The sequence below is a fragment of the Myxococcales bacterium genome (genome assembly GCA_022563535.1).
Classification (GTDB): Bacteria; Myxococcota_A; UBA9160; order UBA9160; family UBA4427; genus DUBZ01.
The window spans coordinates 1-57,671 of record JADFNE010000008.1 but is presented as its reverse complement, the minus strand read 5'-3'; the positions used below and the strand labels follow the sequence as shown (position 1 = coordinate 57,671).

The following is a 57,671-nucleotide window of genomic DNA, read 5'->3' as shown; positions in this document are numbered from 1 at the left end:
AAGACGATGTTGTACACGGAGCCTTCGGCCGGAGCGTTCAGGGCGATTGGGGGCGCGGGCAGGTCATCGAGGGCAAAGCCCAGATCTGCGGGCAGTCGCTTGCGAATCGCTCCGCCGTGAACCTGCACGAGTGCGGGACACGAGCCTTCGAGACAGGTGAAGTCCTTGTTGCAGGAAGACTGGTTGATCCGCCGCTTGGCGCCGAACTCAGTTTCGACGGGCTCGACCGAAAGGCAATTGGACTGCACGCTGCAGTCGCTGCACCCCTCGCACACGCGCTCGTTGATGAATACGCGTCGCTTTGGATCGTCGAGCAGTCCGCGCTTTCGTTTGCGACGTTTTTCTGCCGCGCAGCCCTGGTCGTAGATCAAGACCGAAACGCCCGGTTGCTCGCGCAGCCGTTTTTGCACGGCGTCGAGTTGCTCGCGCGGTTCGACGAGGATCCCGGGCTCGAGCCCCACTTCGCCCTCGAACCGCTCAGGATTCTCCGACACGACGACAATCTCCGACACGCCCTCCGCCGCCAGTTGGCGTGTGATCTGGGGAACGTCGAGGGAGCCATCGAGGGACTGGCCCCCGGTCATCGCGACGGCATCGTTGTACAAGAGCTTGTAGGTCATCGACACTTTGGCCGCGACCGCAGCGCGAATCGCCAAGATGCCGGAGTGGAGATAAGTCCCGTCACCCAGGTTGGCAAAGATGTGGGGCTCGTCGGTGAAGTCCTGCTGACCGATCCAGGCGGCACCTTCACCACCCATTTGCGAGAAGTGGTCCGAATCGCGGTCCATCCACTTCACCATGTAGTGACAGCCAATCCCCACCAGCGCACGGCTGCCCTCGGGCAGAACGGTGGAGCGATTGTGTGGGCATCCGGAACAAAAGAAGGGGATGCGCTCGACTTCGCTCGGCGCGGAGAGTTGAATGGCCTCGCCGGCGGTCAGTTGTGCAACGTAGTTATCGACACATTCTGTCGAAACACCAGCGGGCAATTGCAGGGCGATCGCACGGGCGATTTCGATCGAACTGAGCTCGCCGATTTCGGAGAGCAACGGCATCCCGTGTTCGTCGCGCTTACCCACGATCCGCGGACGCTGCGAATCGGGCAACCCATAGAGCGCGTCTCGCAACTGCGCCTCCATCAACGGGCGTTTTTCTTCGATCACCAACAGCTTTTCACTTCCCGCACAGAAACTGCGCATCGTCACCGGATCCAGGGGCCAGGGCATCCCGACCTTGATCAGGCGAATGCCCATATCCGCTGCCATCCGCTCGTCGATTCCGAGGTCGGCAAAAGCCTGCCGAGTGTCGGTGTACGCCTTGCCAGTCGTCACGATCGTGAGGCGCGGCTTCGGCGTTTCGATCACCACCCGATTCAAATCATTCGCCCGGGCAAAAGCCAGCACCGCCGGAAGCTTGGCTTCGCGCATCCGCGCCTCCTGCTCGAGGGGCACATCGTTGTTGCGAATGTGAACCCCAAGCTCGGGAATGGTGAAGTCTTTCGCGTGTCGAATCTGAACGCGCTCCGGCCCGACCTGCACAACGGCCGAACTGTCCATCACGTCCGTCAGTGCGATCAAGCTGACCCAGGTCCCGGAGTAGCGCGAGAGCGCCCAACCGTAGAGGCCATAGTCGAGCACATCTTGAATGCAGGACGGATTGAGCACCGGAATCTCGAGATGCATCATCGCGTATTCGCTCTGGGTCGGATACGACGACGACTTGCACGCGTGGTCATCCCCAGCGATTGCGAGCACGCCGCCCAACGGTGCGGTTCCGGCGGCATTCGCGTGGCGCAGTGCGTCGCAGGCGCGATCGACGCCCGGGGCCTTGCCGTACCACATGCCGAAAACCCCGTCGTAGCGCGCACCGGGATGCAGCCCCACTTGCTGACTGCCCCAAACTGCGGTGGCCGCGAGTTCTTCGTTCAGACCGGGCTGGAATCGGATCTGTCTTTCGCTGAGCAGGGACTTGGCCCGCCAGAGCTGTTGATCGAGTCCACCGAGGGGAGAGCCGCGATACCCCGAGATGAAACCAGCGGTATTGAAGTTTGCGGCGGCATCCCGGGCGGCCTGCATCAAGGGGAGCCGGACCAGTGCCTGAATTCCGCTCAGGTAGATCGACCCACTTTCGAGGGTGTACTTGTCATCGAGCTCGATGGGATTGGGGTTACGCCCCGGATTCTCTCGCTTTTCCATCGCCGAACCTCCCGAAATCCCCTCCGAGACCGCTCGTTTCGCAGCTGAAAAACAACTTCTTGTATCGGAATAAAAGTGCCCCAATCATCCAGAAAAGTCATTGCAATCTCCCCCATTTATCCTCATATTGTGTAAGTTTATTCCAATATTTTGCCGAAATTGGAAATATTATGCCTATCAAGATTGATAAGATCGATCGCGCAATTCTCGAACAGCTGCAGCGCGACGCGAGCCTCTCGACCGCCGATCTGGCCACCCAGGTGGGGCTCTCGATGTCGCCCTGCTGGCGGCGCATTCGCCGGCTGGAGAAGGCCGGTGTGATCAGCCGACGTGTCGCCATCCTGGATCGAGAGCGGCTCGGTCTCGAGGTCACGGTATTCGCCAGCGTCAAGCTCTCGGCCCATGGCAGGCAGTCCCTGCCCGAATTCGAAGCGGCGATCGAAGAACATGACGAGGTTGTGGCCTGTTACGTGATGACTGGCGAGGTCGACTACCTGCTGCAGGTCGTAACCCGCGACATTCGCAGCTACGAGAACTTTCTGCGCAATCACCTGCTACAGCTGCCTACGGTGCGCGAGGTGCATTCACAGATTGTACTGAGCCAACTCAAACACACGACCGAGCTGCCGTTGTTCGACCTGGGTTCGAGCTAGGGAGTCTTCGCAGAGAACGCGAAAGAAGATGTCGCCCGCCCGCTCCAGTAGTTCATGTGGGCATCGCATCGGACTTATAAGCTGGAGCGGGCGGGCGAATTGGTTGGATAATACTAATTATCTTTAATAAACACTAGGTTTTCTTTTAGTAAGACGCGATTATTTGGCGTAAGCCAAAGCCGGGGGCCCTACCGCCCGCCCCGGGGCACACACGGCGACAGGGACAATGGCCAAAACGCAGACCAGAAATCGAATTCGCCAAGCGCGCCGGGAGATGTATCGCCAGGTCATCACGGAGGCCGCCGAGGTGGTATTTGCCGACAAGGGCTTTGCGGACGCGAAGATGAGCGAAGTCGCCCTCGAGGCCGGGATTTCCCTCAAGACCCTCTATGCCACCTTCAACGGCAAACTCGAACTATTTGACGCCATTCGCGCCCTGCGCATCAGCGAAGTGATGGCCCGTACCGACGCGGTATCCGAAGGCACGCCCCTCGAAGTCACCATGAATCGGGTTCGCGTCAGCGTCGAATATCTGGTCGCCAACCCACATTTCCTTCGCATTCACCTGCGCGAAGGAAATGCCTGGGCGATCCGACCCGAACGTGTCCCGGGCACCGATCCGGACGGATGGCACGTCAACATGAGCGAACAGGCCAAGACGATTCAGCGCGGGATCGACGAGGGCGTGTTTGAAAAGGGCGACCCTGAACTGCTGGTCAAGATGGTGTCCGCGGTGTATCAGGTACAACTCGCAGATTGGCTCGAGCGCGAGGAAAACGGCTCTGCCGACCTCCTGGTGAGGCGAATCCAGGACTACGTGAAGCGACTGCTGTGTTGCGAAGGCACCCTTTAACAGTCCTTTCATCTCCTCGGAATGGTAGGGTTAGCCGCACGTCGATACAGTTCGCAGGCGGAAGCCGCAAAAGGGGATCGGATGCGCGCGCTACGAATACTGCTACTGGGGCTGCTCCTCACCTCGATCGGCTCGACTGCAGTCGCACAGGACGACGACGAAGGGGGCGCTTCGGACTTTCCCAGCAGCGGGCTGTACGTCAGCTTTTCGGGAGTCCGTGCAATCGAGGGCTGGCCCAGTACAAACCGGGATGCCGGTGCGGAGAACGCCTTCGGATTCAATCTGCGTGTGGGGACACGCACCAGCCAGTGGGTGTCCCTCGAACTCGCCCTCGAAGTGATCGACGATTTCTTTCCGAACGATAAAACCGATGTCGGGGTCATCAGTGTCTTCGCCAACACTCGGGTGTACCCACTCCCGGGTCGCATCCAACCCTATGCCTTGGGGGGAATGGGAATCGTCGCGACAGCCGTCAAACAACGTGATCCCGGTAGCTCATTCGGGTCCAGCAATGCTGATTGGGGTTTCCGATTGGGAGCGGGCGTGGACCTCTACTACACCGCGCACATTGCAGTTTCGCTGGAAGTCACCCAGCTCTGGACCGTAGGAGACGTCAAGGACCTCGATTACGTTTCACTGGGAATCGGCTTTCTCTATCATTTCTAGTACAGTTTCTGGGAATGATTTGAAGAAGGAATTGTCTCATGACCTCCTTTACGCGAATCGTAGTGCCTACCGATTTTTCAGAGACCGCTCGCCATGCTTTCGAAAGCGCCGTCGCGCTGGCGCAAGAGTCACACGCAGAACTTCATATCTGCCATGCCGTTGAGTACGTCGCCCCAATGGTGAGCCCCTACGAAATACCCGTCCCCGAAGACTTTATTCAACAGACCCGCGAGGCCGCCCAGAACCGGCTCACGGAAGTCGTCGAGCAGGGCAAAAGCGCGGGACTCTACTGCGAGGGGCATCTCTTGTCGGACCGCGCAGACCCCGGAATCTCGAACCTGGCCGAGGCCATTCACGCGGATCTGATTGTGATGGGATCCCGCGGAACGGGTCGCCTGCGCCATATCTTCCTCGGCAGCGTGACCGAACGCACGGTTCGACACGCCCCGTGTTCGGTTCTGACCATCAAACCACAGGACATCCAGCACTAAAAAAAGTGCCGGACGCGATACACGGCAAACGACGGATTCGAGTACGCCAGCTCGAAGCCCGCGGCTGCCGCGCCGTTGCACTCGACAGTGCCGGGCCTCGCTTCCACCAGTGCGTAGAGTTCGTCGGGCCAGCGCACGGGTAAGGCCAGAAGATCCCGAACCAGAGACCCGCCAAATTCACAGTTCGCCAAGCCGCGTAGCAGTGCCCGATTGACGGCGAGCAACTCTTCGTGATGAGGAATTGCGCGGGTAAACGGCGACCCCAGTTGGGCTACGACCCGACGTTGGGCGATCACCGGGAGCCGGGAATCGTCCTTCGCCACCGCAGCGGCAAAGACGTGCGCGGTCTTGGGTGTAGAGGTTCGCAGCCAAGCGTAGGCTGCGTCGAGATTGCGGCTCTTCGAATCGTCGTTCGGCCGGATCTCGGTCGTGGTTCCCCGCAGCACGTATGGCTCCGACGCCGACCAGGGGGATGCGGCGTAAACAAGTGCCATGACGGACAACGAGAGCGCGCCCATGAATCCCAGCACCAGGGTTGCCCCCGCGGTCGTGGGTAAAGGACATCTCCGCTGGGTCGCGTCGCGCGAAACAGATGTCGATAAAAGCGCCAATAGCAGCAGCGCCGCAGGATACGCGGACAAGAGCACGAACTTGTATTCGTTGGGATCGGTGACCGGCGCCACCAAAGCCAGGGCCGCGACGCCGTAGAGAAGCGCACTGAGCGCGTGCACCCGCGCCGAAGGCACGAGGTGCGAGAACCTGAAGCCAGCGAACATCAACAAGAAAAACATCGGGACCAACGCCCAGCCGAGCAAGACGGCGTGGGCCAAAAAACCACTGCCCGGCAAGAGCACCAGGACCCTGCCTTGATACGCCGACGCCACTGGAACCAGCAGCGGCATTGCGAGCAAGACGCCAACTCCACTTCCGAGGATGGGAGCGCCGAACGACCACAGCTGTGCCCGGGTCGGCGGAAGCTTCGACTCACGTCGGGTCGCCAACAGCGAGAAGCCTTCAACCACAGCAAATGCTGCGACTGTGAGCCCAAACGCGATCGCGGGCAGCGGGCTCAGGACCGCCATGCCAAAGGTCGCAGTGCCGAGCATCAGCGCTCGCGTGCGGGGCTGCATGCGAGCGTTCGCCAAGAGCCACTGCCCCGCCGCGAAGAAGGCGAGCGCGAGAGGGAAACTGTTGAAGTTCAAGAATTTGTTGATCAGATGCCCGGCGCGATCACTCAAGGCTGCAGTTTCAAAAATACCGAGCCTGGGGAATAGCGAAACCAGGTTTTGGTCCCCGAGCTGGAGCAACGAATGATGACGCGCGATCAACAAGAGGTGCTCGAAGAGCCCGGTCGAGATCTCTGGATCCGCTCGGAAGATTTCGGGCAGCCAAACACCGGCCAGCCGCACTGCAAACTGGACCAGACCGAGGGGGTTCAAGATGAAAAACGGAACTCCACACACCGCCAGTCGCAGCCAGATATTCCGCGTGTATTCGCCGGTCGCCAGCCAAAGCGCACAGAGAAAACCCGAAAGACCCAACGCATTGCTCACAAGACTCATTTCAAAGGGCGTGACGTCGAACATCCGCACGCCGAGTGCGAGCCATGCGTGCCAGACCCAGTAAAAATTCGCGGGCGCTTCGAGGCTCGAAGGGTTGGTCGGCGGAACGATCCCGTGAACGATCTGGTAGACGTAGGCGCTGTGATGCAGCCCGTGAAAGCTCTGCATGATGCGGCCCGAGGCGCCGCCGACAAAAAAGACGTAGCCGGTTGCAAAGGCAACCAATACCAGGGGTGGCAGGGCAGAGCGAAGGCTGCGCGTCGACTCGGACATCCCCGGGCTACTCCACATATCCCAGCGCTCGAAGTGATTGGAGCAACTCGGGATTGATCTCACCGGTCGCAATCAACTCGAGGGGATGGCTCTCGAGGGCGCGATCGAGGAGCGCGCTCATGGAAGCGCAAACCGAGGGGTTGCGCAGGCCGACGTTCTTCTCGGCGCTGGGCAGTACCCCACTCGCGTAGAGTTCTTCGGACGTATTGCTGCGCAAGTACTTCCAATCTCCCGAAACGATTCCGACTTTCTGGACGCCGGGATCGAACGCCTCCACGGGTTCCCCAGCGATTCGCCGAATCACGACCTGACGATGAAGCCGCGCGGGCAGTACCCCCTTTGCGTGAAGCGGATTCTGCAACAGCACGAATCGGTCGCGCGCACGCTCGCTTTCCTGTAGCGGCGCAACCGACATCGAAGCGGGCACCTCCAGCCCCACCGCTCGCAGGATCGTGGGGGCGATGTCCGTATTGCTCACCAGGTTCGATACCCGCAAGCCTGCGCCAAATTGTTGCGGATAGCGAACGATCAGGGGAACCCGGATCCCCCCTTCCAATAGACATTCCGAGTGTTCGAAGTAGATTCCATTTTCGAAGCACTCCCCGTGATCCGCCGTAAAGACGACCATGGTGCGATCGCGCGGTCGCAGCGCGTCCAGCTTGTCGAGCAACTCGCCGATCGATGCATCGACCGCAGCCACCTCCCCCCGATACAGCGCCTTGCCGTGTTCAACGATTTGCGCCGAAATGTGGCCAGCATTCTGCTTTGCGATCTGCAGCAACTCGGTCCATCCCAGGGCGGGCAGCTGGTCGGCAAGCGCGGGGTCGAGGTGTCGACGAAACGCTTCGGGCGGATCGTAGGGTTGATGTGGATCGAACAGGTGAACCCACAAGAAGAACGGCGCTGCTTCGGGCAGTGATTCGAGCCAGTCCCCCGCCCGGGCGACGACCTGGGGCGCCGACCATTCCAGCACCGCTTCCGGCGCGGCAGAACTCTCGAATCCTTGCAGCGCTCCCGAACTCTTTCCCAGCAGGTTGACCCCGACGAACGCGCCGGTGTGATATCCCTCGCTCTGCAAGATCTCCGCGATCGTCTGCTCCGATTCGGGCAATGCGATCTGGTTGTTCACCACGCCGTGTTCCCGGGGATAGCGCCCGGTAAAAATCGAAAAGTGAGACGGACGCGTGAGAGACATCGGCGCCACTGCGCGCTCGAAGAGCGTCGATTCGGTCGCCAACTGCGATAGTCGCGGCGTACCCGGCCCGGCCGCAGCGGGCCGGTAGGGGTCGAGGGCATCAGCTCGCAGGGTGTCGACGGTGATCAGAACGATGCTCGGCCTGGGTTCCGGGGCGCAACCCACTACCCCGATCACGACCGACATCAGCCCGAGCGCGGCGATCGCCGCATACCCGGATGGGATGGCTTGATTGGGCATGAACTCCTCAGTCGCAGTCTCTAAATCCGTGGGCCCGATCGGGATCTGGCTATGATAGGCGGGCGGCGTATGCAGAACCAATTCATCATCTCGATTCGAACGACGATCGCGGCCACAATCGGTCGACACGGGGTCTCTGCAGCGGTGACCGCGCTCGCGTGCCTGGGCTTGGGTCTAGTAAATTGCGGCGAGGGCGATCCTCCATTGGGTTCGACGCCACCCCCCGCTCCCCTCGAAGCGTCTCGCGCCAGGCCGCTTCCCAGGGTCGAACTGGCCTCCACACCGAGCATCCTCCTCATCAGCGTGGATACCCTGCGCTCCGACCACCTTTCCCTTTTCGGCTACCCGCGCAATACGACGCCGTCGATCGATCGCTATTTCGCCGACGCTACGGTCTATCGTGCGGCCTACAGCGCCGAAGCCAACACTTCGCCCAGCGTCATCAGTATGTTGTCGGGACTGCTTCCCGCACGGCATCGGGTGCGGATGTTCTACCAGAGAATCCCCGCCAAAATTCATCTCCTCTCGGACTACCTCTCGGCCGCGGGATACCAGACCGCGGCGGTGGTTTCGAACGTCGTGCTTACCCGGGAGGCGATCGGCCTCTCCACCCGCTTTGGTCACTACGACGACTTCGTAGACGAGCGAGAGCAGAGCCTCGATGTCTACGAACGGCGCGCCTCGCGTACCAGCGACGCGGCAATCAAGTGGCTGCGAGAGCTTCGAGACCCCGAGCGACCACACCTGCTCTGGGTCCACTACATCGACCCCCATGGCCCCTATCGACCTCCGGTCGACTCGCCCATTAAAGACTTCCAACATCTGGTGCCGCAGCCGATCGATTCCGAACGCATCATCTCCTACCAACGTCTAGCGGGAGTCGACGACGGGGCGGAGTACATCGATCGCTACGATGAAGAGATCGCCTACGCAGATGCCGAGATCGGGCGCCTGTTGAGTGCCTACGACGAGTTGGGTCTGAGCGATTCGAGCATTGTTGTCTTCACCGCGGATCACGGCGAAAATTTGATCGAACACGACGTCTACTTCAATCACGGCCACCAGGTCTGGAACTCGATCATGCGAGTTCCGCTGATGATCCGAACGCCCGGCGGAAAAGCCGATCAGATCGATGTTCCAGTTTCGCTGGTGGATTTGACACCTACGCTGCTTGCGCTGGTGGGATACCCGAGCCCCGAAGACGACAAGACCTTCGACGGAATCCAGCTTTCGAAACGCCGCCCCGAAGACTCGATATCTCTCGAGGCCAGTGGCTATGCCGCCAAGGGAGATCAATGGGTCTATTGGCATCACCGCGCATTGGTGAGCGGAAGTGACAAATGGTTCGCCAGCGTCGATCGGGAGGGAAAGGTCGTGGCCAGGGGGTACTTCGACCTCGCGCGCGATCCCGGCGAGCAGCGACCTGAGGCATGGCGCTTTGGAGCCAAGGCAAACCGGCTACTCGACTGGTTCGAGACGGATCCAGATCCGGCGGGCGTCCCGGAAAGCGTATTGAACGGTCAGCGACTGCTTGCCCCCAAAGTCGCACCCGGCCGTACATCGGACGAACTTCGGGCGTTGCGCGCGCTCGGCTATGTAGAATGATCGATCTCGGTTAGAGCGACGGGCAGAGGTCGTCGCTCACCAGCATCGCACCGATCTCCGCCAGCTGTTGCGTGGGTCCGCCGAACATGTTTGTGAGTTGCTGCGCCCAAAGAAAGTAGCGATGGATCGGGTAGTCAATGTCCGAACCAATTCCGGCGTGTAGATGCTGTGCACTGTGGACGATGCGGTCTCCCGCCCGAGACGCCCACCACTTGGCCGCGCCCACCTCCGCCCCCGCACGCAGCCCCGCGTCGACCCGCCAGACGGCTTGCCACAAGGTCGACTGCATGCCTTCGAGATCGACATAGGCATCTGCACAGCGCATCTGGGTAGCCTGAAAACTTCCAATCTGGCGCCCGAACTGCTTTCGATCCGAGAGATATGCCGCTGTTCGCTTGAGCGCCTCTTCGCCAACACCGAGCATCATCGCCGCAACCCCGAGTCGTGCGCGTTCCAACATCCAATCGATGATCGCGGCGCCGCTGTCTTCGTCGCCCAGCAATGCTTCGGCGGAGACCTCGACACCCGAAAACTCGAGCATCCCCTGAAGCTGCCAGTTGATCGATTTCTGTTCCTGAATTTCGAGCCCCGGGCTGTCAGGGGCGACCAGGAAGACGCCGACTTTATCTTCTCCAATGGATGCGGGGACCAGGATGCAACTTGCCTTGGCGGCGGCAGGCACGCAGATCTTCTCGCCGTCGAGTCGCCAGCCCGAACCGCTGGGCGTGGCGCGCAAGCGAGGGCGCGCGGGGTTGGATTTCCCCGGCTCGCTGAGAGCCGCCGTCAGGATCGCACCCGAATCAACGACGGGAGCAAGCCAGCGCTTGCGTTGTTCGTCGCTGCCAAATTCGACCAGTGGCATGGTCCCGAGGATCAATGTTTCGAATAGCGGCGCCGGGGCGCAGCTTCGACCCACTTCCCGAAGCACCAGCACGTTCTCGATCAACCCCAAACCACTTCCGCCGAGCTCTTCCGGCACGCTGAGGGCCGTGAGGTTCGCGGCCAGCAATTTTCCCCACAGCTCTTCGTCCAACCAGGCGCCGGCGTCTTCGAGCTTGCGCGAGCGCTCATGGTTGCAGCAGTCGCCGAATATCTGCGCGGCCAGCTCTTGCACGAGCTGTTGATCTTCGCTGACTGAAAAATCCATCTCGACTCCCGAGGATCTCCCTCGAACTTTGAAATTGCGCTGCGCTGGAGATCCCTGCTTGGCTGTTCAATCCAGGAGAGACGCGATCAACGTGGGGCTCGGGGCATTCCCAGCCCGAGCGTTGCCACCAACTCTCGCTGAATTTCGTTGACACCGCCGCCAAAAGTATTGATCGTGGCGAGGCGAACCTCGTGCTCGACATGACCCTGCAAGATCGCCCCCGGAGAACCTTGCTTGAGGGTCCCGGCGCTACCCAGAATTTCGAGCAGGAGTCGCAACACTTCGATCACGTACTCGGTCGCGAGAATTTTTGCGGCCGAGGATTGCGCGGGGTCGGGATCGCCCGCCTCCAACATCCACGCCATTTTCCAATTGGTAACTTTCATCGCTTCGAGCAGTGAATACGCCTGGCCCAGCGCCATCTGAACCCAGGCATTGTCGGCCACCCGGCTGCCCGGCGCGTCCTCGGTTGCCTTGGCCCACTCAATCACCTCGTCGAGCAGTCGAATGGCGCCGTTGGAAAACGCAGCAATCCCGACTCGCTCGTGATTGAGTTGTAACGTGATCAACTTCCAGCCGCCGTTCACCTCGCCGACAACCATCTCCGCCGGAACCCGAACGTTTTCGTAGTAGGTCATATAGGTACGACCACCGTTGATGATGTGAATTGGACTGGTTGAAAATCCCTCGAGCCTGGTGTCGACGATCAGGATCGAGATGCCTTTGTGTTTCGGGGCGGCAGGATCGGTGCGGCACGCCAGCCAGATGTAGTCGGCATCCTCTGCACTGCTGGTGAAACTCTTGGTTCCGTTGATCACGTAGTGATCACCCTCGAGCACCGCAGAGGTTGTGAGCGATGCGAGATCGGTACCCGCCTCCGGTTCGGTGTAGCCGATGGCAAAATGGATATCGCCGCGGAGGATGCCCGGCAAGAATCGCTTCTTCTGCGCTTCGCTGCCCAACTGCATCAACGCGGGTCCGACGGTGTTGATGGTGACAAATGGGAGTGGAGCCCCGGCGCGACGCGCCTCATCGAACCAGATTTGCTGCTCGACCCAGGTCTTGCCCAGGCCACCGAACTCCTTTGGCCAACCGACTCCGAGCCAGCCGTCGCCGCCCATCTGCTTGATCACCTGCTTGTACAGACTGCCGCCCTCGAGCGCACCGAGGCGCTCGCGAATTTCGGGTGAAATGAGGTCGGCGAAGTAGCTGCGGAGTTCGTCGCGCAGCGTGACCTGATTTTCCGTGTAGGCTATTCGCATGAAGAGAGCAGTCTATCGGAAAACGACTTCGATCACAGGGTGAGGACTGCTGCCTCAACCGCTTTTCGACATAGAGCTACCCCAGCGAATGTAGAAGTGGCGCTGCGAAAATGCCGTGACGGTCGGTACAGAAAACTTGTTCTTTCTTCATTCCATTTTTCGCTCACCAGCTCAGCGCAAGCGCGAGACTTCTTTTTCGCTCTGCAACCCAGAGATCAATGCCGCTTGTCTTCGGCCCTCCAGGCAACCGCGATTCTGGCTTGGGGTCTTCAGACATTGTTCGATTCGAGCAATGTCGTCGCCGACGTCGGTGCGCGCGCGACACGATTCGCGAGTGGGCATAGTTTCGGTGCATCTCGACCACACGGAATCAAGTGCCTCCGCGCTGAACGAACTTGCGTGGAAATAATATTTTTCAAACTCCCTGCTCGCCCGCTTCGCGCGCGCGAGCGAAACCAGTTTTCTGTAGGGTCGGCTGTCTGGCGCGATGATCGATGTTGCGTCTGTCTCGAAGAGAGTCTTCATCACGTTGGCGTTCTTGTAGATAGGCATCTCAGTGTTCTTTTCGCTGATTTGCCCGCGCTGGATCTCAATGAGTTCCTCTACCCGCTGGCGGGTTCGTCGCATTGCGCCGGAATCCGGCGCCTCATGCATCCACTCGGCCAGCATCGAAGTACAGATGATGCCGTGCGCCCGGCACGCTTCGGTGATCATGCGGCCACGATCCTCATCGGGAACGCTTCCCCCGTAGCGTCGAGCGTAGAGGCGCAATAGCGAGTTCTTGCGCCCAATTTCGGCTGCGTTTCGGTGACCGCTGAAGGGGAGCTGGCCAGTCTGACCTCGAAAGAAGGCGCGCCCCGCGACGTAATTGAGGATCGGGTGGTACAGGGTCTGAATGGGTCCCTCATCGGCGATCGCGTGAATCACGCCAAGGGGAAGGACCTCATGAGCGAGAAGTTCGGGGAAACTATGAATACCCGCTCGCTCGAGAGAGGCTTTGAAATCGGGTCTGCGTGCCCGTTCTTCCAGGCGATAGTGATCAAGGGCGTTGCCCTTGTCATTGAAACCGATCAGTAACAAGTCTGGTGATTTGCTGCGCCAGACCGCGACATGATCAAAAACAGCTGCATAGGTGCGAAAGACAATCTCAATGGCCTCTGTGTTGGTCTCGTATTCTTGAAGCCACTGGCAATAGACCCCACCTGGGCTCAACCTGCCTTTGGCCACTTCAAGAAAATCTCGGCTGAATAGCATCTCAACACCTGTCACCCAGGGATTGCTCGGCTCCGAAATGATGACGTCATAGCTTCCTTCGGACCGCATCAATGCGCGATACGCATCACTTTGGATCACATGAATCTTGGGATTGTTCGATGCGTTCATGGAGGCGAAGTCAAAATACGGCGCGGCCTGAATCACTCCAGGAGAAATCTCAGCGACATCTATGTGCTCCATCGTTTTCAGGGAAGCAAGCTCACCGGCCGTTACGCCGGTTCCCCAGCCGATGATAAAGCCGCGTTCCGCTTTTTCTGCAAACAACGCAGGGAGCGACGCGAGAAGGCTCATGGTCGGGTAATCCTTGAAGGAGTTTCCGTCAGATTTTCCGTTCACGTAAATCGAGAGAGACGATCCGCCACTTTCGAGTTTTACTTCTCTCGCTTCGACCGAACCAATGGGATCGTCGGTGCGAAATACGGAGTTGATCTGATCGATATATGGATTGAGTTCGATGAACTTTGCAACCCCCATACCTGATCCAGGTAGGGCCTCACGGGCTCGGAACAGACCCAAGTAGAGAATGCGATCATCCCATTTTGGCGTAGCGACAAGTCCGATGAGCAGGCAGCCGATCAGCAATGCGCCGGAGAGTGGGCGCCAGCCATAGACATGGACCGTGAGCAAGACCGCCGCAATACCGAGTGCCGCGACCGACATGCGGTAGATCTGATGCATGTCGAACCAGAAGAAGAGCACGTACCCCCCGAGCAGCGCTCCCACGAGCGAGCCAATGGTATTCCAGCTGTACAGGTTGCCAGCAGCATCTCCCAGATGCTCGGCCTCGCGCCGCACCATGTGAAACAGCAATGGAAGAACCGCCCCCGAAAGGAGGACGGGAACGCCGATCATCAGCAATACAGAAAGAAAGCCGGCTGCGTAGTACGGAATAAATGCCAGTTCGGAGTCTCGAAAGATCGAACGAAGCACATGGACCCAGTAGGGCGCGTAAGCTGCCTGGAAATACAGCAGCGCAAACAGACCGCAAAGTACCCATTGGTTGCTCACGACGAGCCACTTGGGAATTTGATTGAGTGAAGAGACCGCGAAGCTCCCAAGGGCAATGCAAAGAACGAAAACGGCAACCACCATGGAAAATGTGAATTGCGACGATCCAAATGAAAGACCCGCAATCCGAATGGCTGTCGTTTGAATCGCCATCATGGAGAAGCCGGTCAACATGGAGACCGCAAGGTAGGTGCGGAGACCCTCGTTGGGACTGGCGCCAGTCGTTCGATCTGCCGGATCCGTTTCCGGCGCGGGGACCGCTAGTGAAACAACTTGGCCTCCTGTGCGCCCGATCAGCATGAACACAGCACCGGCACTCAGGTTGATTACCCCCATGGACAACATGACATTGATGAGCCCGAGGGTCGGAATCAGGTAGAAGCCCGCGGCAAGGGCGCCGACGAAAGCGCCCGCGGTATTGAACGCATAGACAAAGGCATGAAAGCGAGTGGCATCCTCGAGACTCTTGGCGAGCGCCTGGGTGAGGATCGGTATGGTGCCTCCCATCAGCACCGAAGCCGGACCAATGAGCACGATGGTGAGCAGAACATCGATCGCGAATCCGAATCCGCTCGCACCGTGCGGGATCGCGAAGGAGAGAGCTTGAATCAGTTCAAAAAGCCACGGAAAGGCGATGATATAGATCCCAATGCTGGTTTCCAAAATCCCGTAGACAAACAACAGCCGTGGAGCTTGCTTTGCTTTTCTTGCGGCGACGATGAGGTGGCGGGTCAACAACCCGAACAGCCAATAGCCAATTGACAAGCCGCCGAGAAAAATCGCCAAGACTGCGGCAGTCGCCTCGCTTTGCGAACCCAGGAGGGTCGCCAGATACTTCTGCCAGGCGACTTCGTAGACCAAACCACTAAAACCCGTCATCGCGGTGAGGACTAGCGCTACAAGTCTGGTCATCGAATATCCTTCATTGCGATGGGACCAAAGGGTCTGGACAAGAACTTAAATATGGCACATGTATGGGAAAATTAGCTGCGCTTTGGATTTTGCGCAGGATGCGGGTGACCTGTCAAATATTATGCCGGATTGGAACGACGAGGCGAACCTGGCGTAGCGGGCAGTCCCGAGAAATTAATCCTTCTTCTTCCATTTCCCGTCGGCGGTTTGTAACAGTTGTCCCGGGGTGGCGCGCTTGAAGAGGATTGCCGCCGCCTGCTTACCGACACTGTCCAATGTTGATCCACGCTTCTTCGCGACCTGCTTGTACCGCTCCATGCGCAAATTATTCGTGTCCACGACCAGCTTCTTGACCTTGGCCGGCGCGTTCTGATCAACCACAGCAAGAAATCCGTCGAGCTTTTCGCCCACCTGCTCCGCCGCCTTTGCGTCGAGAAGCATCTGCTGGGCCGAGGCCGAAAGCGGCCCGCCGATCACAATACCCATGACCAACGCGATCAAGAGTCCAATCCGCAGATTCAGGTTTTGACTTGTCGACATCATCTAGAAAATATCCTTTTCCTCTTCGATCATGGCTTCGAGATCGCGATTTACTTCCATTGTGATCTCGTGTTCGATTTTGATGTTCATGTTGATGACGATCGGCTCCTTGGGTGCCTTGATCGCGATCGTGGGGGTGCAGCCCACCGCGCTCAGCTGCAAACACGAGACTGCGATTAGTCCGCTGAGTTGAATCGATACTCGCATCATTGCTCCCCACCCCCTTGTTTCCCCGCGAATCCTACACATCCGGTTCGGACACGTCCAGCGTTCACCTCGCCTCCGCGGTTTCATGACCCCCGCGGCGCAAAGATTTTTCCAGCGCTTGGGTTGCCTGGGTCGCGAAGCGAAAGGCTGCCGTCCCGCTTCGAATCAGATCTCCAAACTGCGACTCGACTTTCGTGTTCAACTCAATGGGAAAGCCATCGTGATAGTCGGGATTGGCCCCCTTGAGCTGAATTGCAACTTGGACGTCGCCCAGCACATTTCCATTCAACGATATGACGATCGATTCAAAATTAAAGTTCTCGAGAATCTCGGCCAACTGGTTCAGATGCTCGTTACTGGCTGTGACCGCGGACGCTGCCCCGGTTGGCCGATAGCGCAGCCAGCCGCCTTTCGGATCGCTGGTGAGCGTTGCACCCCGCAGTTCGATCACGCCGTCGTCGATATAGATCGGAAACACACCGTCGAGGGTCCCTTCTCCACTCAATCCGTCGAGATTGATGAGCTCGATGAGGGCTCGGAGATCGACGTCAACGGCTTCCACGGTAAACGCTTGCTGGGTGGATTGGGGATCGTAGACACCATGGGTACGGGCAATGCCCTCGGCGAAATCCCATTGAAGCCGGGGAATCTCGACAGTTCCATCGCGACGCAGTCGAAAGTCGATGATCGCGTTCAAGAGATCGACTCCCGCAGAGAACCGCTCGACCGTAACTCGCTGAACCTCGGGCATGTAGAATGGCGTGGGGCCAACGAGTGAGATGCTCGCATTCACCCCCGAAAGTTCCCCCAGATCGGTCGTCATTCCGAGATCGCGCAAGTGAATGGTGAACTCCAAATCCAACGCGTCGGCTTTCCAATGGGATACGCCCTCCAACTCTAATTGTCCGGTGAGATTGGAAACCACACCGTTGAGAGCGGGAAACAGATCGGGCAACCGGGCGCCGATTTCATCGAGCGTCGAAGGTTCGAGGGCAAACGCGAGCGACCCGTCTCCCGTCGCCATCGCATGCCATCCATCGAGCCGCATCCGCATCAGTCCATCGACGTCGCCCAGATGGAGATCGATGCGCAAGCGACCGTCGGACTCCGGGACAACCCGCCCGTGGGCTTTGAGCGGGCCAAAGCGCCGCGGGGTGGCCCGATCGACAATGCGACCCAGAGCGAAGACGCTGGTGGGTAGTCGCTCCTCTGCGTCGATGTCCAGGAAAAAACCCAGCTCTTCGAACGAGATGAACTCGGTGGGAAAGTTGAGTCGCCCGCCCCCAGCGTATACTTGCAACTGTGGCGGCGCATCGGTGTCACTCGCATCGAGCCGAACCGCGACGACTGGAGTTTCGAATTCGAAGGCCATGGCGTCTCGACTCTCGCCGATGCGACCGTTCAGGCCAAAAGGCGCGAGGGTCATTTCGAGCAACGAGTCTCTCGTGAACTTCCCCTCGACCTGCGTCCGTAGAACAACCTCCGGCCGCTCGACGCGAAGCTCGAAAGCGAGATCGAATTCAATGGCTGCGTCCTTCTCCAGACGGCTGTGCAGATCCCCTGACAGGCGAATCTTGCCGTTGTTCTCGCTCTGCAGCGTCAGCTGAGCTGAGCCGACGTTCAACGAATCGAAGGGATGAAATTCGGCGAGGCTCCCGTCCGAGTCCTGCGAGAATGTCGACCCGAACGCGTCGTCGCGAAGATCCGCCCGCAAGTGCAATACATCCACGTCCACCCGGGAAAGCCTCTGCCGAAGCAATGAGTCCGGCGAATAGCTCAGCTCGATTCCGGAGATCTCGAGGGATGGGGCTGGCGACCGGGCATCGACGCGTAAATTGGCCAGGGTCGCGTGGCCAAAATTCAACGAGGTCACGTCGACGCTGAACTCCGAAAGGCCCAGCGCCCGGGCGCGCTCGACCAGCAGCGCATGAGTGATCTCGCGGCGGGCACTCCACAGCGCGGCGACCGCCAGCAGGACCACCGCCGCAGCGAATCCGAGGCGTCGCAACGTCATGGGGGACACGGTATCTGGGGTTCGCCCTACGTCAATCTCCAGCCTCCCCGAAACCCGGGCCTATTGCCCGAATCAAGCCTTCATTCCGGGGCTCAACCTCGACCTCCGGTCTTCCGATCCGTACGAGAACCGGCTGTATCCCCAGTCGGACGAGGCCTGAATGACGCTGGTCCATTGCGAAAACTACGAGGCCTTCTTCGCCCAGCTCAATGCGGAGATCCAGGAACGTCTCGATTTCGAGCCAGCCCGCCGGATGACCGTATTTAGTCGCCTCTTCTTCGAGTCCTTTCCTCTCGAGGAACTCGAAGCGGCGAACCTGCGCGACATCTATGCGAGCACGTACTTCTTCTGGAATCAGTTCCAGAAACTCGATCGATCCAAGCCTCGAGTCCAGGTGTTCAACCCCACCCTCGAAGAACATGGCTGGACTTCGGACTACACCATCGTCGCGGTCTTTGCCTGCGACATGCCCTTTCTGATGGACTCACTTCGGCTGGCCCTCGACCGACGCAACATTCCAATCAACATGCTGCACAGCAGCGTGTTCGAGGTCGAGCGCAATACGCAGTTCGAGCTCGTCGATTTCTGGGGTCCGGACCCCAGTACTGATATCAATCGGGAACGAATCGCGCCCCGCGAAGCGTTGATCTATCTGGAGATCCATCGACATTCTTCGATTTCAGATTTCGAAGCCATCGCTCAGGATCTCGACTCGGTCATCGCCGACGTATCACTTGCGGTAGAAGACTTCGACACCATGCGCTCGAGGGCCCGCAAGCTTCTCGAAGATCTGGAAAAATCACCTCCCGATTGCATCCCACCGGCGGATATCGAAGAGTCCCGAGCGTTCATCGCCTGGATGCTCGACGATCACTTCACGTTCCTCGGGGTCACCGAAGTCGTGAGTACGATGGAAAGCGGTGGGCGCGCGATTCGCGAGGACACTGAGCGTCGCCTGGGGTTGCTCAAAAAACATCAACGTCGCAAGTCGATCGAGTTCCTGCATGAGATGAATCCACGAGCGGCGAGCTTGTGGCTGGAACCTCGCTTGTTGGGCTTCGCAAAGTCTTCGGTGCGGTCGACCGTGCATCGCAGCGTCTATTCAGACTATGTCACCGTCAAACAGTTCGATGAGGACGGCCAGGTTGCGCGGGAGACTCGCTTCCTCGGGCTCTTTACCTCGAGGGCCTATACCCAGAGCCCGTTTCGAATTCCCGTCGTCCGGCGCAAGCTCGAAGCGGTGATGGCCCAGGAGCACGTGCAGCCGAATCGCCATCAAGGTCGCTATCTCGAACACGTTCTCGAGAGCTACCCCCGGGATGAACTGTTCCAGATCGGTGTTTCTACCCTGGCAAAGATCGCAACCGGAATCACTCGACTTCACGAGCGCAAACAGGTGCGGTTGTTCGTGCGTAGAGACGACTACGGTCGCTATTATTCCTGCATCGTCTACGTACCGCGCGACCTTTATCACACCGAACTTCGCCTCAAGATGAGCGACATCCTTTGTGAGGCGCTGGGGTCCGACGAGGTCGAATTCACGACCTACTTCTCAGACTCGGTGCTGGCCCGCACTCACTTCGTCCTACGCGTCGATCCCATGGTGGAGGTCGACTTCGACAGGAAGTCGGTCGAGCGACGCATCGTCGAGGCCGCGAAGACCTGGGAGCAGCGATTCGAAGAAGCCTTGACGACTTCTCTCGGAGCCGAAAAGGGCGCAAGCCTTGCACGCGAATTCGCCTCCGGCTTCCCTGCCGGCTACATCGAAGATTTCGACGCTCGCGTCGCAGTGCGCGACGTCCAGACCATCATCGGCCTCGAACAGGGACCAGATATTGGCATGAGCTTCTCTCGGGAAATCGAAGACCCGGAGAACCGTCTGCGTTTCAAGTTGTTTCAGCTGGACAACATCGTCACCCTGTCCGACGTCATCCCAATCCTGGAGAACCTCGGCGTCCGAGTGATCGGGGAGCACCCCTACCCCATTACCCGACGAAACGGTCGCAAGATTTGGATACACGACTTCGAGCTCGAGTATGTCTTCGCCGACAGCGTCGACCTCCACTACGTAAAGGACAGCTTTCCCGAGGCGTTCCGGAACATCTGGCTGGGACGGGCGGACAGCGACGGATTCAACCGGCTGATCCTGGGAACTCATCTGGGCTGGCGGGAAGCCACCATCCTGCGCACCTATGCGCGCTACATGAAGCAGACGGGCTTCCCCTTCAGCATTCAGTACATCGCCCAAACCCTCTCGCGTCACCTCAACGTGGCGGAGGATCTCGTCGCGCTGTTTCACGCCCACTTCGATCCCAGGCAGTACGGCCAAAAGGGGGGCGACAGCGAGCGCGAGCGTATGGAAGCGCGAATAAACGACGATCTAGAGACCGTCGAGAGTCTGGACGAAGACCGCATCATCCGTCGCTACGTAACCTTGATCAAAAACACGCTGCGCACCAACTTCTATCAACGTGATTCGGCCGGAAACCCGAAGGCCTGGCTCTCATTCAAACTCGCGCCGCGATCGATTCCCGACCTGCCCAAGCCGCTTCCGCGATTCGAGATCTTCGTCCACTCTGCCCGCACCGAGGGCGTTCATCTGCGCTGGGGCCGTGTTGCTCGGGGTGGGATCCGCTGGTCCGATCGCCAGGAAGACTATCGCACCGAAATTCTGGGACTGGTCAAGGCACAGCAAGTCAAGAATGCCGTTATCGTACCGGTCGGCGCCAAGGGCGGGTTCATCACCAGGCGGGCTACCAACGGCCAGAGCCGAGACGCGATCCAGCAAGAAGGGGTCGCCTGCTATCGCCAGTTCATTCAGGGTCTGCTCGATGTTACGGACAACTACGTCAACGGCGAAATTGTCTCGCCCCCGGGCGTCGCTCACCGGGATCAACCCGACCCCTATCTCGTCGTAGCGGCCGACAAGGGAACCGCGAAGTTCTCGGACATCGCCAACGAAATCGCAGAACAATACAATTTTTGGTTGGGAGATGGCTTCGCCGCGGGTGGCAGCATCGGTTACGACCACAAGAAAATGGGCATCACCGCACGCGGCGCCTGGGTCTCGGTGCAGCAGCACTTCCAAGAGATGAGCATCGATGTCCAGAAAGATTCCATCAGCGTAGTCGGCATCGGCGACATGTCGGGAGACGTCTTTGGCAACGGGATGCTGCTTTCGGACAAACTCAAGCTCGTCGCTGCGTTCAACCACGCACACATCTTCATCGATCCGAACCCGAAGCCACTCGAGAGCTTCGAGGAACGCAAGCGTCTGTTCGCGCTCGATCGATCGGCCTGGTCAGACTACGATGCAACGATCATCTCCGAGGGCGGTGGCGTCTACTCCCGAAGCGCAAAGTCCATCGCGATATCCCCCGAAGTGCGCGCGCGTTTCAATATCGAAGAAACCGTACTCGACCCCAATGGGCTCATCTCGGCGCTCCTCAAGGCGCCGGTGGACCTCATATTCAACGGCGGCATTGGCACGTACATCAAAGCGGAACGCGAGACCCACGCAGAAGTCAGGGACAAAGCCAATGACGCACTGCGAATCGACGCCAGCCAACTTCAGTGCCGAGTGCTGTGTGAGGGAGGCAATCTCGGCATCACCCAACTGGGCCGCATCGAATACTGTTTGGCTGGGGGTCGCGCGAACACGGACTTCATCGACAATGCGGCGGGTGTCAATTGCTCCGACCACGAGGTCAACGTCAAGATCTTGCTCGGCGAGGCCCTCGCCCGGGGTGAATTGACGGAGAAGCAGCGTCGGCAAATCCTCGAAGACACCGCCCAGTCCGTCTCGCAGATGGTGCTGCGGGATTCATTCCGCCAAGTGCAAGCGATCAGCGTGGCCGAGACCCAGTCCACCCGGCGCATGGGCGAACATCGCCGTTACATCTCAGCCCTGAGCGATGCTGGGTTGCTCGATCGCGAGATCGAATTCATCCCCGAAGACGACGAGCTCGTCGAGCGAAAAGCGGCTGGCAAATCTCTTACCCGTCCCGAGATCAGCCTGCTTGTCTCGTACACCAAGGCAATCTTGAAAGAGGAGTTCTGCTGTGACGAGATCTCGAATGACGAGATCATCGTGACCGCGGTCGAATCGGCCTTCCCGCAGGAGCTCAACGAACGCTTCTCGGAGGAGATCTACACCCATCGGCTCAAGCGAGAGATCATCGCGACGCAGATCGCCAACGAGATCGTCAACCGGATGGGCTTTACCTTTGTCTACCGCATGCGTGAATCGACCGGCGCCAGCTCTGCGGAAATCGCCAAGGCCTACGTCGCGACCCGAGAGATTTTTGACCTCGAGGCGCGCTTCGAAGAAGTCGAGCGGTTGGGCGCCACCACCTCGACCTATGTTCAAGTCTGGCTGATGGGCGAAATCATGGGCCTCGCGCGCAGGTGCTGCCGTTGGCTGTTGCGCAACCGACGCGGTGCCCTGCGCCCCTCGGTCGAAATCGAACACTTCTCCGAGGGGATTCGAAGAATCACCGAAACCCTTCCCGAACGACTCACTGGACAACCTTTGGCCGAGTGGACAGAGCGCAAGAAGAAAGTCCGAGCTGCGGGCGTCCCAGATTCGCTCGCATCTTTTCTCGCCCACGCACCCAACCTCCACTCTTGCTTCGCATTGATCGAGGCCGCGGGAAGCACCGGGGCCGATCCCGAGGTAGCCGCCGGCGTCTATTTCCAGTTGGGCGAGCGCCTCGACCTGCAATGGTTCCGCGTCCAGATCGCCCAGCTACGGGTCGACGACCACTGGCAGGCACTTTCCCGAGAAAACTGTCTCGACGACCTCGACTGGCAGGAGCGCGCGCTCACCGTGAGCATCCTGCGTTTCATGGAGGTGGGCGAAGACCCGACGGAGGTTATCGGCCGCTGGCTGGAGCGGCATTCACCTTCGGCGCAACGCTGGAACGCAATGCTCACCGACCTCCACAGCGGGGACTCCCTCGATCTCCCCATGTGCTCAGTCGCCCTTCGCGAACTGCTCGACTGGGCCCAGACTGCATCCCACCAAGGCTGAACAAGCGCCCCCATTCCAGGTTGGGCTCCCGGCTTATTCCTCAGCTGAAGGTCGAGTGTTTTACCTATCCGACCTGAAAACATCGACTCCGTCGCGCGGAACACCCGAGACGTCATCTGCAGTTTCTCATCTGCGCACCAGTTCATACCTCCAAAACAACCGATAGAAGTTCAAGCCACATTGCAATCCACCGATGAGAAAGGAAATCAGGCACACCAGATCTTCTGATTGGAGCACCGCTATGCGCACCCATCCGCTTCGATCCAATCACGCATTGAGCTTCAGCTCGCTCGTCGCGTTCATCGTCCTGATCGCTTCCCCTGCACTCGCCCAGGAGGCAGACGTGGGTCCGCCACTGATCGATCACCTTTGGTTGCTTGTCTGCGCAGCCCTGGTTTTCTTCATGCAAGCTGGCTTTCTCTGCTTCGAGGTCGGCGCCGTTCAATCCAAGAGTGTGACGGCGGTGGCGATGAAGAACCTGGTGGACTGGATCATGGCTTCTGCCGGGTTCTTCCTGGTAGGTTTTGGGCTGATGTTCGGCACCGACATCGGTGGTTTCATCGGCAGCTCGCTCTGGGCATTGGAGGGAGTCGAAGGCAACGGACTCGGCTACACGTTCTTCTTCTTCCAACTCGTGTTCGCCGGTACGGCGCTGACGATCGTCTCCGGTGCCATGTCCGAGCGAACGGGTTTCGTAACCTACCTGCTCGTTTCTCTCATCATGGGCCTGGTCATCTACCCGGTCTTCGGACACTGGGTCTGGGGCAGCGGATTTATCGCTGACAACACACCATGGCTCGCCGGACTCGGGTTCATCGACTTTGCCGGGTCGAGTGTCGTTCATATGGTTGGCGCAGGGGTTGCGGCCGTGGGCGTCATGATGCTTGGGCCACGCCTCGGGCGTTACGATGCCGACGGCAACTTGGTCGAGTTGAAAGCTCACAGCTTCCCGTTCGCCGGACTCGGCGTGATCATTCTCTGGTTCGGCTGGATCGGGTTCAACGGAGGCAGCGAGCTTGCCTTCAACGACGCGGTACCCCGAATCATCGTCGTCACCAACATCGCTGCGGCATTTGCCGGACTTGCCGGCTTCGCTCATTGCTGGTTCTTTCAGAACAAGGCAAACATCAACGAAAAATTTCTGGGCTCGATCCTAGGCGGCCTGGTGGCGATCACCGCTTGCTGTCACCTGGTTACGCCTCTCGTCGCGGCGGTCATCGGAATGCTCGCTGGCGTCGTGCACAACCTCAGCTTCGATCTGGTCATCAAACGCTGGCAGCTGGACGACCCGGTGGGTGCGATCCCGGTTCACGGGTTCTGCGGAGCGTTCGGCATCCTGTGCGTCGCGCTGTTTGGAAACGCCGACATGCTCGCACATCCACGGCTGGTTCAGCTCGGTGTCCAGGTCATCGGGATTGTTGTCTGCGTCGCGTGGAGCATGGGGGCTGCCTACATCATGTTTGCAACGCTCCGCAAGTTCGTGGGTCTGCGCGTGTCCTTCGAGGAAGAGTATGCGGGCATCCACATCGGTGGAGAGCCGCCCAAGGCTGCACAAGAGAAACTGTCCGCAGATGATCTCAGCGATCTCATGTAAAACGATTCGATCGAGCCGACTTTCAATTGCGCTGAAATGACTGAGGATTCGGGTATCAAAACATGGTGATCGATCAGGTCCTGATCAAGGTAGGGGATGGTCACAACATGTGCAGTCTCGACGATTGGTTGAGTCGCGGAGTGGTCGAACGCATCGACATCATCAATAGCAATGGCGTTCAGTTTCTCTCGGGAGGCAAACCGGTTGCTGTGCTCGAGGCGCTGCGAGCCATCAAGGCGATGAATGCCTAGGAGCGGATGATGAGCACACTCGAAGAACTTCTCGAAGATCTCGATTCTTTCCCCACGATTCCCGCGATCGCGCAGCAGGTCATCAATCAGCTCGGCGACAGCAATGCCGGACTCGCCGAGATCGCCGGACTGATCTCCCAGGACGCCTTGCTGACCGCACGTATCTACCGGCTCGTCAGATCCCCCATTTACTCCGGACAGATGCCCATGGAATCGCTGCATGATGCGATCATGCGGGTGGGGGTGAAAGGGATTCGAAACCTCGCCTTTTCGGTAGCCATTCTCGACATGCTACCTGAGCTGCCAGAACCATTGAGTGTCCAAGGCTTCTGGACCATCGGACTGGGTACCGCGCTCTCCGCTCAACACCTCGCCGGGGATGTCGGATATTCGAAGCCAGAGACGGCCTACATTGCCGGTCTGGTGCATTCGCTCGGAGAGGCGTACCTCGCGATCAATCACACCCGGCGGTACGCACGCGCCATCGAGAACGCACGCAAGGCAGAGATCTCCTACGAGGTCGGACTGATGGATGAGTTCGGGTTGCCGCATTCTGAAGTCGCCGCCGAAGTGCTTCGTCGCTGGAACATGGCGGAGGATGTGGTGGACGCGGTAGCGCATCATCTGGAGTGCCAGCACGCCGAAGACCCACTACTCGCTGGCATCGTCTTCGCCGCCGATCGCATTTGTCGTGACCTGCGGCTGGCAGCGCCAGATGCCGGCCATAGCGAGCGTGCCTGGGTAGAAGAGATCCCGCCGGAGTTGATGTCAAAGATCAATTCGATCGGTTATCCCGACATCACTTTCTATCTGATGGAGCAGCAGGAGTTCCTGTCCTACGTATCGGACACCGTTCGATCCATCTTTTCCGAACAGTAATTCACTCTGCTCTCCCGCACAGATGTCATGGCGACTTGCACCGAGACCACGCTCCAAAAGGTGTCCAACGGCTAGACCCGGGGACCGTCTGGGTTAACCTGCCCCGCATGCCCCCGGTATGCCTGCTGCTGTTGATCGCCCTGATCGGTGTTCCCGTATTGATCGGCCTCTCCGAGCCCGGAGATGAAGTGCCTGGACGGGGCACGGTAGCCCTCACCGCCGGCCCTACCGTGCTCTGGCTCGTGTCAGCACTGGCAGTCTGCCTGGCCTTCATCGAGAACCTGCTGAAGTAGGCACTGCATCGGCTAACGAAGCAGTCGCTCCAACAGCTCGCGCCCGGTATCCGTGCTCTCCGTGGCATCGCCCTTCTTCTTAGCTTTCTTCATCAGCTTCTTGAAGGACTTCTTGGCCAATTTGTCGGCGGCCCCAGCCCCGAGTTGCTTTGCGATCGCGTCGCTGTCGGGTTTGGCGGACACATCCGGCAGCATGCCACTGATTCGGACCGGAATCTCGATCCGTCCGTCGTCGCCGCGCAAATGTTTCAGGAGGCGGACCTTGTCGATCAAGTCGGAAGTCAGAGCTGCAGACAATACGATTCGCGTTGAGAGGTCGAGATCCCCCGCAAGAGAGAGGCTGCCCCAGCCCCGCAGTCCATAGTCCTTTGCTTCGAGCTGGATACCGAGGATCTGCACCCTGCCCTCTCGCACCTCGAGCTTGGCGTCCATTCGATCGAACTCCGTGTCACCCGAGCTGAACAGCTCGGGGTACTTCTTGTAAATCTTCTCGGGTAGTTTTCCAGACAGCCCGGGAACCCCCGTCAAGCCGGCAACCGCTTCTTCGAACAAGTTGATGTCGTGGAGGATCCCGGAGTCGATCTGGCCCGTGCCCAGCCCCTCGAGCCCCGGCTCGAGTTCCGACCAGGTCTCGCCGATTCCCGTGACGGTAAGACGCATGCTCAAGCTTCCGTCGAGCAGTGGGGTGTTCGGCTCTGCGAGGCTGCGCGTCAGCTCGCCGAGTTCGATGTTGGACACCACGGTTTCGAGATCGAGCCGACCGTCGCGACCCCAGCCGCCTTCAATCTCAACGGTCCCGCCGAAGGCATCGAGTACGAGTTTCAAGTTCGGATCTTCCAGACTTCCCGACACACTTCCCGAGAACTTCAGCGTACTGCCAGCAAGGGCAAGTTTCGGATCCATGGCCTGTGACGATCCAGCCAGGGCCAGGAGTGCGCCTGCATCGACTGGGTCGAGGGAAAAACGGATGTCGATGGGAGTTTCATCGCTGTCGCTTTCAGCGAGCGGACCGAACTGGCCATGGATTCGCAGGTTGGTGTCGCCCGCACCCAACATTTCCCCGGTAAGCTGAAATTGGATCGGACGCCCAGGTGCGACATCCGTGGTCCAAAAATCGAGCTGATCGATCACCACTTCGCGATCCGCATCGCCGGTCTTGTCGATATAGCGAAGACGTCCCGAACGGATTTCGGCCATCGCGATCGTGATGGCGTCAACATCTGTGCTGGCGGAAGAAGCGGGGGCGGATTCCGTCTGTGCGGGTTGATCCGCGGAAGCACCTGCGGGCGTGGCACCCAGGCTGTCGGTGCTCAGTCCCATTTCGGTCTGGATCACCGTCAGCGAGACATCGCCCAGAGAAATCTTGCTGACCTCGACTCTTCCGAACAACGCCGGCCACAGGGCGACTCGCACAAAGGTGCGACCAATCGTGAGAAAATCATCTTCGCCGAAGCGTTCGTCCTCGCCCACTCGAAAGCCGAGGATCTCGACTGCGAGTCCACGACGAAACGAAAGACCAACCGAGTCGAACTGTACCGGCCGATTGAGGGATTCTTCGACTTGCTCGGCGATCCAATCCTTGTTGTCAAACAAGTACGAATTCAGATTGGCCGCGGCGATTGCCGCGAGCACAGCCACCACGACGATCAGCGAGGCCGTCAAAGCGAACAATTTCCGCATTCGATCACTCCCCCATCATCCATCCGAAGACTTGCGAGGTCCGAAAAGGTACACGAGCGAACGGTCTCAATCGATTATTGTGGCTGTGGAGTTGTCTCCAGACGGAGCCTTACTCCAGCGAAGGCACGCGGTAGAGCCCAACCCAGGAGTCACGCAGGTGATAGATATTCCCCTGCAGCAGGCGAGATCGGAAGAGTTCCTCTAATCCCACACAGACTTCATAGATGTAGTTGTGACTCCCGGCCAGTGCGAGATCGAATTCGTGCCAGAGGATGTAGTCACCCGCTTCGGCGGCCGAAAGGGCCTCGAGAGTTTCGTCGTAGATCGACTCGGCGTTGTGGTCTCCCTCGCCATCGCCCTCGACAAAGCTCTTGCCAATCTCGAATGCGGCGGCGCCCCCCAGATTGGCCGTCATTCCGTACACCACTTCGGCGTCGTGTAAAACGCGAAAGTCCATTTCGAGCGGGTGGGTGGAATAGTCGCAAAGAGGGTCCCGGAAAGTGTCCCCGAGCGGGGCAGCGACGAGATCTCGGAGGCGTTCGCCCGCGAGTCGCGGCTCGTTGTCCCAGCCAAACCACTTGCGCATCTCCTGGGCGTTTTCGAACTCGATCAGCATGCCTTCGAGCATTGGAAACTCGACGCCAAGCGCTTTTCTGATCGCGATCTTTGATGCGTTCAGCATGTTTGGATCACTCTTGATTTGCTGGAGTGCACTGGCAGCGGATCGCGCACGATTGCCGACCCGACATCTCTTTCTATCTTCGGGCCGAGCCGCCGATATCTTTAGACCGCAGGTCGCAAGCAACCAGGGGCACTAGATCCGCGAATTCTCTGGGCGAATCCCAGGCGCGACGTGATTGGGCGAAACGGCTTGGGTTCCCTGCTCGCTTAGGGTGCAGCGTCCTCTTGAACCAGATCACCTGCGGGCCCAACCGACCAGCGCGCGGCAGGCTTGGGAGCGCCGAAGCGTAACAGCGGAATGGTGGGGGATTGGAAGAGCGAGACGACGAGCCGCCCCGCGCGGTTTCCATCTGCGCCATCGCCGACGACGTCCACCCGGACGAAGCCCAACCGTTCCGCCTGATAGTGTCGCTGGGGATGTGCGGCGAGAATCTTTCGATAACGCGCACCGCTTCCCACCACGACGTGCAGGTCGGGACCCAGTTCCCCACCTCCTGCGAGAATCTGCAGACTGTGGTGATGACCGGAAAGGTAGAGATGCACGCGAACCCCGGATTCTTCGATCGCGCTCTGAACCCACTGCTGAAACTCGAACCTCGGATCGCCAGGCTTTGGCGCGCCTCCCTCTTCATCGATGATAATTGGCCTGTGGGCGGCGAGCACTCGCCAGGGGCCCTTCGCCGCCTTCAAAGCGTTCGCCAGGGCCGTGCGGTTCGCCGCGTTCCGAACATGGGCCTCCGAATTGAACATGATGAGACTCAGGCCTCCATCGAGCTCCCGGTTGACCGCGAGATCAGTTGAAAGAGACCAATTGGAAATGAACTCGGGAATTGTGTCACGTTGCAGAGCTGGACTTCCGCTGCTTACCAGATCGTGATTTCCGAGCATTGCGTAGATGGGAAGCACGCGAGTTCGTTGGGACGAACTCGAACAATGAGTCGCGATCTCGGCCGATCGCGGCCCCTCGAGTTCGACAAAGCGACAGTACGGGTAGGCGAGGTTCTGGTCGATGCGATCCACCAGTTCCGCTTCGATCAGACCCCACATGTAAAAATTGTCGCCGAGCAAGAGCATTGCATCGACGGGATGGGCCCGATCTTCAAGGGCAAGATCGTTGCCCACCGCCACCTGACCTTCGAGCAACGACGCAAACGGACGATGCACCTTGCCCGTGTCGCCCACGGCCAAAAAAGATGCCACCGCATTGTGCTCTCGATGGGAGGGCCAGCCCTGCGCGATCACGCCGATCGCGAGGTAGATCGAAAGCGCTAAAAGCAGCGCGGCGACGGTGCGAAGAAACCCGGAGAGAACGGGTCGTGATCTAGCCAGCTCACATCCTTTCACTTAAGCGTTGAACAAGTGCCACAATATCATTACGTTACGCAATGTATCGCGCATGGAGGGGGGGCTCTAGCAGATGCAGAAAGACGCTTCGACCCAGTCCGATTCGACTGGGGGTTCTCAAACCTCGATTGGACGTGATCAGTGGACTAGCCGCGTCGGCGTGATCCTGGCTGTCGCAGGATCGGCGATCGGTCTCGGGAACTTTTTGCGCTTCCCGGGCCAGGCGGCCGCCAACGGCGGCGGCGCCTTCATGATCCCCTATTTCATCGCCTTCCTGCTGCTGGGCATTCCGATCTGCTGGGCCGAATGGACCATGGGTCGGATGGGTGGACGCGCAGGCTTTCATTCGAGTCCCGCGATCTACGGCAAGATCGCCGGCTCGCGCAGTTGGCGCTACATGGGCGCGCTCGGGGTCTTGATTCCCATCATCATCTACATGTACTACGTCGTCATCGAATCCTGGTGCCTCGGCTATGCGATCGCCTACCTGACGGGTGCGATCGATCTGGGCAGCGACCCGGGAGCCTACGCAGAGCAAAGTGCCGCCTTCTTCGGTGACTTCGTCGGCATTGGGGGCAACGGCCTGATTTACGACGGTGCAATCGACACTGGCTTCCTGCTCTGGGGGTTCGTCTTTGCCATCAACTTTGCGCTGATCTACCGCGGCGTCTCGAAGGGGATCGAATCTTTTTGCAAGATCGCGGTGCCGCTGATGGCGGTCTGCGCGGTGATCGTATTGATTCGCGTGCTGACCCTGGGGACGCCCAACCCCGAACTTCCCGACCAGAACGTGCTCAACGGCCTGGGCTTCATGTGGAACCCGAAGGCGTCGGGAAACGCCGCGTCGTGGCTCGGGGGCCTGGCGGATCCCGGGATCTGGCTTGCGGCCACGGGACAGATCTTTTTCAGCTTGTCCGTCGGTTTCGGCATCATCATCAACTACGCGAGCTATCTCGGCCGGGACAAAGACGTGGTGCTCTCCGGCCTGACCGCGTCATCCACCAACGAGTTCTTCGAGGTATGCCTGGGCGGATTGATCACGATTCCAGCCGCGTTCATCTTTCTCGGCGCAGCGGGGGCCAGCGGCTCCACCTTCGGCCTTGGCTTCAACGCGCTGCCGGTAGTCTTCGTCCACATGTCCGGCGGAGCATTCTTCGGTTTCCTCTGGTTCTTCATGCTGTTTCTCGCGGCAATCACCAGCAGCTTGTCCATGTTGCAGCCGGGCATCGCATTCCTCGAAGAGGGACTCAACATCGGCCGCAAGGCATCGGTGACCCTGCTGGGCGCACTGACCGGCGCCGGCTCCTTGTTCGTGATCTACTTCAGCGAAGGACTCGCCGCCCTCGACACCATGGACTTCTGGGCCGGCACCGCCTTGATCTTCGTACTTGCAACGCTTCAAGTGATTTTGTTTGGCTGGGTTCTCGGAGTCGACAAAGGAATCGAGGAAGCTCATCGCGGAGCCCAACTACAACTGCCCAAGATTTTCGGCTTCGTCATCAAGTACGTCTCTCCGGTCTACCTGCTCACAATCTTCGTATTCTGGTGCAGAGACAATCTCCCCGACTACATCGAAAACCTGAAAAAAGGCGGCGTCCCACTGATGGCCGTCGGCATAATCGTCGCTGTCTTCATCCTGTTCCTGGTGCTGGTGAGGATCGCCGGCAAGCGTTGGGATCAACAAGACTCGGCTGCGAGTTAGGGAGGAAAAGGCATGACTGTCGCTGGTTGGATTTTCATGTTGGGATCGATTGCTGCGGTCTGCGGGCTGCTTGCTTTTTGCTATGTGAAGCTCCTCAGCGGATCGGATGAGTAGTGGGGGGATCGGGGATGGGTTGTTGTTGTTGCGGGACTTTGGGGATAAGGCTCGGAGGTCTTGCTTTATTGAGCTTGTTGCCATTTGGGCGATGAGGGGAAGGGAGGTTGGGGGGTGATGGGTTAGTGCGGGGCGTGGCGGTGGCGCGGACAGTGGGTGAATGAAAGTTTACGAGTTGTGGTTGTGTTTATGTTGTTTATCTGACGCATTATTGGGTTGATAAGGGCGATGGTCCCTGCTATAGTCAAGGCATGGCAGTAATCAAGCAGCTCGAACTCGCTGACTATGTCTTGCAGAAGCGCATGACCTCTGGGCATGGCGGGCCGCGCAAAGGGGCAGGGGCCAAGCGGGTTGGGCGGGGCCAGGTGCCTCATCGACAGCGAACTAATTTCAATAAACTCACTCCCGCTCATGTGACGTTGCGTGTTGTAAAGGGACTCTCGAACCTTCGGCAACGATCGCTCGTGATGGAAGTGCGGGAGACATTCGCCCAGGGGTGTGAGCGCGGCGATTTCCGGTTGGTTGAGTATTCCATCCAGCACAATCATCTTCACATGATCGTCGAGGCCGAGTCTCAGGATGCCCTCTCCCGGGGCATGAAGTCGATTGCTGCTCGGTTTGCATTGGCGGTGAATCGTGTCTTCAAGCGCACCGGTCAGGTGATCGCAGGCCGTTATCACGTTCAGCTTCTCACGTCGCCCCAGCAGGTGCGCAACGCGCTTCGCTACGTGCTCCTCAACATTCGGAAGCACTTCAAACAGCGGAACGGCCATGCGCCGCCAGTGAAGATCGATGAAGCCTCTTCGGGCAGCCAGTTTGACGGATGGCGCAGATGCGGCCTAATCGACCTCTCCGCAATACCTGGCTAAGAACTCTCCCCCACCCAGCCCTCTCGCCAAAGCCCAACCCGTCCGCACTACCAAACCGGCCCTTTTCCCTAACCGCCCAACGGGCAACCAAGCCCGGTACAAGGATGCCCCCCAACCCCTCGAAACACCCGCCAGCTAATTCTCGCCGCTTAGCCCGTGCCCTCGAGAGAAGCCCGGAGATAGATGCGGGGCCGGTCTGGTTCTCGCCATGGCTGCGCGCTTTGGTGAGGGGGGTTGCAGAGACCGTTGCTCGAGTTCGTCGCCCAGGCCGTACTTGGCGATTCGGTAGCCCAAGGTTCGTCGCGTTACACCCAGTAGCCGTGCCGCTCGAGTGCGATTGAATTCCTGTTTTTCCATGGCTTGCAGAATGCTTCGCTTTTCGATCGCTTCGAGGGTGTTGGATGCGTCACCGGATGCAATTGAAGAATCGTTGTGCATCTGGGAATAGTCTTGAATCGCAACGGGAAGATCGTCAATGCACGCCTGGGGCCCCTCGCTCATCACCAGGGCGTACTCCACGGCGTTTGCGAGTTCTCGCGTATTCCCCGGCCAGGGATAACACTTCAACAACTCCAGGGCTTCGTCGTTGAAATCCAGTTTGCGCCCTTTGCCCAACAATTTGGTGAAGTGGTCTACCAGCGGTCCGAGGTCTTCGATGTGTTCGCGCAGGGGCGGCAACTCGATGGGCACGACATTGAGCCGATAATAGAGATCGCTCCGGAACATGCCGGCCTCCATTGCAGCTTTCAGATCGCGATTGGTCGCAGCAATGATGCGGACATCGACGGTCACCGGACGCAACGAGTCGCCGATGCGATGAAACTCTCCCTCTTGTAGGACTCGGAGCAATTTGGGTTGAAAACTCATCGAGAGTTCGCCGATCTCGTCCAGCATCAACGTCCCGCCGTGCGCCACCTGAAAGAGCCCGATGCGACTTCCTGCGGCTCCGGTAAATGCACCCTTCGCATAGCCGAAAAATTCGCTCTCGAGCAATCCTTCGGGGAGGGCGGCGCAGTTGATCTTGACGAAGGGCTTGTCACGTCGAGGCGACAGGCTGTGAATCAAATTCGCGATGACTTCCTTACCAGTCCCCGACTCCCCCTGCAGTAACACGGACGCTTCGGATGCAGCGACACGCCGAGCACGCTCGACAACCCTTCTCATTGATTTACCGCTCGCCACGACACTATCAATGGCTCGATCGGGACTGGGCGGCGTTGGCTCGGTAGCCGTAGCCACCGCAACAGGTTCGATCGCGTCCAACGTTCGCTCTTCGAGAACCCTGCGCACCAGCGGACGCAATTCATCAGCAACCGAAAATGGCTTGGTGAGGTAATCGACCGCGCCACGCTTGAGTGCTTCACGCGCCGTTGCCACGGTGGCATACGCAGTGATCATGACAATTTCACAGGTTGGACGGATGCGCTTGGCTCGACTCAGAAATTCGAGGCCGTCCATCCCCGGCATCCGCAGGTCCGTGATCACGAGATCGAAGTTCTGGCTCTTGAGCAGCTCAAGGCCGGTCTCCGGGTTTGTGGCGTACTGGCACTCCAACCCGCAGTTGCGAAACTCTCGCACCAACATTGTGCAAATGGCCAATTCGTCGTCGACGACCAGGATTGTGCCTTGCACCGCAACCTCCGTAGATTCCCAGGAATTCGAATCGTGATTCATGGCCAGCGTAGTGTCAATTCGAGTAATTCCCGGTCCCGCCTGACCTTTCGTGAGAGAGTATGTCCCCTTCTCCCGAGAGATACCCTCGGTATTCAACCGGATATTTTGGCGACCAATTCGCACGCGTGTCGGAGATTCGTCCCAGAGATCCGATGGAGACGAGTCGCTTCATGTGTGCCGCGCGGCGAAACAGTCCCACTACTGAAAGCAACCACATGGGGCGCAACACTCACTTTCGTGTGAAGACGTCGAGGTAGTAGCCCGGGATCTGCGGTGCGTGGCGGCGGAAAACGAACTCTCGAACGAATCGATAGTCCCGAGCGAAAGCGGGATGGGCAGCCAACTGTGAATCGAGTTCGCGGCCTCCGAACACGCGCCCCTTCTCTCCGTCGAGAAAGGGAAGCCGGTTCCAGAGCACCACAACCCCGGGCTCACGTCCGAAAACATAGTCCGGCATCGATTTTTTCTGACCGTACTCGCCGGGCATGCGGGCGATCTTCGCTTCATTCAACCCCCACAGGTCAATCGTCGTCAACTCGCTGAAGTAGGGGACCGCCCCCGCGTCGCCAATGGCCAGCACAGTATCGGCCGGGTACTTCTCGCGCAGCCAATCTCCCAGTGCCATGTGCGCCGCTTTGAGTCCCGCACGGTACCGGCCCGCCGACGCCTCGTGATTCCAGTGCCCCGTCACGTTGAAGTAGAGCGACAGCACCATGAGTGCGACAACCGCTACTCGCCCGGTTCCACGCCACATGCCCCTGGTTCCCTCATCGGCGAGGATCATCAACGGTACGAGCAAGGGTGCGAGAAAACGATGGCGACCCATGGTGTCGCTGCCCGACCAGAGATCGAAGCCAAGTCGAAAAATCAGCATCAGCCACAACACCAGGGTGAAGCGCACCACCCTCGGGTTCGCGCGTGACATCAGCCGGTGGCTGCCCAGGCCCGCAAGGCCGAGCGCGATCCAGATTGCGACCGGGGCTCGCCACGGATTGTCGAACAGAAAGCGACCCACGTCCCGGGCCCCATCGGCCAGCCGCACGAGTTGCGCTCCCGTGGCCTTGGCGTAGTAGGTATTCGGAAGTGGATAGCCGTAGTAGCTCCAGCGCCAGACTTCATGGCAAAGAACCGGGATTAGACCCGCCAACAGGAAGGCGCGCATCCAGTCGCGAATATCCTGGCGCCGTCCGGTTTCACCCCGGTGGGCGAAGACCATCAACGCGGGGAGCGCGATCAGCAGTGGCAGGGATTCCGGTCGAGTCAGAACCATCGCAGCCGCGAACAGTCCGACGCGGGTGCCACTCTGTCGGTCGGGATCGCGTTGAAAAGCGAGGGTGCACTCGAGCATCAAGACCATGAACAGTGGCGTTTCCATTCCGTCGCCGCAGTTGAGAATGAAAACCGGCTGCGTGGCCAACACCAGCACCCAGAAGCGACGGGCTGAACCCGTGGGGCTCGGAAATGTCCAGACTCGATACAGGATCCAGAGCGAGGCGATCAGGCTAAAGAGCTTGATGGCCGCGAGGCCCGACGAACCCGCCGCCAGTCGCAGGGGCAATCCTGCGAGCAACATCCAGAGAAACGAGGTGTAACCCTCGACGCGCTCGCCCAGGTTGTAGACCGCGCCAAATCCAGCGCCCAGATTACGCGAATAGCGAAAGGTGATGAACGCGTCGTCGAGCCAGTAGTCGCGATAGTCGGACCAGAGCCACACGAAGAGCAGGGAAGCCAGGGCGAAACTGGCAGAGCGGAGCGCGGCGGGGGCGCCGATTCGAATCGCCGCGTGCATGTGGGTATCTTACCGGCTCCTGTCCTGAGGGGGCCACCGACATCATTCGGCCAGGACAGGGTTCGATCAAATAGCGCTAGCTTCCCGTTTTTGCTAACGAATCGGGCAACATGGACATTGCAGACATCGGATTTGTGGGTTGGCGGGGAATGGTCGGCTCGGTCTTGCTCGAGCGAATGCGCGCCGAAGGCGACTTCGCGGGCATTGTGCCGCGCTTCTACTCGACTTCTCAGGTAGGGAAACCGGCCCCGGACGTCGGGTGCGACGCACCCCCGCTCGCCGACGCCTACGATATAGCAGTCCTGGCGCGCCACGATGCAATCGTCAGCTGTCAGGGAAGCGACTACACAAAACAAGTCTTGCCTCAGCTAAGGCGCAACGGCTGGGAGGGTTATTGGATCGACGCCGCGCGCACCAAGAGAATGGACGACGACAGCGTGATCATTCTCGACCCGGTGAATCGTTCTGTGATCGATCGCGGAATCGAGAAGGGCATCAAGAACTACATCGGCGGAAACTGCACGGTGAGTCTCATGCTGATGGGCCTCGACGGCTTGTTCCGCAACGGCTGGGTGGAGTGGATAACCGCCATGACTTACCAGTCTGCATCCGGAGCCGGCGCCAAGGGAATGATCGAGTTGATGAACCAGATACACGCCCTCAGCAACGGGTGTGCAGAATTACAGTCAGATCCGGCGGCGAGCGCCCTCGATATCGACAAACGATTCGGAACCGTGATGGGCGGCGACAGCTACCCCACCGAGATATTCGGTGTCCCCCTGGCGGGGAGTCTGATCCCATGGATCGACGCTCCCATGGAAGAAGGTTCGACACTCGAAGAGTGGAAGGCTCACGCCGAGGGCAATAAAATTCTCGGCAGCGACCCCGCGATTCCGATCGACGGCATTTGTGTGCGAGTCGGCGCCATGCGCTGTCACAGTCAAGCGTTTACTGTCAAACTCAATTCGGATGTTCCGCTGGATGAAATCGAGAGCGCGCTGGCCGAGGCAAACGACTGGGTTTCACTCATTCCGAACGAAGTGAATGCCACGCGGGAGAAGCTCACGCCGGCCGCGGTGACGGGTAGCTTGACGATTCCAATCGGTCGGGTGCGAAAGCTTCGGATGGGCCCCGAATACCTCGGCGCGTTCAGCGTGGGCGACCAATTGCTCTGGGGGGCAGCTGAACCTCTCCGGAGGATGCTGGGCATCCTTCGCGAGAGCTAGGCGTCTTGGGTCAGGGTTCTAGGAGTCCGCAGCAGCGTCTTCGGACGCTTTCTGTCGCAGCATGTTCAGCAGTTCGTCGGGTCCGCCCTGGCGAATGATTTCCCTGAATTGCGAACGGAAATTCGAAACGGTGCTGACCCCCTCGATCGTCACGTCGATGATTTTCCAGGTGTCGTTGCGGTTGCGAACGCGGTAGTTCATCTCGATCCCGTCGACGTCGCCCCCGACGACCCGGGTCGTGACCGTAACGTCCCCGCGCTTCTCGAGACGTGCACCTCTGACTTCGACCGATTCGTCCGCGTAACCAACCAGCCGCGAGCCATAGAATCGCGAAAGATAGTGTTTGAATTGTTCTTCGAAGTCCCGCCGCTGGTCCTTCGAAAATCGCTTGTAGTTTCGCGCGAGGACCAGGCGTGAGATCGTGCGAAAATCAAAATTGTTGAACACGATCAACTCGATGGCCTTGACCTTGGCTGGTTGCTCGACCTCCTCATTCGATAGTTCCGCGATAACGAGGTCGATGATCTCAGTCACAAGTCCGTGGGCGGCTGTTGTCTTTGGATCCAGTGCGGGATCAAGCGCGGGATCAAGCGCCGGAGCCAGTGACGGGTCAGGTACGGAAGCTGGCCCTGCTGCGCGCGACGGAAAAGCCTCGAGCACCGTGGCGGTCAGCACGACGAGAATCAGTCCTGCAATTCGATTGTGTCGGAGATCAGGTTCCACCATTGACGTCCTCGTCGTCTGAGTCTTCGAAATCATCGTAGTAATAGAGTTCCTCTTCGTCCACGGGTTCCAACCCGGCTCCATCATTCACCTTGCTCTTCAGGTTCTGCAAATACGCGTCGCGGCGAAAGACATACCAGTCGAATGCGTCCCGGCGCTCCCGTGCCATCTGATCGAGAACTTTGGCGCGCGAATTGAGCAGCTCCGTTCCAGTGATTGTCGCACTGGACCAGAAGGGAATGAAGTACGAATAGGGCGAGCTAAAGGCGTCTGCGACCAATCCAATGGCCGAGCGAGGCGTTGAAGGTCCGAGGAAAGGAAGTTCCAGGTACGGCCCCGACGCAACACCCCAGACGGCCAGGGTCTGTCCCCAGTCTTCATCGTTCTCGGGCACGCCTTCCATGGAAGCAACGTCTACAATCCCTCCGAAACCGAAAATCGTATTTGCAATGAACCGCACAAAATCCACTCCGGCGGCGGCGGGTTTGCCCTGCAGGAGGTTGTGAACCAGAACGACGGGTTGGTTGACATGGTCGAACAGGTTCCCGATCCCCTTTTCGACGAAATCGGGAAGGACGAAATCCCAGACCGTTGCCGCGGGCTCGAATGCGTAAACGTCCACGGCCTCGTTGAAGGCGAATGTCCCGCGATTGAAGCCTTCCCAGGGATCGGCTTCAGATCGGGTCGCACAACCGCCCGCAGCGATCACGCATGCCAGCAAGATGAGCATCCATGCTGATTGCACCACTGCCTTGGGCAACAGTTTCATTGGCAACAATACCTTCGACAACAACTCCATTGGAAACAACAGAACGCGGTCGGCGGCAGGTGCTGGGGCACTCATCAAAAGTCTCCGTGGCAAACAGCGCTGTATGTTAGCGTTGCATCGGAGAATCGGAAGCTCGACGCGAACCTGATCCGAAGCACGAGGTTGAATTATGGCGGACCCATATGATGCCATTGTCGTTGGAACCGGGTTTGCCTCGTCGTTTTTCCTGCATCGTCTGCTCGAGGGCTTGGACCCCACAGCGCGAGTTCTGGTGCTGGAAGCTGGTCGACGACTTCCGCACGCGTGGCAACTCGCTCATCCCCAGGGCCTCGAAAAACTGGCGCGAGATACCTTCATCAACCGCACCCCAGAGAAGCCGTGGATTGTCCAACGTGCCTTCGGCGGGGGGTCGAACTGTTGGTGGGCCTGCACTCCGCGATTGCTACCAAACGACTTCAGGCTCAGGTCTACCTACGCCGTGGCCAAGGATTGGCCAATTGGATACGACGACCTCGAAGAATCTTACTGTCAGGCGGAAGAGCTGATGTCCGTTGCCGGGCCGAGCGACGATTCTCCTTTCCCCCGCAGTCGCCCCTACCCGCTTCCGGCGCATCGCATGAGCGATCCCGACAAGCTGCTGAAGCGCGCTTTCCCCGGATCCTTCTACGCCCAACCCACCGCCCGTCCCTCGCGAAACGTCCCGGGCAAACGTCCCCAATGCTGTAACAGCGGGGTCTGTCAGCTCTGCCCGATCGATTCCAAGTTCACGATTGAAAACTCAATGCGGCACGTCTATCTCGACCAGAGAGTTCAGCTCGAAACGAACGCGCTGGTACAGCGCGTCGACACCCAAAATGGTTTGGCAACCGGCGTTCAATACTTGCGCAACGGGCGCGAACACATGGCCCGTGGCGAACTGGTGGCTCTTGGCGCCAGTGCGATCTTCAACCCGCACATATTGAAACGGTCTGGGCTCGAACATCCCGAACTCGGTCGCAATCTTCACGAACAGACTTCGATCAAGGTCAGCGTATTGCTCGACGGCGTAGACAATTTCCAGGGTGGCTCGAGCATTACCGGCCATGGCTACATGCTCTACGACGGTCCCTGGCGCAAAGAGAGTCCCGCGATCCTGATCGAAACCTGGAACGTGCCGCGCCTGCGCAACGAACGGGGAAAGTGGCGCCATTTGCTAAAACTCATGTGCATCGTCGAACAATACCCGCGGCGGGAAAATCGCGTGGAATTGGCGAGCGAAGATCCGACTCGACCTGCGGTTACGTTCAAAAAGAAAAACTCGGATACCGACAAAGCGCTGGCCACCCTCGAGCGAGAGCTTCCGATCCTCATGGGTAAACTTCCCGTCGAGGACGTGATCATCGCCAAAGACTTCGTGGAGACCGATGCCCACGTGCTCGGCACGGTGGTGATGGGGGACGATCCTCTACTGAGCGTGGTAGACCGATACTTGATTCACCACCGAGTGCGCAACCTGTTGGTGCTCGGGGGCAGCGCGTTCCCAACCTCATCCCCGGCGAATCCCACGCTCACACTCTCAGCGCTATCGCTCTGGGCAGCGGATCACCTCATTCAATGACGTCCAAAGACTTCTGGCGGACTCGAGAAATGATGAAAAATCGCAGAACCCTGAACTGGACCCGCCGTCGCCTGCTTCAATGGCTTGGCGTCGTGGGCGGAGGGCTGCTCGCCGGAGGTTGCGGGCCAGAGACAGGGAGTGACGACGATGCTTCGGCCAGCTCCCAGCCGCCCACGCGATTGCTCGACCTCGCGCTCCGCCAACACTTCTCATACTTGTCAATCGAGCCCAGAGTGATCGAGGTATTTGCGAGAGACCTGACTCGTCATCAGGGACCGTGGAACCCAAAGACGAGTCCAGCGCCCTTCACACGCTTCCTTGCGTCAACCGACTTCTTTCAGAACGGAGCCGATGAGAGCCGGACGTTGCACTATGTCGCGTACTACGACCCGTACGTTTCCTCTTGCTACAACCCATTCGAAATTTCGACCTAGCAAGCTGGATAGCAGGTGGTGGGACGAGTCGATAGCAACGTTCGATTTACCAAAGCGAGCAACCCGGCCGCAAGGGCGGATCTGGCTTCGGATACTGCGCCTTCATCTCTTCGAGGGACACGTCGAGGAAGCGCTTGATGACCTCGATCCTGCATTCGCGACGCTCTGACCCGTTGCCCTCGGCACATTCCACCGCGACGACCGAGCTGACGTACTGCGATTTGGTCGGCTCCGCCGAGCAGCCGCCCCAAGCCAACATCAAGATCAAGCTCGCGAGCCAGGCTCGAACGGGATACAGACGCGGACTGTTGGTGGAAACTTCCGAAAATCCCATGGTCGATTCACTAACACATCCGGTCAAGCGACTCCACCGGGTCGGGCCGGGTCGCCCAGATAGCCCAGTAGATAAGGAGAAGCTGGAACGGAAGCCTCCCGTAGAGGGCGGCAGCTGAAACGCCGTCGGCGAGGAATTGATCGGGATGCAAGGCCATGTTGACGTTCGCCGGGAACACGGCGATCAAAAGCAGCACCAGGCCGTATCCCGCGTGTCGCCTCAATCTCGGCACCAATACGCCAATGCCGAAAGCGATCTCGAACATTCCACTCAGATAGACCAATTCGAGTTGGAGTGGCAGGTAGGCGGGCATGGTAGCAATAAACGAATCGGTGCTGGCAAAATGGAGTGCGCCCATTCCGGGGAATAAAACCGCCAAGCCAAAAAGGCCGATTCGTTTCGCAATACTCTCGGGCAGATTCAGCATTGCGACATGGTAGGCAATTGAACTGCGGTATCCGCCAATCAGCCCCGCCAACACGATCTACTGGATGCCCTCGCGAGCCGAGATTCACGCGTTAGCATACTCCCCCATGCAAGCTGCCCTCGAGACATCCCTCACCCAGTGGTTTGAATGGGCCCCTTACCTTTCTCGATGGGCTGGGGATTTCGTTGGGTGAGGTGTGCATTTCGGTGCTCTCGATCTTCAAGGTCCTTCGCTCAGGGTCTCACGATCGCTGATTCTCGTCAAGCCTAGAGGCCTGGGCGGCAACGCTACAGGGTCATCACTACATGGGTGGCTACATGAAGGTCGGACGTTCGCCGATGACCTTCTTTTCTCGAAGAACTTCGACCTCTTCATCAGACAGGCCCAGTTCTTCCTTCAACATCTGGTCATTGTTTTGACCGAGGGTCGGAGGCGGTGCGCTGTGGAGCTGTTTTCCCAGAATTGAAAAATTCATCGGGAAGCCCGGATAGCGAGTATCTCCGGTAGTTGGATGCTGCATGTTCTGAAAGAACTCGCGGTGCAAGAGTTGCGGATTGGGCATCAACTGGTGGCCGTTGATGAGTGGAGAAGCCGGCACACCCGCGTCGAGCAACTGCTCGACCACTCGATCGATCGATTGTTCGGCCAGCCACAGCTCCAATTTCTCGTCGATTCGATCGTGTTCCTTCCGGCGACCCGCCCGATCCTCGAGCGATGCATCAGCGCTCAGCGCTGCATCGCCCATCAATGCGCAAAGTGCCTTCCACTGCTCGTCGGTTGAGATCGAAAGGGCAAGTTCAGCACCGTTCGCGCACGAGTAGACGCCCTGGGGCGCAGCTGCCGGTGAACGATTTTCGTCGCGGCAAAGAACTTCGCCAAACGCCGAGTACTCGATCACCTGCTCTGCCGCGAGATTCAGTGCAACCTCGACCAGGGGGACCTCGATCAACTGTCCCTCACCGGTTCGCTTCCGATGTTCCAGAGCCGCCAACAGCGCAATGACCGCATGCATGCCGCCCACCGGATCGCACACCCCGCGGATTACCAGTGGGAGATCTTCATAGCCCGTCAACCAGGCCAACCCACTCGCCTGTTCAATCGTCATCGCGAACCCGGGACGATCCCGCCACGGACCGTCGAGCCCGAACGCGGGCATACGCACCATGATGATCTCGGGATTGATCTCGCGCACCGCTTCCCAGCCGAGGCCAAAGTTTTCCATCACCCGCGCAGAGAAGTTTTCGATCACGATGTCCGCTTTTTCAATCAACTGCTTCAACAACGACAGACCTTCCGGACTGTCGAACTGGAGGGTGACACCGCGTTTGCCCGTATTGGCGCCGGCGAAGACCGCCGACCATTCCCACATCTGCTCGACGGGTCGGGCACCGGCAAAGCGCATGCCGTCGGGGCGCTGAATGGATTCGACCTTGAGCACATCGGCACCCATGTCTGACAACAAGCACGTGCAAAGCGGTCCAGCCCAAAAGGTCGTCAGGTCGAGCACGCGCAGTCCATCGAGGGGAAGCGGGGTGCCAGCCGTACGCTCTGCAAACTCACCCTCGTACCCGGCGACTTCGTCGAGCACTTCTTGTGTGTGTTGCCCCAGCGAGGGCGAGGGTCCGGGGGGGCGCAGCTCACTCTTCTCGAACAGGTAAGGCGGTCGCGGCTGCACTACGCCCTTCTCGTTTTTCCGAAACGTTCCTCGCGCGGCGAAGTGATCGACATCGGGCAGAGTGCGTCCGTTGCCGACGGGTGCCACCGGCACACGCAGCATTGTCGCCAACTCGACAATTTCGTCTACAGTCCGTTCTCGGGTCCAGCTGTGGACGATATTCTGAATGAAATCAAGATGTTCCATCCGATGATGCCCATCGAGGTAGGAGCGATCTTCGGCCATTTCTTGTTGGCCGATCATGGCGCAGAAGTCGACCCACTGCTGACCCGTGATCGTGCAAAACCCCACCCAGCCGTCCTTGGCCGGCTCGATCGACGGAAGATCGATACCCCGCGGCAATCGACCCTGGGTCCACTGGCCGTTCAGGTCGTGATAAACCGTCATCGACAACACCAGGGCTTCGAAACTCGACACGTCAACGTATTGACCTGCGCCAGTCTTTCCGGCCGAAAGCCATGCGCACAATCCCCCCACCGCAGCGTAGGCTCCGACCACCCATTCGCCGAGTCGCCCTCCCGTTGCCACCGGCTTGCGACCGGGAAGGCCTCGGTAATCCGTCGAGCCGACCGCAGCCTGCAGCGTAAATTCGCTGCTGGGCCTGTCGCGCCAGGGGCCAGTCTGGCCAAAGGGAGTGATCGAAACCAGCGAGAGCCCCGGGTTGCGTTGCTGAAGAACAGCGAGCGAAAGCCCAAGTTCATCCAGGGTACCGGGTGCAAAACTTTCGATCAGGAGGTCCGCCGTCGCCGCCAGGTCGAGCAGGGCCGCCCTGCCCTCCACCGTATCGAGATCAATGACGACACTGCGCTTCGAAGCGTTCAAAAATTCGAACAAGGGGCCGTCGTCGCCAGCGGCGAGTTCAGCTCCCGACGCTGACCAGCGGCGCAACGGATCGCCCTGGGGTGACTCCACCTTGATTACGTTCGCGCCCGCGTCGACCAGGAGCTTCGTCGCATACGGTCCGGCAATTTCCGTCGCGAGATCTACGACTCGCAGCCCCGCAAAGGGCCACCGCTCATTGTCCGGCATTCATTTTTCTCCCAGCACCATTGATCGTCGCGGCTTCGGAGCTCCAGGACCCGTTTCCAAAAGGTAGATCCAGCGGGGGGCTAGATCCACGTCAATTCGGTGGATTTAATTCCGACCATTGGAGCGTTTCTGCTGGCCTTGCCTCGACGAACTTCGGGTGGCATGCTGAAACGCGATGAGCGACTCAGCGATTTTTGCAGATCACCCACAACTCTTCGTCCGGCAACGCAAAGAATGGACGGAGATCATGATCGATTGGGAAACCAAGAACCAGTACACGATCTTGGATGTCCACCAGAACGAAGTTGGCACGGTGGTTGAGAAGTCTGGCGGGATCGCCGATTTCTTGGCGCGGTCTTTCTTGCGTTCCCATCGGCCCTTCGAAATCGGCGTATTCGACTCGAACGGAGGACTCGCGCTCAAGTTGATGCGGTCGTTCTTTTTCCTCTTTTCGAACATGGAGATTCAGGATCCAACGGGGCGAACCCTCGGACGCGTTCAGCGACGCTTTGGATTGCTCTACCGAAAATACGATCTATATGACGAAGCCGGAATTCTCTTCGCTCGGATCAAGGGCCCCCTCTGGAAAATTTGGACGTTTCCCGTCGTAAGCACCAGTGGAATCGGAGAGGCCAGCATCACCAAACGTTGGGGTGGAGCCCTGCGCGAAATTTTTACCGATGCGGATACGTTCTTGATCGACTTCATGCAAGGTCAATGGTCGGAGCAACAGCGAAGAGTGATCTTCTCCGCGGCGATCAGCATCGACTTCGACTTCTTCGAGAATAATCAAGCGAACGATGGACTCATCTGAGAGTGGCCCGTCTGAGCTGAATCACGCGATTCAGCTCAGACCGGTGGATCTCTCATTGGCAATTCGGATCGATAGCTGTCGCGATTATTTTCAAAATCTCGCACGACCGCGCTCGATGCACCGGCCGCCTTCAATTTCTCGATGACCTCTGTCTCGATCTGGATCGCCTCTTCGAATCGACCCTGTTCCGCCAGGGCAGCGGCCAAGGTGTCGAGATAAGCGGGGTCGCGCTTTCCGAGGTTCGCGATTGCCTGCCGTATCAATCCAACTGCCTTGGCACCGTCGCGCAAGCCCGGGTCGGGAATTGTGGCGAGGAGCCAGGCATAGTTGTTGACGTTGCTCGAAATCTCAGGACAGTCCGAAACGGCAGCACTGATCACGTCCCGTTGCTCCTCGAATCTCCGCTCGACGTGAAGCAATCGATTGAGCATGCTGACCGTCTCTTCGTGACATACACGCTCCAGATTCAGGATGAATAATTCGGCGATCGCATCCTGGTTCCTGCCTTCGGCCGCGAGTGCGGTCACCATCCTTTCTTTTATACGGAGATCCTGGGGATTGAACTCCAGGCTTCGACGCAGCAGGGGAATTGCGTCAGTCCATCGCTCGGCACCTTCATAACTCTCGCTCAGAAGGTTCGTCGCCAGAGAACTGTCGGGATTTCGCCGCAAAAACGGCTCGGCCCACTCGAGTGCAGCTTCGAACTTCTTTGCGACGATGGCCCCAACTGCAAAAGCGATGAGATCCATGTCTTCAGTTTTTGTCGTCGGATCCTCGCCAAATACTTCGAGGGATTCGCCTTCACTCGCGAACGACTTGCCACCCGCGACCTCGACATAGCCCAGGGCCCGAAGCTGCAATTCCACCTGGTGCGTCAGTTCATCGACGGAAGCCATGCTCTTTGCAGGCGCTGCGCCGAGAATCAATTCGAGTTTCGCGTGGAGTCGTGCCGCAACATCGGGCTCGGCGGCGATCCGATTATTGAGTTCATCGGGGTCTGTTTTGACATCGTAGAGTTCGGGATTGACCTTGTGAATGTACTTCCAGCGCCCCTCCCGAACGAAACGCAGTGGCGAAATATTGAACGTCGACACGACGCGGCTCGCTTCTCCATACGCCGTGAGATCGAGAGCCGAATGCGCTTCGCCCAGCAACGGTGCAAGCGACACCCCGTCGATGTCGTCCAGCGGATAGAGCCTGAGGAGATCGAGAGCAGTCGGGGCAATGTCCACGCTGCGCACGAGGGACTCGATCCGCTTGCCGCCGGACACTTCCGGAAGGCCCCAGAAAATCATGGGAATGCGCATCGTTGTGTCGTAGATAAAGTAGCTATGCGTGCGTTCGCCGTGCTCGAGCAGACCTTCGCCGTGATCGGCCGTCACGATCACGAGCGTGTTGTCGCGCAACCCGAGTTTCTCCAATTCCTCTATGAAGCGTCCCATCTGAGAATCTTGGTATGCCACTTCCGCGTGGTAGGGACTATCGGATATCTCTACGCTGAATGGAGGAGGTGCCTGGTAGGGTGCGTGTGCGTCAAAGTAGTGAAGCCAAAGGAAGAACTTGTCATTTCGATGCTGGCGCACGAATCGGATGCCGCTGTCGGTGATGTCGGAACCATCCCGCACCATGGTGACCTCGGCCTTGATCTCCCCGTCGCGTTCGCGAAACAGAGACTTCAATCGCGCCCCTTCACTGTGGGGACCTCGCACCGTCGAGTAGCCCTGACTGATCTGGGTTTCTTCCCGCATGACGATCGCCGCGACCTCTGCCCCGGTCACATAGCCAGCGGATTTCAGGACCTCGGCCAGGGTGAGATGATCATCTGAAAGGACGTAGCCCGCGTTGCCCCTCACTCCGTGAGCGAACGGATATTTTCCGGTGAAGATGGTGGCGTGGGCGGGAACGGTTTCGGGGCTCGAAGTCATGACGTCTTCGAACAGCGTGCCTTCTTTGGCCATCCGGTCGAAACTTGGCGAGGTCGCGAATGACTGACCGTAGGCACCCAGAGCGTCAGCCCTGGTGGTGTCGAGGGTAATGATCACCAGATTTGGCGACTCTCGCGTCGGCGGCGCGACCGGTGCAACAGGTGATGGATCCGACTCTTCGCGGCACCCTATCAGCAAACCCGCAACCGAAAAACAGAGGGAAAAAATAAGAGCAGTGCGGATACTGCAGTTGCGAGTCGACAAGTTTCCAATTCTCCTAACCCATCTCGAGGGTCCGAAGGCCTCAGCATAGGACAGATGGATTCAGATGCTGTTTCCGCACGTAGTCCGCGGCAGCTGCAGTGCAAGGCGCTCAGCCTCAATGGCGAACTGGGCGATAGGATCGACACGTACTCGGCCTGGCCGCACGGAGAGTTTCGTGGAAGACGATCAAATCGACAAGGATTCGAGCCTGATTCTGATCCTGTGTGATGAGAAACTGGAACGACTCTACGCGCTGCAGTTTTGCGAAATAGCCGAAGATCATTCACTCGAATTTCGCTTCGTCAGCGATCCCAAATTGTTCCTGCTCCTGTGCCTGCAAAACCCTCCGGCAGTTGGGTTGGTCGACCTGGCTGCGTTGATCCGTGGCAAGACCGAAGGCATGAACAAGCTCTTCGCCATTCGCAGCGTGTGGCCTGTGCTGCGAAGCAGGATCGGCTCCGATGGCAGCGCAGAAATCATGCGCATGAGTCCGCCGCTAAAGGGGCCATTCCAGGAAGCGATTATCGACATCCTGGACGGGGGATCTGCGTGGGAGAACGCAATTGAATCGAGAATGTATCTGCGCTGCCCGGTGACCTGTCGCGCTCGCCTGCGTGTCGCCGGAAGCGACGACGAATGGAGTCGCGTCAACATCAAAGACCTTTCCCGGGGCGGCTGTCTTGTCGTCGCATCCACTCCCCCCGCAACAGGGACGCGAATCGAGATCGAGGTTTGCGATCTACCGGGGGGTAGCGCCGTTTTGGATGCGGAGATCGTCTGGTCCTGTCAATGGGAGGACAGCCCTGATGTCCCGCAGTGTGGGGTGCGATTTGTCCAGGAGTCGTTTCCCGAAATACTTCACAATGCGCTGGGCGATCCCACCTTCGCGAAACTTCTGTAGCCACCTTCCGCCGCTTCCAGAAGTAGGAGCCTGACCCAAGACTCTCGTGGGAAGCCCAGGCGTCGAGGCGCGCCGCTGGCAAGGCGCGGAATCGCAGCTGTAGCTGGCTACAGCAAGGTTACGCAACGCAGCCAGCGGCGATGCATCGGCGCATGGGCGTCGCGACGAGTCTTGGGTCAGGCTCCTAGCTATCGCCTCGACCGCGAATGCGGGATGTCGGCCCGACTCCCCACCACGAGCCCTATGGGTACGGACCAGTCGCATTCACCGTGCACGCTGAAGCGCTTTCGCACTCGGTCGGAAGCTTCGGCAAAACACGAGCGCAGTGCCACAACGTCGTCGTCCGGAGTTCTCGAGCGAGTCACCCAATCTTCAAATTCGAGCGGGATGTCCCAGCTTTCCAGTTCCTGCAGCTCAAAGCCAACCTTGGCGAACATCTCGGTCCACTCGGAGACGCGGTAGTCCCGGACGTGGCTGGAGTCTCGCAGCAACTCGATGGTATTCAGGAAGCTGTCGAACTCGTCGTCGTCGGGCGAGAAGGAGTCGATCAGAACGAAGCGTCCCCCGGGTTTGAGGACCCGCGCCACTTCGCAAAGGGCCGCGGGAACGCTGGCGTAATGGTGCGCGCTTTGGCGTGAAGTCACGCGGTCAAAGGATGCGTCCGGGAACGGCATCGATTCTGCCGATGTCAGCTCGAACGATACGTTGGCAAGGCCTCGCTCCGCGGCCAGTCGCCTGCCCTGGTCGAGCATTGCCGGGGTTGGATCCGACGCCACGACCTCGCGGGCCTGGGTCGCGAACAACAATGCTGTGTGCCCTGCCCCCGACCCGATATCCAGCACGCGCTCTTCGCCGGAAAGCGCTCCCGCCGCGAGCATGGCTGGGAGATCCGGCCCCGCCGCGTGGTAGTTGAAGGATGCGTAGTCCTCGGCCGCGGGGCCAAACTGTTGTTCGACACTTCGTTTGACGCTCATGGAACTCTTCCTTCTATTACAAATTGATCTGGCTATTATACGCGGCCGAGTCTGGCCCCATAAAACACAAAGCCCTGGGAGGGCGCAAGCATTCATGACAACCGAATCCTCGATCAAAGTCAGCTTCGAACTCACGAAACGCGACATCAAGTATTTTCGCGAACGCCTCAAGCGCACGCGCACGAATCGCAGTGATCAAGACGAAGCACAGCTGATCAAGAGCGCCTCGACCCTGGTACAGAGGGCCATCGAGGCCGAGTCGCCCGACTTCGTGCGCATTCGCCTCAAGACCCTCGAAAAACTGGTCGAGATGGTACGAGATACCGAGTGGCGCCTCGAAGGTCGTGACCGGGCCCGGGTGTTGGATGCACTGGCATATTTCGCGGATCCAGAGGACTTGATCCCCGATCGCATTCCCGGCATCGGATACATCGACGATGCGATCATGATCGAGTTGGTCGCCCGAGAACTCAAGCACGAGATCAAGTCCTATGATGACTTCTGCGCATTTCGAGGCCAACGCGGCAAGAAGATCGACGACGAAAAACTCGAAGTGCGGCGGCAATCGCTTCAGCGCAGAATGAGACGACGACGACGAAGCGATACAGAGCGCATGCGCACAACTTCGATCAAATCGCCATTCAGACTTTGGTAACGTTTGCAAATGCAGGTATTCGACATCGCCCGTGCTCCCATTCATGACTGCAGTCGTTTCTTGGGGCGAATCATGATCGTCGCTGCGGGATGAGAGATCGCTCCTTCATCATCGTTGCGGCCTGCTTCTTCCTTTCTGGTTTCGCGGCCCTGATCTACGAAACGGCCTGGACCCGCGAGTTTTCTTTCGTCTTCGGCACCTCCGAACTCGCGGTCGCGACGGTACTGGCTGCCTACATGGCGGGACTTGCCGGAGGTGCTGCTGTCGGCGGCCGCATCGCGGTCAGCACCCATCGCCCTCTGGCGCTTTACGCGTTCCTCGAATTGGGCATCGGAATCGCAGCGCTCCTGGTACCCGTGGCCCTTTGGGGCGCGACCCAACTGCTGATCGCGCTGTTTGGGCAACAGAGTGCATTTGGCGAAACGAACCCCCTGGCAATCTCTACTTTCTATCTGGTGACAACCTTCGTCATCGTCATGATTCCCACTTCCTTCATGGGTGCCACGCTGCCACTCCTGTCTCGCCAGGTAGTGAGCAACGACGCGGAGATTGGACCACGCATCGGCGCGTTGTACGCCATCAATACTGCGGGCGCCGTAGCGGGTACGCTCACCGCGGCCTTTGCACTTCTGCCCACCCTGGGTATTCGCGGAACCGTCTACGTTGCGGTTGCGGCCAATGTGCTCGTGTTTCTGATCGTCGCGTATCTCGTCCGCAGCGCAGCGGTCGCGGTGGCGCCGGAGCCGAGCCGCGAAGATTCACAGGTCTCGAGTCGATCTGCGCCGCGCCGGATGCACTTCATTCTGCCTCTGATCTTGTTTTCCGGTGCGCTCTCGTTCGTCTATGAGGTTCTCTGGGCGAGGTTGCTCTCCCAACTGCTCGGCGGAAGCATCTATGCATTTACAACCATGCTGGCGAGCTTCCTGCTCGGAATCGCCATCGGCTCCGCCGGCGCGAGTCGGCTCGCGAACTCACCGGTGCGCGCACTGAAGCTCTTCGCCTGGGCCCAGGTGGGTATCGCACTGCTGACCGGCGCCGCTTTCGCAGCGATTGATTACGCCAGAACGGTGATCCAGCTGTTGGGCGGCGCGAGTCATCTTGTCGTCGATGTCACACTCGCGATGATGGTCTTGTTGCCCGCAGCAATCTGCATTGGCGCAACCTTTCCCTTCGCGGTGCGAATCCTGGCTCGCGACGCCGACGATGCCGGCCCGGCGAGCGCCCGGGTCTACAGCTGGAACACGGTTGGGGCGATCGCGGGTTCGATCGGAACCGCTTTCATCCTGCTGCCTGAGCTCGGCTTCCGCGACACGATTGCGCTCGGGATCACCGCCAACCTGGGAATTGGGGCCGCCGCTCTGTTCTTCGCTGGACAGAAAAAAATTCTCCTGGCCATCCCCGCCGCGGCGGCCGTGTTGCTCGGGTTGCTCTTGCCCGGAGAGCCTTGGCAGGTCCTGCGCACTACCCCGCTGGGTCGCAGCAATGCCCCCATCGCCGGACATGTCGACTTCTTCGAGGTTGGCCGCAGCGCGACGGTCCTGCTGACCCGGACCTCACCCACCGAGTGGAGGCTTTCAACAAACGGCCTGCCGGAGTCGATGGTCTCCACGCCAGAAGAACCTCCAACAAAATTGGCGACCGCAGTCATGCTCGGAACCATTGGGCCCCTGTTGCGACCGGAGGCGCGCTCGATGTTGGTCGTCGGGCTGGGCGGAGGCGTGACGGTCGAGCAGATCCCCCTCAACATCGAACGAATCGACGTCATCGAACTCGAGGAGGAAGTCGTCGCGGCCAATCGCTGGCTGGGAGATCGGCGAGCAATCGACCCATTCGCAGACCCGCGCGTACATGTGCACATCAACGACGCGCGCAGTGCGCTCTTTCTGAGTGATCAGAAGTTCGACGTCATCGCAGCGCAAGCATCGCATCCGTGGACTGGGGGCGCGGCGCATCTCTATACGGGAGAATTTTTCGGACTGGCGTCCGATCACCTCAACGAGCAGGGGGTCCTCGTTCAATGGATCGGCAGGGCCTTCGTCGATGTAGACCTGTTGAAGACGATGGTCGGAACCCTGCTCGACCACTTCGAATACGTTCATGTCTATCGAAATATTCTCTTTGTCGCCTCGAACTCTCCTCTGCCCGACTTGCTCGATTTCGACGCGCTTCGTGTGCATGACCCCGACATCTCGATTCGCACGGGGCTCTACACGCAAGAGGACTTCGCCACCTATCTGCTGTTGGATTCCGAAGCAAGTGTCGCGTTTGCTCAGAATGCCGAGCTGACTTCGGACGATCGAAACCTGCTCCAAATGCGGTCTCCGAAGATTGGCCGACTGTCGAAAGACGAAAAAGCCCAAAGCAAGCGCAAAGTCAACAGTGCCTTTCGCACCCACGATCCACTCCGACGTTTTGTCGCGGAGGGCAGGCTCGATGGGGTCGAGTTGGCGCTGGCGCTGAAGTCCCAACAACAGGTTGAACGCGCTTTCGAACTGGCCAAGCGCCTCGATAAACCGAAGGATCGCGAGACTCTTCGACTGTTGGGAATTGGGGGATCGGCGGGTCGCCCCCGACTCATTCAATACTTGAAGAAGTACCCGGGTGATGCCAGGGTTCGAGCGCAATTGCTCCGGTACAGCTTCGCTTCCTCGACAAGGGTCGAGGTCGATCAACTACTGCCCGACATCGACCCCACCCCCGCGGAACAAGATCTCATTGACGCGATGCTGCGCAGTGGAAAAAGCGATTGGCAGGGAGTCCAGGCTCTGGAAAAGCAACTTGCAGCCATTTCCCCCACCAACGCGCTCTACCAAGAAGCCGTATTTCTCCGAGCCAACTGGCGAATCGAAACCGGAGACTCCATCCACATCCGGAATGCGATCGAGATCATCGACGTCGCCTATCGCGCTACGCGATCGAATCGGCTGTTGCTGCTGCGCTCCCGAGCGGCGGAGGCGATGGGCGACCCGCGGGCTGCGATCGCATCCCTGGCGCGCATCAACCTCGTGGGAACTCGAAAAAAGGACCCGGGACTGCGCAATCACGTCCGATTGAAATTGCGGGGCATTGTCGCTGAAGGCAAAGACGCCGAGTGGCGCGATAGAATTTTGCAAACTCGTTTTAGAACTGAAGTCCCTGGCGCTGCCCAGAGCGATGCGATGCCTGCGGCCCACTAGGAACTGCAGGTTTCACCCGACTCCTGAAACTCTCCAATCGATTTCGCTCGAGCCCGCGAAGCCGGGTTTTGCACTGTGGCGTTCGACGGCGCTATGGTGGACCCTCTGATAGACTCAAAGCCGGGCTACCGTAGCCCACGGTCGAAAACCCGAAATTGGAGATCCGTCCGCCATGCCCTTGAAAGTCACGTTCGAACTGAGTGATCAGGATCTGGATTACTTCCGAGGAATCTTGGCCGAGGTCAAGTCGCGATCCGATAGCGAGTCGAGCGACGAATTGATTTCCCGCGCCACCGCCGCACTGGCCGAACTCCCCACCGAAGCCCCGGAATTCGTAATCGAACGCACCGAAAAGCTGCGCTCGATGATCGACATGGTGAACGACAAGGAATGGCGCCTTGAAGGGGAGGACCGCGAACGAGTCGTGCGAGCCCTCGCCTACTTCGCAGACCCCAAGGATTTGATCCCCGACTGCGTCCCCGGGATCGGTTTCCTCGATGACGCGATCATGATCGAGTTGGTCGTGCAAGAGCTCGAGCACGAGATCGAAGCCTATTCAGATTTCTGCCGTATGCGCGAGAAGAAGGACATGATCCTCAAATCCGGCAACGGCGGCCCCACCAACCGCGAGGAGTGGCTGGAAGCGAGGCGGGTACAACTTCAACAGCGGATGCAGAGACGCCGGCGGCGGCGCGCAGATTCAGACCGATCTCAGCGGACGCGCGCACGCAAGTCGCCGATCTCTCTCTGGTAAACACCCCGAAGAATGCGCCGCAACGTATCGTTCTCCCTGCTCCTGGTCTGTTTTTTCCTTTCGGGACTGGCGGGCCTGATCTACCAGACCGCGTGGACCCGCGAATTCGCATTCGTATTCGGGACCTCGAATCTCGCCGTGGCGACGGTGCTCGCAGCCTACATGGCGGGCCTGGCGGCTGGAGCAGCTGTTGCGGCCCGCTTTGCCCACCGGATCACCCGGCCGCTGCTCACCTATGGCCTGTTGGAGTTGGGGGTCGGGCTGAGCGCTCTGGGCGTTCCCTTCGCGATTGATGGCTCTCAGGCGCTGCATGTGGCGCTGCTCGGAGGGCAGGCAGCACTTTCGAGCACTGGCGGACTCTCGACGGCCCTGTTTTATCTGGTTTGCTCCTTCGTAATTCTGATGGTCCCGACCGCCATGATGGGCGCGACCCTACCGCTGCTGGTGCGCCACTCGGTGCACACTGAAGATGAGATCGGCAGCAAGATCGGTCTGCTCTATTCGATCAACACGGCCGGGGCGGTGGTGGGAACCATCGTCGCGGCGTTTCTGCTGCTCCCGACCCTCGGTCTGCGCCAGACCATCTATGTGGCGGCTGGATTCAATGGGCTGGTGTTTCTGGCCGCCTGGGCCCTGGCTCGCAGCGCAGGGAACCGACTTTCGACCGATCGAGCTCTGCCGACCCGCGACCTGCCCGCTGCCGGCAAGACGGCGTGGATGCTTCCGCTGATTTTTGTTTCCGGCATGGTCTCCTTCACCTACGAAGTCCTCTGGGTGCGCCTGCTCGAGCACATGCTCGGCGGCAGCGTCTACGCATTTTCAACCATGCTGGCCAGCTTCTTGGCTGGCATCGCCCTCGGCGCAGCGGTGGCCTCACGGCTGGGCACAACCCGCGAGCGAGCCGCGAGCGGTTTTGCGATCGCTCAACTTGGCATCGCTGGACTCTCCCTGGTGGCCTTTTCCGCAGTGGACTGGATCCCGTCACTGACCGAGAGCTTGAGACACAGCGGCTACTCCAAGCTGCTGGTCGACTGGGTTGCATCGACGCTGACTCTCTTCCCAGCGGCTGCGCTGATCGGTGCCACCTTCCCATTTGCAGTGCGCGTGATGGCCAGGAACGAAGCCGACGCAGGTCCCGCCAGCGCTCGGGTTTACGCTGTGAACACCCTGGGATCGGTTGTGGGCGCAATCACTGCGGGCTTCTTCGTGATTCCCGTCCTCGGCTATGCGGGCACGCTGATCGCCTGTGTGGCCCTCAATCTGATGCTCGCGATCGCCACCGCGTGGGGCCTGGTCGATCGGCGCCCTCGGCGGCTGCAAATCGCCGGGGCGGTCGGTCTGGTGGCATTGGTGATGCTTCCCCCTGGTCAACCCTGGAAGATTCTGCGCTATTCGGCGTTGGCTCGTGCTGCCAACCAGGAGGACACGATCCGCTACCTGGGAGTCGGACGGGCCGCGACGGTTTTGCTGCTGGAATCTCCCGTTCAATGGTTCCTCCGCACCAACGGCAACCCGGAAGGCCGAATAACCCGACCGGGAATACCCCGGGACCAGGGGCTGGTGGCTCGCTGGCTGGGGGGGCTGCCCAGCCTGGCTCGGCCCGAGGCGAATTCGCTGTTGGTCGTCGGCTTCGGGGGGGGCCTGGCGCTCGAGACCGTCCCGTCGCTGATCGAGCAGATCGACGTGATCGAGTTGGAGCCCGAAGTGGTCGAGGCCAATCGCAGCCTGGGCGATCTGCGCTGGCGGGATCCCTTGAAGGATCCCCGAATCACCGTGCACCTGAACGACGCGCGCAACGCCCTGATCCTGACAGACCAGCGCTTCGACGCGATCGTGTCGCAGCCGTCGCACCCCTGGTCGGCCGGCGCATCCCATCTCTATACCCAAGAGTTTTTCGAACTCGCGCAAGACCACCTCGAGCCCGAAGGAGTGTTCGTCCAGTGGATTGGGCTGCACTTTGTCGACGAGCCACTGTTTCGGACTTTGCTCGCCACCCTCGGCGAAGTCTTCGATTACGTCCAGGTTTACAATCCGGCCGGCAGCGCTGGAGTGTTGTTTCTCGCTTCGGACGCTCCCTTCGACATGCCAAACTCCGCGGCCCAGGCGATTGCCAAAGCGCCTGAGGATTTTCGACACCTCAACGTCTATTCCCGCGAGGATGTCCTTGCGAGTCTGATCCTGGACGAGAAAGGAGTGCGTGAACTTGCGCGGGGTGCCGAGATCAATCGAGACGATCACAACATCATCCAGCTTCGAACTCCCAGGATTCTCGGCCGCGCCATCGGAGGGCGAATCCATCAGCTGGTCAGTCTGCACGACCCGCTGCCTGCACTTTCGCGCGATCGGCTGGACGTCTTCTACCTGATGAGCCTGCTCAAGCACGGGCGCAGTGAGCAGCTCGCCGAGAGCCTGGAAAACCCCCTGGACATCGAGGTTGCTGGCGCGATCAGGAACGCAGCCGTGCGCAAGTCTGAGACTGCGCGCAAAGCATTGGAATCGGTGTTGGAGGAAGATCCGCGGCACCTGCAAGCACGCTCGGCGAGACTGGCTCTGTCGAAGTACGCGATCGGTCACGGCGCCGATCCCGCGGATTTCGTCCAGCTACCCCTTTACGGGGCAGAACAGGCGGTGGTCTCCGGCTGGATCGCCGAGGTCGCAGAAGACTGGGAGACATTGCGCACCCTCGACTCTGCGCTCGCTGTGATTTCGCGCCAGCACCCCCTCTCGGGCCAGGCCTCATGGCTGCAAACGCAGTGGCGCATCGCGGGTGATGAACCCCGACTGGGGGAAGAGGCCGTTGAGATCATCGACCGGGCGATTTCGATTTCTCGCTGGTCTGACCGCACGTTGCTTCGAGCCCAAGCAAGCGTCCTGGCCGGGGATCACCTGGCAGCCCTCGATTCCCTCTCGAAAATCAACCCTCGGTTTCTCGCCAACCGATCGAAGAGCCAGGAGTTCGCGCGGCGGGCGAAAAGCGTGCTGCTCAGGATTCCGCGCGATCCGCAACTCGAAAGGCTCCGAATCCAGGTCGACCGCCTGCTGGGTGAATGAGGCATCGATGGATGGGTGGAACTAGATCTCTCCGAGGGGCCGCACGAAGGTATCGTCGTAGGATGCGTATACGAAGATGTCCCAAGCTGTTGCAATGCGCCCTGCAGGCGCCACAAAGGGCACTGACACGACAAAAAGAGCGAAGCCACCCAGGGTGGCCACGACACCAACCGGTCGCAATACAACCGCGTCGAACACCGAGAGTCCCACCAATTCCCAGTCGAATTCTTCGACCTGTTCGACTTTCACGACTTCTGTGACTTCTTCGACTTGTGTGACTTCTTCGATTTCTGTGGCTTCTGTGACTTTTTCGGTCTCCACCTCGACAACCGAGCCCGAAGCTTCCTCTGCTTGATCAGTGCCCGCGTTCATCGCCGCCAGTGACCCAGCGGAGGCGATGCTGAATGCGGCGATGAGCCCAACCAGGGATCTCCATCGCACTCTCAACCGCACCCGCGACTTCACTACGTTGGACACGTTGGACACGTTGGACGCGAACATTCTGACCTACCTCCCCGACACCCTATCGATGGTTACTCTTCGACACGATACAGCATTGGGCCCCCAGCGAATCGCCAGGGCCACAAAACGTTCAAGGGCACGGCCGTGTTATGGCCGTGCCCTTGATGTTTCTGCGTGATTCGTTTTGCGGGGATCTACGCCTCGCTAGCGAACCGCCTTCGAAGCATGAAACCTGCCGACAGGGCGATCAAAGTGGCGACGGTCGCAAGACCGGCCGGACCCATCGAAGGCGTCAAAAGGCCGTCGTCGAATACCAACGTAACCACGTCCAGTGCCGGGAATTCCAGATGTGACGTGGTTCGATTCGTGGTACCGCCTGCAACCAGCGTAATGGAGCCGTTGCCGTTGCCATCTCGCCCGTCGAAGCCCCGAGCAGTCAGGGTGTCGGTTTGCGGAGATGCGCCCGCAAGCTCGACGTTCA

The 57,671-nt window shown here is 59.3% G+C and carries 44 protein-coding genes (1 of these 44 running past the window's edge); 21 read left to right on the top strand and 23 right to left on the bottom strand.

Translation table 11 applies throughout. The features are described from left to right. A protein-coding gene (locus IH881_04370; protein ID MCH7866906.1) for an indolepyruvate ferredoxin oxidoreductase family protein crosses the window boundary here: on the bottom strand, positions 1 to 2,195 show its 5' portion. It extends 1,288 nt beyond the left edge of the window; the window shows 2,195 of its 3,483 coding nt (coding positions 1–2,195); it begins with the start codon at positions 2,193 to 2,195; its stop codon lies beyond the left edge, outside the window. A gap of 170 nt (positions 2,196 to 2,365) precedes the next feature. Between IH881_04370 and IH881_04365 the strand changes: the two genes are divergently transcribed. The 4 genes from IH881_04365 (at position 2,366) to IH881_04350 (ending at position 4,858) form a co-directional block, all read left to right on the top strand. After that, complete coding sequence (locus IH881_04365) at positions 2,366 to 2,848, top strand: Lrp/AsnC family transcriptional regulator (GenBank protein ID MCH7866905.1); 483 nt, start codon at positions 2,366 to 2,368, stop codon at positions 2,846 to 2,848. 226 nt (positions 2,849 to 3,074) lie between these two features. Continuing rightward, entirely contained in the window at positions 3,075 to 3,701 is a 627-nt protein-coding gene (locus tag IH881_04360) for a TetR/AcrR family transcriptional regulator (protein ID MCH7866904.1), read from the top strand. A gap of 81 nt (positions 3,702 to 3,782) precedes the next feature. Next, a complete protein-coding gene (locus IH881_04355) occupies positions 3,783 to 4,367 on the top strand; it encodes a porin family protein (protein ID MCH7866903.1) in 585 nt (194 codons plus the stop codon). Between the two features lie 38 nt (positions 4,368 to 4,405). After that, positions 4,406 to 4,858 (top strand): universal stress protein, encoded by a 453-nt coding sequence (locus IH881_04350; protein ID MCH7866902.1) that lies wholly within the window; start codon positions 4,406 to 4,408, stop codon positions 4,856 to 4,858. Here IH881_04350 and IH881_04345 read toward each other — a convergent pair. Both IH881_04345 and IH881_04340 read right to left on the bottom strand, forming a co-directional pair. Beyond that, positions 4,855 to 6,693: a hypothetical protein gene (locus tag IH881_04345; GenBank protein MCH7866901.1), complete on the bottom strand. Its 1,839-nt coding sequence runs from the start codon at positions 6,691 to 6,693 to the stop codon at positions 4,855 to 4,857. The genes IH881_04350 and IH881_04345 overlap by 4 nt on opposite strands. Before the next feature lie 7 nt (positions 6,694 to 6,700). After that, positions 6,701 to 8,128, bottom strand: a complete 1,428-nt coding sequence (locus IH881_04340) for a sulfatase (GenBank protein MCH7866900.1) — start codon at positions 8,126 to 8,128, stop codon at positions 6,701 to 6,703. A gap of 69 nt (positions 8,129 to 8,197) precedes the next feature. On the opposite strand from IH881_04340, the gene IH881_04335 reads away from it, so the two are divergent. Next, the gene (locus IH881_04335) at positions 8,198 to 9,733 is read left to right on the top strand and encodes a sulfatase (protein ID MCH7866899.1); all 1,536 of its coding nucleotides are present in this window, start codon (positions 8,198 to 8,200) and stop codon (positions 9,731 to 9,733) included. A 10-nt stretch (positions 9,734 to 9,743) separates the two neighbouring features. On the opposite strand, the gene IH881_04330 is transcribed toward IH881_04335, so the two are convergent. The 6 genes from IH881_04330 to IH881_04305 form a co-directional block, all read right to left on the bottom strand. Continuing rightward, positions 9,744 to 10,880 carry an acyl-CoA/acyl-ACP dehydrogenase gene (locus IH881_04330; GenBank protein MCH7866898.1) on the bottom strand — a complete coding sequence of 379 codons (1,137 nt, stop codon included), beginning with the start codon at positions 10,878 to 10,880 and terminating at the stop codon, positions 9,744 to 9,746. 86 nt (positions 10,881 to 10,966) lie between these two features. After that, positions 10,967 to 12,142, bottom strand: a complete 1,176-nt coding sequence (locus tag IH881_04325; protein MCH7866897.1) for an acyl-CoA dehydrogenase family protein — start codon at positions 12,140 to 12,142, stop codon at positions 10,967 to 10,969. 171 nt (positions 12,143 to 12,313) lie between these two features. Then, positions 12,314 to 15,337, bottom strand: coding sequence for a fused MFS/spermidine synthase (locus IH881_04320; GenBank protein MCH7866896.1), 3,024 nt, complete (start codon positions 15,335 to 15,337; stop codon positions 12,314 to 12,316). Positions 15,338 to 15,511: 174 nt separating this feature from the next. Next, positions 15,512 to 15,880: a YdbL family protein gene (locus tag IH881_04315; protein MCH7866895.1), complete on the bottom strand. Its 369-nt coding sequence runs from the start codon at positions 15,878 to 15,880 to the stop codon at positions 15,512 to 15,514. Continuing rightward, positions 15,881 to 16,084 (bottom strand): YnbE family lipoprotein, encoded by a 204-nt coding sequence (locus tag IH881_04310; GenBank protein ID MCH7866894.1) that lies wholly within the window; start codon positions 16,082 to 16,084, stop codon positions 15,881 to 15,883. Between the two features lie 64 nt (positions 16,085 to 16,148). Next, entirely contained in the window at positions 16,149 to 18,098 is a 1,950-nt protein-coding gene (locus tag IH881_04305) for a YdbH domain-containing protein (GenBank protein MCH7866893.1), read from the bottom strand. A 160-nt stretch (positions 18,099 to 18,258) separates the two neighbouring features. Between IH881_04305 and IH881_04300 the strand changes: the two genes are divergently transcribed. The 5 genes from IH881_04300 (at position 18,259) to IH881_04280 (ending at position 26,147) form a co-directional block, all read left to right on the top strand. Then, entirely contained in the window at positions 18,259 to 23,130 is a 4,872-nt protein-coding gene (locus IH881_04300) for an NAD-glutamate dehydrogenase (GenBank protein ID MCH7866892.1), read from the top strand. Between the two features lie 241 nt (positions 23,131 to 23,371). Then, positions 23,372 to 24,724, top strand: coding sequence for an ammonium transporter (locus IH881_04295; protein MCH7866891.1), 1,353 nt, complete (start codon positions 23,372 to 23,374; stop codon positions 24,722 to 24,724). Between the two features lie 62 nt (positions 24,725 to 24,786). After that, positions 24,787 to 24,975 carry a hypothetical protein gene (locus IH881_04290; GenBank protein ID MCH7866890.1) on the top strand — a complete coding sequence of 63 codons (189 nt, stop codon included), beginning with the start codon at positions 24,787 to 24,789 and terminating at the stop codon, positions 24,973 to 24,975. 6 nt (positions 24,976 to 24,981) lie between these two features. After that, positions 24,982 to 25,854: an HDOD domain-containing protein gene (locus IH881_04285; GenBank protein MCH7866889.1), complete on the top strand. Its 873-nt coding sequence runs from the start codon at positions 24,982 to 24,984 to the stop codon at positions 25,852 to 25,854. A 107-nt stretch (positions 25,855 to 25,961) separates the two neighbouring features. Beyond that, positions 25,962 to 26,147: a hypothetical protein gene (locus IH881_04280; protein ID MCH7866888.1), complete on the top strand. Its 186-nt coding sequence runs from the start codon at positions 25,962 to 25,964 to the stop codon at positions 26,145 to 26,147. Positions 26,148 to 26,159: 12 nt separating this feature from the next. On the opposite strand, the gene IH881_04275 is transcribed toward IH881_04280, so the two are convergent. The 3 genes from IH881_04275 to IH881_04265 all read right to left on the bottom strand — a co-directional run bounded on the left by IH881_04275 (position 26,160) and on the right by IH881_04265 (position 29,708). Beyond that, a complete protein-coding gene (locus tag IH881_04275) occupies positions 26,160 to 27,827 on the bottom strand; it encodes a hypothetical protein (GenBank protein ID MCH7866887.1) in 1,668 nt (555 codons plus the stop codon). A gap of 109 nt (positions 27,828 to 27,936) precedes the next feature. After that, entirely contained in the window at positions 27,937 to 28,509 is a 573-nt protein-coding gene (locus IH881_04270; GenBank protein MCH7866886.1) for a hypothetical protein, read from the bottom strand. A gap of 206 nt (positions 28,510 to 28,715) precedes the next feature. Beyond that, a complete protein-coding gene (locus tag IH881_04265) occupies positions 28,716 to 29,708 on the bottom strand; it encodes a metallophosphoesterase (GenBank protein MCH7866885.1) in 993 nt (330 codons plus the stop codon). 217 nt (positions 29,709 to 29,925) lie between these two features. Here IH881_04265 and IH881_04260 point away from each other — a divergent pair, with 217 nt between their 5' ends. Both IH881_04260 and IH881_04255 read left to right on the top strand, forming a co-directional pair. Then, on the top strand, positions 29,926 to 31,554 hold the full coding sequence (locus IH881_04260) for a sodium-dependent transporter (protein ID MCH7866884.1): 1,629 nt from the start codon (positions 29,926 to 29,928) through the stop codon (positions 31,552 to 31,554). Between the two features lie 365 nt (positions 31,555 to 31,919). After that, a complete protein-coding gene (locus IH881_04255) occupies positions 31,920 to 32,537 on the top strand; it encodes a transposase (GenBank protein MCH7866883.1) in 618 nt (205 codons plus the stop codon). Positions 32,538 to 32,672: 135 nt separating this feature from the next. On the opposite strand, the gene IH881_04250 is transcribed toward IH881_04255, so the two are convergent. Next, positions 32,673 to 34,169, bottom strand: coding sequence for a sigma-54-dependent Fis family transcriptional regulator (locus tag IH881_04250; GenBank protein MCH7866882.1), 1,497 nt, complete (start codon positions 34,167 to 34,169; stop codon positions 32,673 to 32,675). Between the two features lie 271 nt (positions 34,170 to 34,440). Then, a complete protein-coding gene (locus IH881_04245; GenBank protein ID MCH7866881.1) occupies positions 34,441 to 36,000 on the bottom strand; it encodes a hypothetical protein in 1,560 nt (519 codons plus the stop codon). A 116-nt stretch (positions 36,001 to 36,116) separates the two neighbouring features. Here IH881_04245 and asd point away from each other — a divergent pair, with 116 nt between their 5' ends. Beyond that, positions 36,117 to 37,226: an aspartate-semialdehyde dehydrogenase gene (asd, locus tag IH881_04240; GenBank protein MCH7866880.1), complete on the top strand. Its 1,110-nt coding sequence runs from the start codon at positions 36,117 to 36,119 to the stop codon at positions 37,224 to 37,226. A gap of 18 nt (positions 37,227 to 37,244) precedes the next feature. On the opposite strand, the gene IH881_04235 is transcribed toward asd, so the two are convergent. Further along, positions 37,245 to 37,952, bottom strand: coding sequence for an ABC transporter substrate-binding protein (locus IH881_04235; protein MCH7866879.1), 708 nt, complete (start codon positions 37,950 to 37,952; stop codon positions 37,245 to 37,247). Then, positions 37,939 to 38,793, bottom strand: a complete 855-nt coding sequence (locus IH881_04230) for a VacJ family lipoprotein (GenBank protein MCH7866878.1) — start codon at positions 38,791 to 38,793, stop codon at positions 37,939 to 37,941. The genes IH881_04235 and IH881_04230 overlap by 14 nt, the downstream gene beginning before the upstream one ends. Before the next feature lie 94 nt (positions 38,794 to 38,887). Between IH881_04230 and IH881_04225 the strand changes: the two genes are divergently transcribed. Both IH881_04225 and IH881_04220 read left to right on the top strand, forming a co-directional pair. Beyond that, positions 38,888 to 40,315, top strand: a complete 1,428-nt coding sequence (locus tag IH881_04225) for a GMC family oxidoreductase (protein MCH7866877.1) — start codon at positions 38,888 to 38,890, stop codon at positions 40,313 to 40,315. Beyond that, complete coding sequence (locus IH881_04220; protein MCH7866876.1) at positions 40,312 to 40,749, top strand: hypothetical protein; 438 nt, start codon at positions 40,312 to 40,314, stop codon at positions 40,747 to 40,749. The genes IH881_04225 and IH881_04220 overlap by 4 nt, the downstream gene beginning before the upstream one ends. Positions 40,750 to 40,795: 46 nt before the next feature. Here the strand turns inward: IH881_04220 and IH881_04215 are convergent, their stop codons facing one another. From IH881_04215 to IH881_04205, 3 genes are all read right to left on the bottom strand, one after another. After that, the gene (locus tag IH881_04215) at positions 40,796 to 41,083 is read right to left on the bottom strand and encodes a hypothetical protein (protein ID MCH7866875.1); all 288 of its coding nucleotides are present in this window, start codon (positions 41,081 to 41,083) and stop codon (positions 40,796 to 40,798) included. Between the two features lie 10 nt (positions 41,084 to 41,093). Then, complete coding sequence (locus IH881_04210; GenBank protein MCH7866874.1) at positions 41,094 to 41,510, bottom strand: DoxX family protein; 417 nt, start codon at positions 41,508 to 41,510, stop codon at positions 41,094 to 41,096. A 313-nt stretch (positions 41,511 to 41,823) separates the two neighbouring features. Beyond that, positions 41,824 to 44,214, bottom strand: a complete 2,391-nt coding sequence (locus IH881_04205) for a CoA transferase (GenBank protein ID MCH7866873.1) — start codon at positions 44,212 to 44,214, stop codon at positions 41,824 to 41,826. A 175-nt stretch (positions 44,215 to 44,389) separates the two neighbouring features. Between IH881_04205 and IH881_04200 the strand changes: the two genes are divergently transcribed. Continuing rightward, complete coding sequence (locus IH881_04200) at positions 44,390 to 45,028, top strand: hypothetical protein (protein ID MCH7866872.1); 639 nt, start codon at positions 44,390 to 44,392, stop codon at positions 45,026 to 45,028. 35 nt (positions 45,029 to 45,063) lie between these two features. Here IH881_04200 and IH881_04195 read toward each other — a convergent pair whose 3' ends face one another. Next, positions 45,064 to 47,070, bottom strand: coding sequence for a sulfatase-like hydrolase/transferase (locus IH881_04195; GenBank protein ID MCH7866871.1), 2,007 nt, complete (start codon positions 47,068 to 47,070; stop codon positions 45,064 to 45,066). A 322-nt stretch (positions 47,071 to 47,392) separates the two neighbouring features. On the opposite strand from IH881_04195, the gene IH881_04190 reads away from it, so the two are divergent. Beyond that, complete coding sequence (locus IH881_04190; GenBank protein MCH7866870.1) at positions 47,393 to 48,118, top strand: PilZ domain-containing protein; 726 nt, start codon at positions 47,393 to 47,395, stop codon at positions 48,116 to 48,118. Positions 48,119 to 48,306: 188 nt separating this feature from the next. Here IH881_04190 and IH881_04185 read toward each other — a convergent pair whose 3' ends face one another. After that, positions 48,307 to 49,092 carry a methyltransferase domain-containing protein gene (locus IH881_04185; protein MCH7866869.1) on the bottom strand — a complete coding sequence of 262 codons (786 nt, stop codon included), beginning with the start codon at positions 49,090 to 49,092 and terminating at the stop codon, positions 48,307 to 48,309. A gap of 94 nt (positions 49,093 to 49,186) precedes the next feature. Here IH881_04185 and IH881_04180 point away from each other — a divergent pair, with 94 nt between their 5' ends. The 4 genes from IH881_04180 to IH881_04165 all read left to right on the top strand — a co-directional run bounded on the left by IH881_04180 (position 49,187) and on the right by IH881_04165 (position 56,728). Then, positions 49,187 to 49,747, top strand: coding sequence for a DUF1232 domain-containing protein (locus IH881_04180; GenBank protein ID MCH7866868.1), 561 nt, complete (start codon positions 49,187 to 49,189; stop codon positions 49,745 to 49,747). Positions 49,748 to 49,836: 89 nt separating this feature from the next. Next, positions 49,837 to 52,923, top strand: a complete 3,087-nt coding sequence (locus IH881_04175) for a fused MFS/spermidine synthase (protein ID MCH7866867.1) — start codon at positions 49,837 to 49,839, stop codon at positions 52,921 to 52,923. 172 nt (positions 52,924 to 53,095) lie between these two features. Beyond that, positions 53,096 to 53,677, top strand: a complete 582-nt coding sequence (locus IH881_04170) for a DUF1232 domain-containing protein (protein MCH7866866.1) — start codon at positions 53,096 to 53,098, stop codon at positions 53,675 to 53,677. Between the two features lie 12 nt (positions 53,678 to 53,689). Beyond that, positions 53,690 to 56,728 carry a fused MFS/spermidine synthase gene (locus IH881_04165; protein ID MCH7866865.1) on the top strand — a complete coding sequence of 1,013 codons (3,039 nt, stop codon included), beginning with the start codon at positions 53,690 to 53,692 and terminating at the stop codon, positions 56,726 to 56,728. Positions 56,729 to 56,749: 21 nt separating this feature from the next. Here the strand turns inward: IH881_04165 and IH881_04160 are convergent, their stop codons facing one another. Then, on the bottom strand, positions 56,750 to 57,229 hold the full coding sequence (locus IH881_04160; GenBank protein ID MCH7866864.1) for a hypothetical protein: 480 nt from the start codon (positions 57,227 to 57,229) through the stop codon (positions 56,750 to 56,752). 155 nt (positions 57,230 to 57,384) lie between these two features. Continuing rightward, on the bottom strand, positions 57,385 to 57,671 hold a 287-nt coding region (locus tag IH881_04155), incomplete at its 5' end, for a hypothetical protein (protein MCH7866863.1).

What these genes read in the sequence shown, in the direction of transcription:
- IH881_04355 (MCH7866903.1), top strand. Translation starts at nt 3,783, where the DNA reads ATGCGCGCGCTACGAATACTGCTACTGGGGCTGCTCCTCACCTCGATC.
- IH881_04220 (MCH7866876.1), top strand. Translation starts at nt 40,312, where the DNA reads ATGACGTCCAAAGACTTCTGGCGGACTCGAGAAATGATGAAAAATCGC.
- IH881_04160 (MCH7866864.1), bottom strand. Translation starts at nt 57,229, where the DNA reads ATGTTCGCGTCCAACGTGTCCAACGTGTCCAACGTAGTGAAGTCGCGG.
- IH881_04180 (MCH7866868.1), top strand. Translation starts at nt 49,187, where the DNA reads ATGACAACCGAATCCTCGATCAAAGTCAGCTTCGAACTCACGAAACGC.
- IH881_04360 (MCH7866904.1), top strand. Translation starts at nt 3,075, where the DNA reads ATGGCCAAAACGCAGACCAGAAATCGAATTCGCCAAGCGCGCCGGGAG.
- IH881_04280 (MCH7866888.1), top strand. Translation starts at nt 25,962, where the DNA reads ATGCCCCCGGTATGCCTGCTGCTGTTGATCGCCCTGATCGGTGTTCCC.
- IH881_04315 (MCH7866895.1), bottom strand. Translation starts at nt 15,880, where the DNA reads ATGATGTCGACAAGTCAAAACCTGAATCTGCGGATTGGACTCTTGATC.
- IH881_04185 (MCH7866869.1), bottom strand. Translation starts at nt 49,092, where the DNA reads ATGAGCGTCAAACGAAGTGTCGAACAACAGTTTGGCCCCGCGGCCGAG.
- IH881_04350 (MCH7866902.1), top strand. Translation starts at nt 4,406, where the DNA reads ATGACCTCCTTTACGCGAATCGTAGTGCCTACCGATTTTTCAGAGACC.
- IH881_04300 (MCH7866892.1), top strand. Translation starts at nt 18,259, where the DNA reads ATGACGCTGGTCCATTGCGAAAACTACGAGGCCTTCTTCGCCCAGCTC.
- IH881_04340 (MCH7866900.1), bottom strand. Translation starts at nt 8,128, where the DNA reads ATGCCCAATCAAGCCATCCCATCCGGGTATGCGGCGATCGCCGCGCTC.
- IH881_04330 (MCH7866898.1), bottom strand. Translation starts at nt 10,880, where the DNA reads ATGGATTTTTCAGTCAGCGAAGATCAACAGCTCGTGCAAGAGCTGGCC.
- IH881_04225 (MCH7866877.1), top strand. Translation starts at nt 38,888, where the DNA reads ATGGCGGACCCATATGATGCCATTGTCGTTGGAACCGGGTTTGCCTCG.
- IH881_04200 (MCH7866872.1), top strand. Translation starts at nt 44,390, where the DNA reads ATGAGCGACTCAGCGATTTTTGCAGATCACCCACAACTCTTCGTCCGG.
- IH881_04255 (MCH7866883.1), top strand. Translation starts at nt 31,920, where the DNA reads ATGGCAGTAATCAAGCAGCTCGAACTCGCTGACTATGTCTTGCAGAAG.
- IH881_04260 (MCH7866884.1), top strand. Translation starts at nt 29,926, where the DNA reads ATGCAGAAAGACGCTTCGACCCAGTCCGATTCGACTGGGGGTTCTCAA.
- IH881_04275 (MCH7866887.1), bottom strand. Translation starts at nt 27,827, where the DNA reads ATGCGGAAATTGTTCGCTTTGACGGCCTCGCTGATCGTCGTGGTGGCT.
- IH881_04335 (MCH7866899.1), top strand. Translation starts at nt 8,198, where the DNA reads ATGCAGAACCAATTCATCATCTCGATTCGAACGACGATCGCGGCCACA.
- IH881_04210 (MCH7866874.1), bottom strand. Translation starts at nt 41,510, where the DNA reads ATGCTGAATCTGCCCGAGAGTATTGCGAAACGAATCGGCCTTTTTGGC.
- IH881_04215 (MCH7866875.1), bottom strand. Translation starts at nt 41,083, where the DNA reads ATGGGATTTTCGGAAGTTTCCACCAACAGTCCGCGTCTGTATCCCGTT.
- IH881_04175 (MCH7866867.1), top strand. Translation starts at nt 49,837, where the DNA reads ATGAGAGATCGCTCCTTCATCATCGTTGCGGCCTGCTTCTTCCTTTCT.
- IH881_04310 (MCH7866894.1), bottom strand. Translation starts at nt 16,084, where the DNA reads ATGCGAGTATCGATTCAACTCAGCGGACTAATCGCAGTCTCGTGTTTG.
- IH881_04205 (MCH7866873.1), bottom strand. Translation starts at nt 44,214, where the DNA reads ATGCCGGACAATGAGCGGTGGCCCTTTGCGGGGCTGCGAGTCGTAGAT.
- IH881_04345 (MCH7866901.1), bottom strand. Translation starts at nt 6,693, where the DNA reads ATGTCCGAGTCGACGCGCAGCCTTCGCTCTGCCCTGCCACCCCTGGTA.
- IH881_04170 (MCH7866866.1), top strand. Translation starts at nt 53,096, where the DNA reads ATGCCCTTGAAAGTCACGTTCGAACTGAGTGATCAGGATCTGGATTAC.
- IH881_04235 (MCH7866879.1), bottom strand. Translation starts at nt 37,952, where the DNA reads ATGGTGGAACCTGATCTCCGACACAATCGAATTGCAGGACTGATTCTC.
- IH881_04325 (MCH7866897.1), bottom strand. Translation starts at nt 12,142, where the DNA reads ATGCGAATAGCCTACACGGAAAATCAGGTCACGCTGCGCGACGAACTC.
- IH881_04320 (MCH7866896.1), bottom strand. Translation starts at nt 15,337, where the DNA reads ATGACCAGACTTGTAGCGCTAGTCCTCACCGCGATGACGGGTTTTAGT.
- IH881_04245 (MCH7866881.1), bottom strand. Translation starts at nt 36,000, where the DNA reads ATGCACGCGGCGATTCGAATCGGCGCCCCCGCCGCGCTCCGCTCTGCC.
- IH881_04270 (MCH7866886.1), bottom strand. Translation starts at nt 28,509, where the DNA reads ATGCTGAACGCATCAAAGATCGCGATCAGAAAAGCGCTTGGCGTCGAG.
- IH881_04290 (MCH7866890.1), top strand. Translation starts at nt 24,787, where the DNA reads ATGGTGATCGATCAGGTCCTGATCAAGGTAGGGGATGGTCACAACATG.
- IH881_04305 (MCH7866893.1), bottom strand. Translation starts at nt 18,098, where the DNA reads ATGACGTTGCGACGCCTCGGATTCGCTGCGGCGGTGGTCCTGCTGGCG.
- IH881_04365 (MCH7866905.1), top strand. Translation starts at nt 2,366, where the DNA reads ATGCCTATCAAGATTGATAAGATCGATCGCGCAATTCTCGAACAGCTG.
- IH881_04165 (MCH7866865.1), top strand. Translation starts at nt 53,690, where the DNA reads ATGCGCCGCAACGTATCGTTCTCCCTGCTCCTGGTCTGTTTTTTCCTT.
- IH881_04230 (MCH7866878.1), bottom strand. Translation starts at nt 38,793, where the DNA reads ATGAGTGCCCCAGCACCTGCCGCCGACCGCGTTCTGTTGTTTCCAATG.
- IH881_04295 (MCH7866891.1), top strand. Translation starts at nt 23,372, where the DNA reads ATGCGCACCCATCCGCTTCGATCCAATCACGCATTGAGCTTCAGCTCG.
- IH881_04285 (MCH7866889.1), top strand. Translation starts at nt 24,982, where the DNA reads ATGATGAGCACACTCGAAGAACTTCTCGAAGATCTCGATTCTTTCCCC.